The 53,768-nt window shown below is 60.8% G+C and carries 59 protein-coding genes, 2 tRNA genes and 2 pseudogenes (1 of these 63 running past the window's edge); 31 read left to right on the top strand and 32 right to left on the bottom strand.

The annotated features are described in order from the left end of the window. The 4 genes from HBO05_RS27610 to HBO05_RS27595 form a co-directional block, all read left to right on the top strand. A protein-coding gene (locus tag HBO05_RS27610) for a LemA family protein (protein WP_029297013.1) crosses the window boundary here: on the top strand, window positions 1-558 show its 3' portion. It extends 51 nt beyond the left edge of the window; 558 of the gene's 609 nt are visible here — the last part of the coding sequence; the start codon falls outside the window, past its left edge; its stop codon occupies window positions 556-558. Then, window positions 558-1,283 carry a YgcG family protein gene (locus HBO05_RS27605; RefSeq protein WP_169956791.1) on the top strand — a complete coding sequence of 242 codons (726 nt, stop codon included), beginning with the start codon at window positions 558-560 and terminating at the stop codon, window positions 1,281-1,283. Before HBO05_RS27610 ends, HBO05_RS27605 begins: the two co-directional genes overlap by 1 nt. A gap of 28 nt (window positions 1,284-1,311) precedes the next feature. Next, window positions 1,312-1,929, top strand: a complete 618-nt coding sequence (locus HBO05_RS27600) for a TPM domain-containing protein (RefSeq protein WP_169956789.1) — start codon at window positions 1,312-1,314, stop codon at window positions 1,927-1,929. A gap of 144 nt (window positions 1,930-2,073) precedes the next feature. Next, a complete protein-coding gene (locus tag HBO05_RS27595) occupies window positions 2,074-3,291 on the top strand; it encodes an SAM-dependent methyltransferase (RefSeq protein ID WP_172314800.1) in 1,218 nt (405 codons plus the stop codon). Window positions 3,292-3,396: 105 nt separating this feature from the next. Here HBO05_RS27595 and HBO05_RS27590 read toward each other — a convergent pair whose 3' ends face one another. The 6 genes from HBO05_RS27590 to HBO05_RS27565 all read right to left on the bottom strand — a co-directional run bounded on the left by HBO05_RS27590 (window position 3,397) and on the right by HBO05_RS27565 (window position 10,468). Beyond that, window positions 3,397-4,296 carry a DMT family transporter gene (locus tag HBO05_RS27590; protein ID WP_172314798.1) on the bottom strand — a complete coding sequence of 300 codons (900 nt, stop codon included), beginning with the start codon at window positions 4,294-4,296 and terminating at the stop codon, window positions 3,397-3,399. 106 nt (window positions 4,297-4,402) lie between these two features. Then, the gene (locus HBO05_RS27585; protein ID WP_172314796.1) at window positions 4,403-6,970 is read right to left on the bottom strand and encodes a TonB-dependent receptor; all 2,568 of its coding nucleotides are present in this window, start codon (window positions 6,968-6,970) and stop codon (window positions 4,403-4,405) included. A 118-nt stretch (window positions 6,971-7,088) separates the two neighbouring features. Then, the gene (locus tag HBO05_RS27580) at window positions 7,089-8,057 is read right to left on the bottom strand and encodes a FecR domain-containing protein (RefSeq protein ID WP_172314794.1); all 969 of its coding nucleotides are present in this window, start codon (window positions 8,055-8,057) and stop codon (window positions 7,089-7,091) included. Then, window positions 8,054-8,593, bottom strand: coding sequence for an RNA polymerase sigma factor (locus tag HBO05_RS27575; protein ID WP_170058366.1), 540 nt, complete (start codon window positions 8,591-8,593; stop codon window positions 8,054-8,056). The genes HBO05_RS27580 and HBO05_RS27575 overlap by 4 nt, the downstream gene beginning before the upstream one ends. 179 nt (window positions 8,594-8,772) lie before the next feature. Then, on the bottom strand, window positions 8,773-9,660 hold the full coding sequence (locus HBO05_RS27570) for a dihydrodipicolinate synthase family protein (RefSeq protein ID WP_169956779.1): 888 nt from the start codon (window positions 9,658-9,660) through the stop codon (window positions 8,773-8,775). Window positions 9,661-9,685: 25 nt separating this feature from the next. Then, window positions 9,686-10,468, bottom strand: a complete 783-nt coding sequence (locus HBO05_RS27565; protein ID WP_169956777.1) for an aldolase — start codon at window positions 10,466-10,468, stop codon at window positions 9,686-9,688. A gap of 157 nt (window positions 10,469-10,625) precedes the next feature. Here HBO05_RS27565 and HBO05_RS27560 point away from each other — a divergent pair, with 157 nt between their 5' ends. Beyond that, a complete protein-coding gene (locus HBO05_RS27560) occupies window positions 10,626-11,153 on the top strand; it encodes an XRE family transcriptional regulator (protein WP_169956775.1) in 528 nt (175 codons plus the stop codon). Window positions 11,154-11,299: 146 nt separating this feature from the next. On the opposite strand, the gene HBO05_RS27555 is transcribed toward HBO05_RS27560, so the two are convergent. Then, window positions 11,300-12,316, bottom strand: coding sequence for a DUF4917 family protein (locus HBO05_RS27555; protein ID WP_172314792.1), 1,017 nt, complete (start codon window positions 12,314-12,316; stop codon window positions 11,300-11,302). Between the two features lie 126 nt (window positions 12,317-12,442). Here HBO05_RS27555 and yiaY point away from each other — a divergent pair, with 126 nt between their 5' ends. Both yiaY and HBO05_RS27545 read left to right on the top strand, forming a co-directional pair. Next, the gene (gene yiaY / locus HBO05_RS27550) at window positions 12,443-13,591 is read left to right on the top strand and encodes an L-threonine dehydrogenase (RefSeq protein WP_170058369.1); all 1,149 of its coding nucleotides are present in this window, start codon (window positions 12,443-12,445) and stop codon (window positions 13,589-13,591) included. A gap of 95 nt (window positions 13,592-13,686) precedes the next feature. Next, window positions 13,687-14,361 (top strand): NAD(P)H-binding protein, encoded by a 675-nt coding sequence (locus tag HBO05_RS27545; protein ID WP_169956770.1) that lies wholly within the window; start codon window positions 13,687-13,689, stop codon window positions 14,359-14,361. Window positions 14,362-14,371: 10 nt separating this feature from the next. Here HBO05_RS27545 and HBO05_RS27540 read toward each other — a convergent pair whose 3' ends face one another. Further along, complete coding sequence (locus tag HBO05_RS27540) at window positions 14,372-14,860, bottom strand: DMT family transporter (protein ID WP_169956768.1); 489 nt, start codon at window positions 14,858-14,860, stop codon at window positions 14,372-14,374. Between the two features lie 68 nt (window positions 14,861-14,928). On the opposite strand from HBO05_RS27540, the gene HBO05_RS27535 reads away from it, so the two are divergent. The 3 genes from HBO05_RS27535 (at window position 14,929) to HBO05_RS27525 (ending at window position 17,209) form a co-directional block, all read left to right on the top strand. Further along, window positions 14,929-15,855 (top strand): LysR family transcriptional regulator, encoded by a 927-nt coding sequence (locus HBO05_RS27535; RefSeq protein ID WP_170058371.1) that lies wholly within the window; start codon window positions 14,929-14,931, stop codon window positions 15,853-15,855. Window positions 15,856-15,921: 66 nt separating this feature from the next. Then, on the top strand, window positions 15,922-16,563 hold the full coding sequence (locus HBO05_RS27530) for a LysE family translocator (protein ID WP_170058372.1): 642 nt from the start codon (window positions 15,922-15,924) through the stop codon (window positions 16,561-16,563). Window positions 16,564-16,681: 118 nt separating this feature from the next. Next, a complete protein-coding gene (locus HBO05_RS27525; RefSeq protein ID WP_169956762.1) occupies window positions 16,682-17,209 on the top strand; it encodes a DUF4142 domain-containing protein in 528 nt (175 codons plus the stop codon). Between the two features lie 52 nt (window positions 17,210-17,261). On the opposite strand, the gene HBO05_RS27520 is transcribed toward HBO05_RS27525, so the two are convergent. Continuing rightward, window positions 17,262-17,684, bottom strand: coding sequence for a low affinity iron permease family protein (locus tag HBO05_RS27520; RefSeq protein WP_170058373.1), 423 nt, complete (start codon window positions 17,682-17,684; stop codon window positions 17,262-17,264). On the opposite strand from HBO05_RS27520, the gene HBO05_RS27515 reads away from it, so the two are divergent. Together HBO05_RS27515 and HBO05_RS27510 are read left to right on the top strand one after the other, a co-directional pair. Further along, complete coding sequence (locus tag HBO05_RS27515; RefSeq protein WP_172314790.1) at window positions 17,683-17,874, top strand: hypothetical protein; 192 nt, start codon at window positions 17,683-17,685, stop codon at window positions 17,872-17,874. The two genes, HBO05_RS27520 and HBO05_RS27515, sit on opposite strands and share 2 nt — an antisense overlap. Before the next feature lie 2 nt (window positions 17,875-17,876). Then, window positions 17,877-18,023 carry a hypothetical protein gene (locus tag HBO05_RS27510; protein WP_169956758.1) on the top strand — a complete coding sequence of 49 codons (147 nt, stop codon included), beginning with the start codon at window positions 17,877-17,879 and terminating at the stop codon, window positions 18,021-18,023. A 13-nt stretch (window positions 18,024-18,036) separates the two neighbouring features. Here HBO05_RS27510 and HBO05_RS27505 read toward each other — a convergent pair whose 3' ends face one another. Together HBO05_RS27505 and HBO05_RS27500 are read right to left on the bottom strand one after the other, a co-directional pair. Beyond that, entirely contained in the window at window positions 18,037-18,537 is a 501-nt protein-coding gene (locus tag HBO05_RS27505; RefSeq protein ID WP_172314788.1) for a methylated-DNA--[protein]-cysteine S-methyltransferase, read from the bottom strand. 114 nt (window positions 18,538-18,651) lie between these two features. Then, a pseudogene (locus HBO05_RS27500) lies at window positions 18,652-18,777 on the bottom strand (type II toxin-antitoxin system HicB family antitoxin); the annotation flags it as partial. A 147-nt stretch (window positions 18,778-18,924) separates the two neighbouring features. On the opposite strand from HBO05_RS27500, the gene HBO05_RS27495 reads away from it, so the two are divergent. The 3 genes from HBO05_RS27495 (at window position 18,925) to HBO05_RS27485 (ending at window position 22,482) form a co-directional block, all read left to right on the top strand. After that, entirely contained in the window at window positions 18,925-20,223 is a 1,299-nt protein-coding gene (locus HBO05_RS27495; RefSeq protein WP_172314786.1) for a hypothetical protein, read from the top strand. Window positions 20,224-20,344: 121 nt separating this feature from the next. Next, window positions 20,345-21,085, top strand: coding sequence for a hypothetical protein (locus HBO05_RS27490; protein ID WP_172314784.1), 741 nt, complete (start codon window positions 20,345-20,347; stop codon window positions 21,083-21,085). Next, the gene (locus HBO05_RS27485; RefSeq protein ID WP_172314782.1) at window positions 21,082-22,482 is read left to right on the top strand and encodes a tail fiber domain-containing protein; all 1,401 of its coding nucleotides are present in this window, start codon (window positions 21,082-21,084) and stop codon (window positions 22,480-22,482) included. Before HBO05_RS27490 ends, HBO05_RS27485 begins: the two co-directional genes overlap by 4 nt. Window positions 22,483-22,543: 61 nt before the next feature. Here HBO05_RS27485 and HBO05_RS27480 read toward each other — a convergent pair whose 3' ends face one another. From HBO05_RS27480 to HBO05_RS27445, 8 genes are all read right to left on the bottom strand, one after another. After that, window positions 22,544-22,759 carry a hypothetical protein gene (locus HBO05_RS27480; protein WP_172314780.1) on the bottom strand — a complete coding sequence of 72 codons (216 nt, stop codon included), beginning with the start codon at window positions 22,757-22,759 and terminating at the stop codon, window positions 22,544-22,546. Between the two features lie 163 nt (window positions 22,760-22,922). Next, window positions 22,923-23,222, bottom strand: coding sequence for a HigA family addiction module antitoxin (locus HBO05_RS27475; RefSeq protein WP_172314778.1), 300 nt, complete (start codon window positions 23,220-23,222; stop codon window positions 22,923-22,925). Between the two features lie 8 nt (window positions 23,223-23,230). Further along, window positions 23,231-23,509 (bottom strand): type II toxin-antitoxin system RelE/ParE family toxin, encoded by a 279-nt coding sequence (locus tag HBO05_RS27470; RefSeq protein ID WP_172314776.1) that lies wholly within the window; start codon window positions 23,507-23,509, stop codon window positions 23,231-23,233. 216 nt (window positions 23,510-23,725) lie between these two features. Then, the gene (locus HBO05_RS27465; protein ID WP_172314774.1) at window positions 23,726-24,979 is read right to left on the bottom strand and encodes an integrase arm-type DNA-binding domain-containing protein; all 1,254 of its coding nucleotides are present in this window, start codon (window positions 24,977-24,979) and stop codon (window positions 23,726-23,728) included. 181 nt (window positions 24,980-25,160) lie between these two features. After that, window positions 25,161-25,234: transfer RNA gene (locus HBO05_RS27460), tRNA-Gly, on the bottom strand. Between the two features lie 128 nt (window positions 25,235-25,362). Beyond that, complete coding sequence (locus HBO05_RS27455; protein ID WP_172314772.1) at window positions 25,363-26,247, bottom strand: alpha/beta hydrolase; 885 nt, start codon at window positions 26,245-26,247, stop codon at window positions 25,363-25,365. A gap of 296 nt (window positions 26,248-26,543) precedes the next feature. Continuing rightward, window positions 26,544-27,236 (bottom strand): pseudouridine synthase, encoded by a 693-nt coding sequence (locus HBO05_RS27450; protein WP_170042873.1) that lies wholly within the window; start codon window positions 27,234-27,236, stop codon window positions 26,544-26,546. Continuing rightward, window positions 27,236-27,448 (bottom strand): cysteine-rich CWC family protein, encoded by a 213-nt coding sequence (locus HBO05_RS27445; protein WP_169956749.1) that lies wholly within the window; start codon window positions 27,446-27,448, stop codon window positions 27,236-27,238. Before HBO05_RS27445 ends, HBO05_RS27450 begins: the two co-directional genes overlap by 1 nt. A 218-nt stretch (window positions 27,449-27,666) precedes the next feature. Here HBO05_RS27445 and HBO05_RS29415 point away from each other — a divergent pair, with 218 nt between their 5' ends. Beyond that, window positions 27,667-28,026 (top strand): hypothetical protein, encoded by a 360-nt coding sequence (locus HBO05_RS29415; protein WP_262381469.1) that lies wholly within the window; start codon window positions 27,667-27,669, stop codon window positions 28,024-28,026. Window positions 28,027-28,084: 58 nt separating this feature from the next. Here the strand turns inward: HBO05_RS29415 and HBO05_RS27440 are convergent, their stop codons facing one another. Next, a complete protein-coding gene (locus HBO05_RS27440; protein WP_169956745.1) occupies window positions 28,085-29,197 on the bottom strand; it encodes an enoyl-CoA hydratase/isomerase family protein in 1,113 nt (370 codons plus the stop codon). Between the two features lie 131 nt (window positions 29,198-29,328). Between HBO05_RS27440 and ung the strand changes: the two genes are divergently transcribed. Further along, complete coding sequence (ung, locus tag HBO05_RS27435; RefSeq protein ID WP_170042872.1) at window positions 29,329-30,024, top strand: uracil-DNA glycosylase; 696 nt, start codon at window positions 29,329-29,331, stop codon at window positions 30,022-30,024. Window positions 30,025-30,087: 63 nt separating this feature from the next. Here ung and HBO05_RS27430 read toward each other — a convergent pair whose 3' ends face one another. The 5 genes from HBO05_RS27430 to HBO05_RS27410 form a co-directional block, all read right to left on the bottom strand. Continuing rightward, window positions 30,088-31,125, bottom strand: a complete 1,038-nt coding sequence (locus HBO05_RS27430) for an AbrB family transcriptional regulator (RefSeq protein ID WP_169956741.1) — start codon at window positions 31,123-31,125, stop codon at window positions 30,088-30,090. Continuing rightward, window positions 31,118-32,632 (bottom strand): tripartite tricarboxylate transporter permease, encoded by a 1,515-nt coding sequence (locus HBO05_RS27425; protein WP_169956739.1) that lies wholly within the window; start codon window positions 32,630-32,632, stop codon window positions 31,118-31,120. The genes HBO05_RS27430 and HBO05_RS27425 overlap by 8 nt, the downstream gene beginning before the upstream one ends. 1 nt (window position 32,633) lies before the next feature. Next, window positions 32,634-33,092, bottom strand: a complete 459-nt coding sequence (locus HBO05_RS27420; protein WP_170042871.1) for a tripartite tricarboxylate transporter TctB family protein — start codon at window positions 33,090-33,092, stop codon at window positions 32,634-32,636. A 130-nt stretch (window positions 33,093-33,222) separates the two neighbouring features. Next, entirely contained in the window at window positions 33,223-34,206 is a 984-nt protein-coding gene (locus HBO05_RS27415) for a tripartite tricarboxylate transporter substrate binding protein (protein WP_169956735.1), read from the bottom strand. A gap of 43 nt (window positions 34,207-34,249) precedes the next feature. Next, window positions 34,250-35,542 (bottom strand): OprD family porin, encoded by a 1,293-nt coding sequence (locus HBO05_RS27410; RefSeq protein ID WP_169956733.1) that lies wholly within the window; start codon window positions 35,540-35,542, stop codon window positions 34,250-34,252. A gap of 246 nt (window positions 35,543-35,788) precedes the next feature. Between HBO05_RS27410 and HBO05_RS27405 the strand changes: the two genes are divergently transcribed. Further along, on the top strand, window positions 35,789-36,460 hold the full coding sequence (locus tag HBO05_RS27405) for a response regulator (RefSeq protein ID WP_169956731.1): 672 nt from the start codon (window positions 35,789-35,791) through the stop codon (window positions 36,458-36,460). Further along, window positions 36,453-37,838, top strand: coding sequence for a sensor histidine kinase (locus HBO05_RS27400; protein ID WP_169956729.1), 1,386 nt, complete (start codon window positions 36,453-36,455; stop codon window positions 37,836-37,838). The genes HBO05_RS27405 and HBO05_RS27400 overlap by 8 nt, the downstream gene beginning before the upstream one ends. Window positions 37,839-37,870: 32 nt before the next feature. Here HBO05_RS27400 and HBO05_RS27395 read toward each other — a convergent pair whose 3' ends face one another. Together HBO05_RS27395 and HBO05_RS27390 are read right to left on the bottom strand one after the other, a co-directional pair. Beyond that, a complete protein-coding gene (locus HBO05_RS27395) occupies window positions 37,871-38,692 on the bottom strand; it encodes an HDOD domain-containing protein (RefSeq protein ID WP_169956727.1) in 822 nt (273 codons plus the stop codon). 36 nt (window positions 38,693-38,728) lie between these two features. Further along, on the bottom strand, window positions 38,729-39,670 hold the full coding sequence (locus HBO05_RS27390; protein WP_172314770.1) for a folate-binding protein YgfZ: 942 nt from the start codon (window positions 39,668-39,670) through the stop codon (window positions 38,729-38,731). A gap of 137 nt (window positions 39,671-39,807) precedes the next feature. Between HBO05_RS27390 and HBO05_RS27385 the strand changes: the two genes are divergently transcribed. Beyond that, window positions 39,808-40,062 carry a succinate dehydrogenase assembly factor 2 gene (locus HBO05_RS27385; RefSeq protein WP_017736358.1) on the top strand — a complete coding sequence of 85 codons (255 nt, stop codon included), beginning with the start codon at window positions 39,808-39,810 and terminating at the stop codon, window positions 40,060-40,062. After that, window positions 40,046-40,498 carry a hypothetical protein gene (locus tag HBO05_RS27380; protein WP_169956723.1) on the top strand — a complete coding sequence of 151 codons (453 nt, stop codon included), beginning with the start codon at window positions 40,046-40,048 and terminating at the stop codon, window positions 40,496-40,498. The genes HBO05_RS27385 and HBO05_RS27380 overlap by 17 nt, the downstream gene beginning before the upstream one ends. On the opposite strand, the gene nadB is transcribed toward HBO05_RS27380, so the two are convergent. Beyond that, window positions 40,467-42,083, bottom strand: a complete 1,617-nt coding sequence (gene nadB, locus HBO05_RS27375; RefSeq protein ID WP_172314768.1) for an L-aspartate oxidase — start codon at window positions 42,081-42,083, stop codon at window positions 40,467-40,469. The genes HBO05_RS27380 and nadB overlap by 32 nt on opposite strands. A 468-nt stretch (window positions 42,084-42,551) precedes the next feature. Between nadB and rpoE the strand changes: the two genes are divergently transcribed. From rpoE to HBO05_RS27355, 4 genes are all read left to right on the top strand, one after another. Then, entirely contained in the window at window positions 42,552-43,133 is a 582-nt protein-coding gene (gene rpoE, locus HBO05_RS27370; RefSeq protein ID WP_003172477.1) for an RNA polymerase sigma factor RpoE, read from the top strand. Between the two features lie 32 nt (window positions 43,134-43,165). Continuing rightward, a complete protein-coding gene (locus HBO05_RS27365) occupies window positions 43,166-43,753 on the top strand; it encodes an RseA family anti-sigma factor (protein WP_169956719.1) in 588 nt (195 codons plus the stop codon). 16 nt (window positions 43,754-43,769) lie between these two features. Next, window positions 43,770-44,726: a MucB/RseB C-terminal domain-containing protein gene (locus HBO05_RS27360; protein WP_172314766.1), complete on the top strand. Its 957-nt coding sequence runs from the start codon at window positions 43,770-43,772 to the stop codon at window positions 44,724-44,726. Window positions 44,727-44,966: 240 nt separating this feature from the next. Next, window positions 44,967-46,403 (top strand): DegQ family serine endoprotease, encoded by a 1,437-nt coding sequence (locus HBO05_RS27355; protein ID WP_169956714.1) that lies wholly within the window; start codon window positions 44,967-44,969, stop codon window positions 46,401-46,403. Between the two features lie 73 nt (window positions 46,404-46,476). Here the strand turns inward: HBO05_RS27355 and HBO05_RS27350 are convergent, their stop codons facing one another. Next, the gene (locus HBO05_RS27350) at window positions 46,477-47,910 is read right to left on the bottom strand and encodes a M48 family metalloprotease (RefSeq protein ID WP_029299078.1); all 1,434 of its coding nucleotides are present in this window, start codon (window positions 47,908-47,910) and stop codon (window positions 46,477-46,479) included. A gap of 95 nt (window positions 47,911-48,005) precedes the next feature. Here HBO05_RS27350 and HBO05_RS27345 point away from each other — a divergent pair, with 95 nt between their 5' ends. Beyond that, complete coding sequence (locus HBO05_RS27345; RefSeq protein ID WP_169956710.1) at window positions 48,006-48,245, top strand: sulfurtransferase TusA family protein; 240 nt, start codon at window positions 48,006-48,008, stop codon at window positions 48,243-48,245. Between the two features lie 114 nt (window positions 48,246-48,359). Here HBO05_RS27345 and HBO05_RS27340 read toward each other — a convergent pair whose 3' ends face one another. Together HBO05_RS27340 and HBO05_RS27335 are read right to left on the bottom strand one after the other, a co-directional pair. After that, window positions 48,360-48,833, bottom strand: coding sequence for a peroxiredoxin (locus tag HBO05_RS27340; protein WP_172314764.1), 474 nt, complete (start codon window positions 48,831-48,833; stop codon window positions 48,360-48,362). An 11-nt stretch (window positions 48,834-48,844) separates the two neighbouring features. Next, a complete protein-coding gene (locus HBO05_RS27335; RefSeq protein WP_032857877.1) occupies window positions 48,845-49,405 on the bottom strand; it encodes a glycine cleavage system protein R in 561 nt (186 codons plus the stop codon). 260 nt (window positions 49,406-49,665) lie between these two features. Here HBO05_RS27335 and dapA point away from each other — a divergent pair, with 260 nt between their 5' ends. From dapA to HBO05_RS27310, 5 genes are all read left to right on the top strand, one after another. Beyond that, complete coding sequence (gene dapA, locus HBO05_RS27330) at window positions 49,666-50,544, top strand: 4-hydroxy-tetrahydrodipicolinate synthase (RefSeq protein WP_169956704.1); 879 nt, start codon at window positions 49,666-49,668, stop codon at window positions 50,542-50,544. Between the two features lie 17 nt (window positions 50,545-50,561). Then, on the top strand, window positions 50,562-51,677 hold the full coding sequence (bamC, locus tag HBO05_RS27325) for an outer membrane protein assembly factor BamC (protein WP_169956702.1): 1,116 nt from the start codon (window positions 50,562-50,564) through the stop codon (window positions 51,675-51,677). A gap of 4 nt (window positions 51,678-51,681) precedes the next feature. Continuing rightward, on the top strand, window positions 51,682-52,440 hold the full coding sequence (locus HBO05_RS27320) for an MBL fold metallo-hydrolase (RefSeq protein WP_172314762.1): 759 nt from the start codon (window positions 51,682-51,684) through the stop codon (window positions 52,438-52,440). 28 nt (window positions 52,441-52,468) lie between these two features. Further along, the gene (gene purC / locus HBO05_RS27315; protein WP_003211975.1) at window positions 52,469-53,182 is read left to right on the top strand and encodes a phosphoribosylaminoimidazolesuccinocarboxamide synthase; all 714 of its coding nucleotides are present in this window, start codon (window positions 52,469-52,471) and stop codon (window positions 53,180-53,182) included. Between the two features lie 83 nt (window positions 53,183-53,265). Then, a tRNA-Ser gene (locus HBO05_RS27310) sits at window positions 53,266-53,355 on the top strand. Window positions 53,356-53,497: 142 nt separating this feature from the next. Here the strand turns inward: HBO05_RS27310 and HBO05_RS29120 are convergent. Further along, window positions 53,498-53,768: pseudogene (locus tag HBO05_RS29120) on the bottom strand (hypothetical protein); the annotation flags it as partial.

The raw sequence follows: 53,768 nt of genomic DNA, 5'->3' as shown, positions 1-53,768 counted from the left end.
CTGATCAGCAGCGTGCTGAGCGGTTGCGGCATCAACAAGATCCCGACCCTGGACGAACAGGTCAAGGCGGCCTGGGCCCAGGTGCAGAACCAGTATCAACGGCGTGCCGACCTGATCCCCAACCTGGTGGAAGTGGTCAAGGGCTATGCAGCCCATGAACAGGACACCCTCACCGCGGTGATCGAAGCGCGGGCCAAGGCGACCTCGATCCAGGTTGATGCCAGCACCCTCGACAACCCGGAAAAACTCAAGCAGTTCCAGCAGGCCCAGGAAGGCCTGAGCGGTGCTCTCAGCCGCCTGATGGTGGTGTCCGAGCGCTATCCGGACCTCAAGGCCAACCAGAACTTCCTGGCCCTGCAATCGCAGCTTGAAGGCACCGAAAACCGCATCAGCGTGGCCCGTCGCGACTTTATCGCCGCCGTGCAGGCCTTCAACACCGAGATCCGTACCTTCCCAGGCCGCCTGTGGCACAGCGTGATGTACAGCGATCTGCCGGTGCGCGCCAACTTCGAGGCCACCAGTGCCGATGCCGATAAAGCGCCGCAAGTGAAATTCTGATGACCTGGCGTGCTGGGTGGCTGGCGGCGCTGCTGCTGGCCTTTAGCCTGACTGCCCAGGCGGCGCCGGACTTCCCGGCGCTGACTGGGCGGGTGGTCGACAACGCGCAGATGATCGACCCGCCGGTGCGTGCGCAACTGAGCCAGCAATTGCAGGCGCTGGAGCAAACCAGCGGCGACCAGATCGTGGTCGTCACGGTGCCCGACCTGCAAGGCCTGCCCATTGAAGACTACGGTTATCAACTGGGCCGGCACTGGGGCATCGGCCAGAAGGGCAAGGACAACGGCGCGCTGTTGATCGTGGCCCGGGACGAGCGTCAGTTGCGCATCGAAGTGGGCTACGGCCTGGAGGGCGTGCTCACCGATGCGCAGTCGTGGGTGATCATCAACCAGGTGATTGCGCCCAAGTTCAAGGCGGGCAATTTTACCCAGGGCATCAGCGACGGCGTGGCGGCCATGATCCAGGTGGTCGGCGGCGAGCCGTTGGCGGTGCCGGCCCATGTGGCGGATCCCAACTTTGCCAAGGACAACCCGGTGTTTTCCATCGGCCTGTTCATCTTGTTGCTGGTGGTGTTGTGGCTGTGCAACCGCATGGGCCTGCCAGTGGGCGCCATCCTGCTGGCGATTCTCAGCAGCAGCGGGCGTGGCGGCGGTGGCGGCGGGGGCGGTGGCTTCAGGGGCGGCGGTGGCGGTTTTGGCGGCGGCGGGGCTTCGGGTGGCTGGTAATGACAATAACTAAAGAGCATCTACAACCATGGCTTTACTGACAGAACACGAGCAGCGCCAGGTCGCCGAAGCGATCGCCAGGGTCGAGCAACAGACCGACGCCGAACTGGTGACCGTACTCGCCGCCCGCGCCGACGACTACGCCTACATCCCGCTGCTGTGGGCCAGTGTGGTGGCGTTGGTGGTGCCGGGGATCGTGCATTACCTGTCGGGCTGGTTGACCATGCACACCTTGCTGCTGGCGCAATGGGCGACGTTCATTGTGCTGTGCCTGGTGTTCCGCCTGCCGGCCATCACCACTCGCCTGATCCCGCGCTCGGTGCGGCATTGGCGCGCATCGAACCTGGCGCGCCGGCAGTTCCTGGAGCAGAACCTGCACCACACCCTGGGCAGCACCGGGGTGTTGATTTTTGTCAGTGAGGCCGAGCGCTATGTGGAGATCCTGGTGGACGACGGGATTTCCAAGCGGCTGGATGACAGCAGTTGGGACGCTATCGTCAAGACGTTTACCCAGCAGGTGAAACAGGGGCAGACATTGGCGGGGTTTATCACATGCATTGAGGCCTGCGGCGAACTGCTCAAGGTGCATGTGCCCCAGACCCACACGCGCAATGAACTGCCCAACCGCCTGGTCGTCCTGAAATAACCTGTAGGAGCTGGCTTGTGTGGGAGCTGGCTCCTACACAAGCGGCATTTTCAATCGCATTGACCGTTGGGCAAATAACTCCGTGCCCTGGCGCGCCATCCCCCCTAAAATGCCCGGCATTCCCTGCCCGAGGCGTTTTTGTTCATGTCTGTCACCGCTAAACCTGCCAGCCCCGCGCCGGATCATCATGCCCAGTTCATCGAGTTGCTGCGCGCAAGCCTCGAGCAGAATGCCTTTATCAAGCTGGTGCTGGCCAAGTACGTGGGCGATGAGGTTGAGCTGCAACGCCTGATCATCAAGGCAGTGACGGTCAAGGAGCAGGCGTGCCTGTCCTTTGTCTATCGCTACAAGACCCGCGATATCACCAAGAACTTCGCCCTGGCAGACGGCGTCGCGACGATTGCCGCGCTGTTGCCGGCCTCGTTCAAGAACGCCCACCTGTTGTCGTTGACCGACGAAGCGCAGCTGGAATACAGCAAGAAGAACAAAAGCTCGCTGTTCAAAAGCAAACCCCAGCAGTTGCGTGAAGCGCCATCGGCCGAGCACAACCGTGAGAAAAACCGCTTCCTCGACCTTGGCCGGCCATTTCTCGCCGACCTGGGCGTGACCAACGCCAAGCACGAGCTGATCCCGGCGATGTCGCGCAAGTGGAAGCAGATCAACAAGTTCATCGAAGTGTTCAGCCACGCGCTGACCTCATCCCCCTTGCAACTGGACCGGCCGGTACGCGTCGCGGATTTTGGCTCGGGCAAGGGTTACCTGACGTTCGCCATCCACGACTACCTGCGCAACACCCTCAAGGCCGAAGGCCAGGTGACGGGCGTGGAGCTGCGCGAAGACATGGTGACCCTGTGCAACAACGCCGCCGCCCGCCTGGAGCACCCGGGGCTGGTGTTCAAGTGCGGTGACGTGCGCAGCGTGGCGCCCAGCGAGCTGGACGTGATGATCGCCCTGCATGCCTGCGACATCGCCACCGACTACGCGATCCATACCGGCATCCGCTCCGGGGCGTCGATCATCATGTGCTCGCCGTGCTGCCACAAACAGATCCGCTTGCAGATCCAGAGCCCGGCACTGCTCAAGCCGATGCTGCAATACGGCCTGCACCTGGGCCAGCAGGCCGAGATGGTCACCGACAGCTTGCGTGCGTTGTTCCTGGAGGCCTGCGGGTACGAAACCAAGGTGTTTGAATTCATCTCCCTGGACCACACCAACAAGAACAAGATGATCCTGGCCGTGAAGCGTGCCGAGCAGGTGGACAACGCTCAACTCCTGGAGAAAATCCAGGAGCTCAAGGCGTTCTACAACATCACCGAACACTGCCTGGAAACCCTGCTGCGGGCGGATGGTTACCTGGCCTGAGAATGACGCAAATCAAAATGTGGGAGCTGGCTTGCCTGCGATAGCATCACCTCGCTTTACCTGATACACCGAGGTGCCTGCATCGCAGGCAAGCCAGCTCCCACATCAGATCGTGCTCGCCTTGGAGACCGGTGCAGGCTGCACAGCCGTCTTGCGCCCCAACATCACCGTGACGATCACCCCGCAGGCGAACAGCCAAGTAATCGGCTCGATGTGCTCGCCAAAAAACAGCGCGGAAAAGGCGATGGTGAAAAAGATCTGCAACAGCTGGATCTGGCTGACCCGCGCGATCCCCCCCATGGCCAGCCCGGCATACCAGGCAAAGAACCCCAGGAACTGCGAGAACAGCGAGACGTAGCCAAACGCCCACCAGGTGCGCGCCGAGATTGCGCCTTCATGTTGCAGCGCCAGGTACGTCACCGGCCCGATCAATAGCGGCGTCGACAGCACCAGCGCCCAGCAGATCACCTGCCAGCCGCCCATCTCCTTGGCCAGTCGGCCGCCTTCGGCATACCCCAGGCCGCCCACGGCAATCGCCCCGAGCATCAGCAGGTCGCCAGCCTGGATGCTGCCGGCACCCGTGATCAACGCATAGCCGAGCACCAACGCGCTGCCCAGTGCCGCGCAGGCCCAGAAAGCTTTTGACGGACGCTCATGGGACAGCCACGCCGCATACAGCGCCACGCACAGCGGTTGCAGGCCGTTGACCAGGGCGCCATGGGAGGCGGGCAGGGTTTGCATGGCCCAGGCCGACAACACCGGGAAGCCGAGGATCACCCCGGCAATCACCAGCGCCAGGCCGCGCACCTGGCGCCAGGTCGGCCAGGCTTCGCGGTGCCAGAGCAACAGCAGGGCCGCCGGCACCGCCGCGAACAAGGCGCGGCCCAGGCCATTGAGCAACGGATGGATTTCCTGCACCACGATGCGGGTGAAGGGCAGGGTCAGGCTGAAGATGATGACGCCGAGCAGGCCGAGGGCCATGCCGGTGTTTTCGCGCGAATTCATGGGAGCAACCGGATTGAATGGGCAGGCAGGTGCTGCCCATCTAGCCACAAAGCCCGCAGGACGCGGGCTTACAGCTGGGTGCAGATTGAACCGTACAGTTGGGCGGTTAGAAGAAGCGGGTCACGCTGATCTTGGCGTTGCGCCCGACGCTGGTGGCGCTGTCGCCGCTCAAGGCTGGCATGTAGCTGCGGTTGAACAGGTTGTCGACGGTGAAGTTGACTTCAGTGCCCTTGAGGTACGCCTGTTGCGGCGTCCATTTGGCGAACAGGCCCTGGGTGTCGTAGCTGTCGTTGGCGTACTGGTCGTAAAACAGGTCGCCAAAGCCACTGTTCAGGCCGCTCGAATATTTGTCGCTGGGCAGGCGATCGGTCTTGCGCACGAACTGGCCTTGCCAGCCCACTTGTGCGTCCCAGGCGGGAATCTTGGTGCCAAGCACAGCGACCCACTTGGCCGGTGGAATGTCCCGGGCCCAGACGTGGATGTCGCTGGCCCACGGGTTGGTGTAAGGGTTTTCGCGTTTGCCGGTGGCCCACGAGTAGCTCAGGGAGCCGAACAGATAGGTCGAGTCGTAGTAGCCTTCGAGCTCGAAGCCCTTGATGGTCATGCTGCCGATGTTGCGGTAGTTGGCCTTTGACGCCATGTCGGTGCAGACATCGGCGATGGAGCCGACTTGGGAGTTTTGTTCCTTGCAGCCAATCCCGGTGGCCTTGAAGATCTCGTCTTCGATCTTGTTGTGGAACAACGTCGTACGCAGTTGCAGGCTGTCGCCGCTGGCCATCACGTTGGCAAAGCTGGTGACGTTACCCACGGTGATGGCAGTGATGCGTTCCGGGTCCAGATTGCGGCTGGTGGAGGTGCGGCTGCCCAGGCCCTGGACTTCGTATTGCTCGTCGATCACCGGGGCGCGCCAGGTGCGGCTCCAATTGGCGAACATCACCACGTCCGGGGTGACTTTCCAGAACGCTGCCAGGCGCGGCGACCAGCCGGCATAGGTGCGGTCGCTGTAGTCGTGGCCGTAGGCCGGGTCGGGGTTGCTGTAGTACGGCGCATCGTTGGCCTTGCCACGGTTGACCACGTGGTCATAACGCAGGGACGGGGTGATGGTCACGTCGCCCAGGGTCACCGCGTCCTGGATGTAGAACGCGTTGGTGTCGACTTTGCCGTGGGGCATGAAGGCCGGCTGGAAATGCCCGTAGTTGTATTTGGGCGTGTTGTAGGTTGCGCCGGGCATCCAGCTTTCTGTATCGCGGATGTGCTTGCGGATCTGTACGCCGGTCGTCAAGGCATGGTCCAGCGGGCCGCTGTTGAAGCGGCTGATGTTGCGCAGCTCCAGGATCTTGTCGGTGTAGGCGGTGTCCATCTTGCGCCCGCCGGTGGACAGACCGACGACGGCCGTGGCGTCGCGTTCGTCGGTCTGGTCGGTATTGGACTCCGAGTAGCTGAGCTTCATGTCGATCAGCGGGTTATCCAGGGGCTGGTATTCGTACTTGCCTGACCACGTGGTATCGACGGTGTGGCGGTTGGCCAGGAACCGTCTTACGGCCGCGTCGTAGCCATAGCGGTCGATATCGGTCTTGCGCGGTGGCGATGGGTAGCTTCTGGCCGAGAAAGGTGTCCAGCGTTCGCTGTTGGCCCGGGAGAAGGAGAAACCGAGGCTGTGCTCATCGGTCAGGTACATGTTCAGTTTGAACAGTTGACCGTCCACATCCTGGGCGCTGTTGGGCAGGCGCTGCGGGTTGATCGGGTATTCCTTGCTGTCATAGTCGCGCGCTGCGGCCAGCTTCATGTCGCCGCCGTCACGCTTGGTCAGGTAGGCCAGGGCGTCGATGCGCCCGTCATCGGTGCGGCCATACACGGCGCCGCTGTAGACCTGTTCGTGGTCGTTGCTGGCATAGCCGTACTTGAGCATCGCACCGCTGTTGCGCCCGTCCTTGAGCAGGTCCGGCGCATCCTTGGTGACCATGTTGACCGTACCGCCGAACCCGCCGTTACCGGTGAAGGCCGAGTGCGGGCCTTTTTCCACCTCGACGCTCTTGATCATCTCGGGCTCGATAAACACGGTGCCCTGCTGATAGCGCTCGAAACCGCTTTTGGTCGCGCCATCGACCGTCATCGGTACGTCTTCGGCCTCGCCCATCCCGCGAATATTGATGATCTGCCCGCCCGGTTTCATCGAGCCGCCCATGGTCACCCCCGGCAGCGTCTGCACCAGGCTGGCGATGTTGTTGGGCTGCAGGCGGTCGATATCGGCCTGGGACAGGGTGGAGCGGCCGACGGTGCTGGCGTCGACCTGGTTACCGGTACCGATCACGCTCAAGGCGTCCAACTGCACGCTGGCGCTGTTGGTGGTGCGGCTTTCCTCGGGGCGCACGACATAGGTGCTGCCTACTTTGATCAGAGTGAACTCGCCGGTCTTGAGCAGGGTGCGGATCGCCACTTCGGGGGTGAAATCACCGTTGAGCGCGGGCGCCTGGATATTCTTGAGCAGGTCTTCATCGAACAGCAGCTGGATTTTTGCCTGTTGCGCAACCTGGCTCAGGGACGTGGCCAAGGGTTGGGCCGGCAGTTGCAGGGTGAACGACTCGGCCTGGGCCGTGAGGCTGACGGTCAGGCAGGCGGCGATCAGTGTCGGTCGAACAAACAGGTGCTGGGCAAGGCAAGGCGCGCGAAACATGAAATCCCCCAAGGCGGCTAAATAGCCAAAAAAGGCATGCGTATCAAACGCAGACCGGAGGAAGACGCGGCAGGAAAAAAAATCCTCACATGCGAATGCAAAATATTCTCAAGTGGTGCTATTTGCGTGCTTCGATGCGGATCCTGCCGTCGGCCAGGGGCACGGTTTTCACCGGCAACAAGGCCGGCAGGGCATTGAGTAGCGCGTCCGGGTCATTCACATCGAGGTTGCCGGAAACCTTCAGTTGCGCCACCGGGCCATCGGCCAACACCACGGCCTTGGGCCGGTACAGGCTCAGCTCATCTAGCAGGCTGGCCAGTTCACGGTTGCGAAAGGACAGGTGCCCGCTGCGCCAGTCGGCGACTTCGCCAACGGCCAGGCTTTGTTGCTGCACGGAGCCCTTGGCGTAGTTGTAGGTTGCCCGCTGCTGGGCGCCGAGCATGACGGCGCTGGCTTTTTGGTCGGGGGCGAAGGCAACCATCCCGTGGGCCACGCTGACCACCAGCTGCTGCTGGCTGCGGCGCACATCAAACGCGGTGCCCACCACCCGCACATCGGCCTCGCCAGCGCGCACGAACAATGGCCGCTCCTTGTCGGGCGCCACCTCCACGTACAACTGGCCCTGGTCCAGATGGATCACGCGGCGATGGGCATCGAAGTCCACCCGCAACTGCGTGCTGGCGTTGACGTACAAGGTGCTGCCGTCCGGCAGGTCCAGGGTGCGCATGCCTCTGTCCTGTGCCGCGACCTCGGTGTGGTAGAGCCCGCGCGGGGCGCCCAGGTTACTGGCGAGCAAGGCGCAGACCAGCGCGGCCGCCACTGCCAGGGCGGGGCGCCAGGGCGCGGGCTGGCGCGTGGGCAAGGGCACGGGTTTATTCAGTTGCTGCAGTTCGCCAAGGTCGGTCCACAGCTGTTCGAATTCGGCGTAGGCGCGCGCATGGGCCGGCACGGCATGCCAGGTGGCGAAGGCCTTGCGCTCCTGCGTGCTGCTTGCGTTGCGATTGCGCGCAAACCAACTGGCAGCCTGGGCATCGATGGTGTCGTGCTCATCAATTTCGTGGCCGTCGCGGTTGCTCAAGCGGGTCATTCTGGCTGCTCCTTGCCCGGGTCTTTGTGAAGTCGCTGCTTGCAGTGCAGCAGGGCAAAGGCAATGTGCTTTTCCACCATGCTGATCGAAACGCCCATGCGCTCGGCAATCTGCGCCTGGCTCAGGCCTTCGAAGCGGTGCAGCATAAGGGCTTCTCGCCTGCGGGGCGAGAGTTCGGCGAGGACTTCTTTCAACTGTTCCAGGCGTTGGAGGCGCAGGGCGGCGGCCATAGGATCGTTTTGCTCGTCGGTGACAGGCTCGGCATCCCATTCGCCCTGTTCATGATGGACGCTGTGCCGCACCTTCTGTTTGCGCCAGTGGTCGCGCAGCAGGTTGCGCGCCATCTGAAACAAAAAGGCCCGTGGCTGCTCGACCTTGCTCCGGTCGCGGTAGTCCAGCCATTGGGTAAAGACATCCTGGGTCATGTCCGCCGCGTCGCTGGCGTTGTCCGTGCGTTTGCGCAGGTAATGCAGGATATCTGCATAAAACCCGCGAAAGGCGTCGGCCGACAACGGGTCGGGCTTGAAACGAGACATGGATATCCTTCTTGACGCAGCACGCTGCAGAAAAGTCGCGAATGATATCGAGAATTATTGCTATTTGTCTCCGTAAATTTAGCGATGCATGCATTCCCCTGTGGGAGCGGGCTTGCCCGCGATGGCGGTATGTCTGATCCACCGCTATCGCGGGCAAGCCCGCTCCTACAGGGGGTGTTTTAGCGCAACGCGGCCAGCAGCTTCTGCAACTGCGCCTGACCCGCCATGTCCAGTGGGAACACCGGCAACCGCGGATCACCCACCTCCAGCCCGGTCATGCGCAAACCGGCCTTGATCGTCGCCGGCAAGCCACCCTTGAGGATGAAGTCCAGTACCGGCAACTGCCGATAGAACAGTTCGCGTGCCCGGTTCAGGTCGTTGGCCTGCACCGCCTGGTACAGATCCAGGTTGAGCTGCGGGATCAGGTTCGGCGCAGCGGTGCACCAACCCTTGGCCCCGGCGGCGAACGCTTCCAGGGCCAGTGGATTGCAGCCGTTGTAGAACGGCACCTGGCCTTCACCCTGGCGGTACAACTGGTGCATGCGCTGGATGTCGCCGGTGCTCTCCTTGACCATTGTCACGTTATCAACGCTGTTGACGATGCGCAGGATCAACTCCACCGACATATCCGTGCCGCTGGTGGCCGGGTTGTTGTAGAGCATGATCGGCACACCAACGCTGTCGCCGACGGCCGCGTAGTGCGCCAGGATCTGCGCTTCACTGAGCTTCCAGTACGACGTTGGCAGCACCATCACCACATCGGCACCTTCGGCTTCGGCAAAACGTGCGCGGCGCACGGCCTTGGCGGTGGTCAGGTCGGACACGCTGACGATGGTCGGCACGCGCCTGGCGACTTTTTGAATGCTGTAGGCGCTGACTTCATCCCACTCGGCATCGCTCAGGTAGGCGCCTTCACCGGTGCTGCCCAGCGGCGCGATGGCATGCACGCCGCTGTCGATCAAACGGTCGATGGAGTGGCCCAGGGCGTCGAGGTCAAGGGTGCTGCCGTCGGCGCTGAACGGGGTGATGGTGTAGCCGATGATGCCGTGAATTGTAGGGCTGGACATGGAATGTCTCCGGTCGAAAAAGGCTTCAGTTCAGGCAATCGGCGTGTTGGCGCAGGTTCTGCCGAGCGTAGTAGTTGAACGCGGCGCCGTGGCGCTTGGGCTTGGAGATCCAGTCATGGGCCTCGCGTCCCAACTGCGGCAGGATCGGCTTGACGGTCCCGGCGGCCATGGCCAGCAATTGCAGTTTGGCCGCCCGTTCGATCAGTTGCGCGATCACGCAGGCTTCTTCGATGGTGCTTCCGGTGGACAACTGGCCGTGGTGCGACAGCAGGATGGCGCGCTTGTCGCCCAGGGCCTCGGTGATGATTTCGCCTTCTTCGTTACCCACCGGCACACCCGGCCAGGCTTCGAGGAACGCACAGTCTTCGTACAGCGGGCACAGGTCCATGTGTGACACCTGCAGCGGTACTTCGAGCATCGACAGCGCGGCGATGTGGGTCGGGTGGGTGTGGATGATGCAGTTCACATCCGGCCGGCCACGGTACACCCAGCTGTGAAAACGGTTGGCCGGGTTGGGCATGCCGTGGCCTTCCAACACTTCCAGGTCTTCGTTGACCAGCAGCAGGTTGCTGGCGGTGATTTCATCGAAACCCAGGCCCAGTTGCTGGGTGTAGTAGGTGCCAGGCTGCGGGCCGCGGGCGGTGATCTGCCCGGCCAGGCCCGAGTCGTGGCCGTTCTCGAACAGAATACGGCAGGTCAGGGCCAGCTTTTGCCGGTCGGTCCACGTATTATCCGCCAGGGTACTTTGCATCTGGGTCAGCGCTTGCTTGACCAGTTGTTCTTTGGGGAGTGCTAATGTCTTGGCCATATCGGTGTCCTTTGGGTGGTTCATTGGACGTCGATTTGCTGGTTCCCGCTGCTCGCAAGGTCGTTGGGTTCTGCAAATGACACTAAAGAGGCTATATGACACAATGTGTCATTGGCAAGCAATAATCATCGCCTCCTGCTTGGATTAATCGCTGCGCATGTCTATCCGTTTGAAATTATTGAGAAAAAAACTCGGTGTCACCTTGGAGGCATTGGCCGAAAAATCCGGGATGACCAAGAGCTACCTGTCCAAAGTCGAACGTGGCTTGAACACCCCGTCGATTGCCGCTGCGCTGAAACTGGCCAAGGCGTTGAACGTCAAGGTCGAGGAGCTGTTCAGCGAAGACAGCGTCAGCCTCGACAGCTACAGCCTGGTGCGCAGCCACGAGCGGCCCGACACTGCACCGGGTTACGCGGTGCTGGCCCACCAGGTCAGTGAGCGCAGCCTGCTGCCGTTTATCATCTACCCGCCGGCAGAATTCAGCGACAAGACCTTCAAGGAGCATTTGGGGGAGGAGTTTCTGTTTGTGCATGAAGGCCGGGTGGAAGTGGACTTCATGAACGAACGGGTGCTGCTAGAGCGCGGTGATGCGTTGCACTTCAATGCACAAAAGCCCCACCGGATCCGCTCGGTGGGCGAGGTGCAGGCGCAGTTGCTGGTGGTGGTGCACAGCGCCGAAGAATAGGCCTGGAGCGCGGTCAATGTAGGAGCTGGCTTGTGTGGGAGCGGGCTTGCTCGCGAAAGCGGTGTGTCATTCAACACATCCAGCGTCTGACCCACCTCTATCGCGAGCAAGCCCGCTCCCACATGGGGTCTCCAGTTAGGCTGGGATCAGTGCTCGACCGGCACCGACAATGCCGGCTTGCCCAGCGCATGGCTGCGCGCCGCAAAGAACCTGAGCTCCACTTCCATCCCCTCAAACAGCCCGGCAAACCTGCGTTTCTGCTGTTGGATAAACCCGTCGCTGCGGCCAAATACCGAGATCGCCAGGGTCTTGATCTTCGACCGGCGAATCGCCTCCACCAAGTGCCCGTCCTGTTCGCTCAGGTGATGGCCGAAGATGCACAGCGCACCTGCCTGTTCCAGCAATTGCTCATAGCAGAACGCCAGGTAATCCGAACTGCGAATGCTTTTGAGTTTCTCGCTGCTGGGGCCTTCGTTGATGAACAGCGGTACATCGTCGAGGGTCTTGATGGTGTTGTTGATGGCAAAACTGCTGAGCAGCGTGCTGTCGGTGGACGGCAATTTGCGCGCCGAGCCATCCAGGTTGCGCACCAGGTGCAGGCCGCCGTGCAGGTACAGGATGCGCGTTGCGGCGGTTGCGGTATCGCGCAAATCAAAGCGAGATTCGGCGCCGCGAAACAGGTCGTCGATACCCGGCGTATGCAGAATCGACCAGTAGTTGAGCAGGTCGTAATTGCTGGTGAACACCGTCTTGTAGCTCGCCAGTTCCTGGTTGATCGTGGCCAGGGTCGACGGCTGCACCAGGCGCCAGGGGATATGCACGGCGTGGATGGTATTGATCAGCGCTTCCTTGATCGCGTAGTAGCGATTGCGCGGCGCGGCAGAGCTGACGGCCAGGGCTTTGTTCACGCGGCTGGTGGTTTTCAGGGCGCCCAGCACCTGCTCGAAGCTGCGGGTCTGCATCGCGTCAAACACGCTCAGTTCGGAAGCGCTCAGGGGCTTTTCTTCGACGGTGCGCGCGTTTTCAAACAGCGAGTCGTAGGCAAAATCTTCCCACACTGCGCGACTGGCACCGTTGCCGATCAGGATGGCGTCGAAGGCGATGCTGTTGCGCAGTGCGTTCCAGTCTTCAAGGGCGGCGTCGATATCCTGGAAATCCTTCATTGCGGCGGGTCTACTCAAAAACGGCTGGGTGGTGACTTTATCACGGGCGGGCGTTGATCTTGGTCAAGATGCCGCAGGCGGGTGGGGTTGATGCTGTAGGCATCAACGTATCCCCGAGGGTTCATCATGAGCAGCACGTTCTTCATTCCCGCCGTCAACATCATGGGCATCGACTGCCTCGACGAAGCCATGAGCGCGATCCGCAATTACGGCTTTCGCAAGGCGCTGATTGTCACCGACGCCGGCCTGGCCAAGGCGGGCGTGGCCAGCATGATTGCCGAGAAGCTGGCAATGCAGGACATCGATTCGGTGATTTACGACGGCGCCAAACCCAACCCCAACGTGGAGAACGTCGAGAACGGCCTGGCGTTACTGCAGCAAAGTGCCTGCGATTTCGTGGTGTCGTTGGGTGGTGGTTCGCCCCATGACTGCGCCAAGGGCATTGCCCTGTGTGCCACCAATGGCGGGCATATCGGCGACTATGAAGGGGTCGACCAGTCGAGCAAGCCGCAGCTGCCTTTGGTCGCGATCAACACCACCGCCGGCACCGCCAGCGAAATGACGCGTTTTTGCATCATCACCGACGAAACCCGCCACGTGAAAATGGCCATCGTCGACCGTAACGTCACGCCGCTGCTGTCGGTCAACGACCCGGCGCTGATGGTCGCCATGCCCAAGGGCCTGACCGCCGCCACCGGCATGGACGCGCTGACCCACGCCATCGAAGCCTATGTGTCCACGGCGGCCAACCCGATCACCGACGCCTGCGCGATCAAGGCCATCGAGCTGATCAGCGCCAACCTGCGCCTGGCCGTGCGCGACGGCAGCGATATGGCCGCCCGGGAAAACATGGCCTACGCGCAATTTCTCGCCGGCATGGCCTTCAACAACGCCTCCCTGGGTTTTGTCCACGCCATGGCTCACCAGTTGGGCGGCCTCTACGACCTGCCCCACGGCGTATGCAACGCGGTGCTGTTGCCCCATGTGCAAAGCTTCAACGCCAGCGTCAGCGCGGCACGCCTGAGTGACGTTGGCCGCGCCCTGGGCGTGACCGACAAACACGCCACCTTCGAAGAGGGCGCGCAAGCGGCCATCGCGGCGATCCGCTGCCTGTCCCAGGACGTCGACATCCCCGCCGGCCTGCGCGAACTGGGCGCCAAGCTGCAAGACATCCCGCTGCTGGCCACCAACGCCCTCAAGGACGCGTGCGGCCTGACCAACCCACGGCGGGCGGATCAGCGCCAGATCGAGGAGATTTTCCGTAGCGCGTTTTGAGTGGGGCAGCGGCAAGTAGCAAGCTTCAAGCGACAAGCTGTTAACCTGAGCACCTCGTACAGCGCTTAACTTGAAGCTCGCCACTGAGGCCCCCTATGAGAGTTCTGCTATTCGGCGCCACCGGCATGGTCGGCCAGGGCGTGTTGCGTGAGTGTCTGCTGGCCGCTGATGTGCAGGAAGTGGTGGCCGTAGGGCGCACGGCGTTGACCCAGGAGCATGGCAAGCTGCACCAGGTGTTGCATGCCGATATGTTCGACTTCCAACCCCTGGAGCATCTGCTGCAAGGTTTTGATGCCTGCCTGTTTTGCCTGGGGACGTCGTCGGTGGGCATGGATGAAGCCACCTACACCCGCCAGACCTATGACCTGACCCTGGTCGCTGCCAGCACCCTGGCGCGGCTCAATCCGCAGATGACCTTTGTGTACGTGTCCGGTGCCGGCACCGACAGTTCCGAGCAGGGCAAGGTGATGTGGGCGCGGGTCAAGGGCAAGACCGAGAATGCCTTGCTGCGCCTGCCGTTCAAAGCGGTGTATGTGTTCCGGCCGGGGATCATCCAGCCGCTGCATGGCGTGCGTTCGAAAACCGCGCTGTACCAGACGATCTACAACCTGATCGGGCCGCTGCTGTCACTGGTGCGTCGCGTGCGGCCGGCCTGGGTGGTGAGTACCGAGACCGTGGGCCGGGCGATGCTCAGTGTGGTCCGCCATGGCGCACCGCAACCGGTGATCGAGCCTGCCGACATCCATCGCCTGGCCGCCGAGGGGCGGTGATGGCTGTGGCTCAGCCCGCAGCGGCCAGGGCCTTGGCGGGCGCGGTGCTGAACTGAATCAACGCCACCCCACCGATCAGCATCAGCACGCCGAGCAGGCGCGGCGCGGTCAGTTGTCGTTCCACCAAGCCAAACAAGCCAAAGTGATCGAGTAACAACGAGGCGAGGATTTGCCCGGTCATGGCCAGGGCGATAAATCCCGATGCCCCGAGTTTGGGCAAAAGGACCAGGGCCAGGGAGATAAAACACACACCGAATGCGCCTCCGGTCCACATCCACAGCGGCGCCTTGCTGATAAAACCGAGGCTTGGCAGCGGCAGGCGTAGCGCCAGGATCACTGGCAACAGCACCAGGATACTCACCAGCAGTGAGGCCAGGGTCGCCCACAACGGATGCCCGAGGCCGCGCCCGAGGTTGGCATTGATCGCGCTTTGAAACGGCACCACCGCCCCGGCAATCACCGCCAACAGCAACAAGCCCAGCCAATGCAACGTGGTCATGATCAATCTCCCAAAGGTTTTACTGGACTGTACGGTATTCGTCGCGCAGATTTAAATTCCAAGTTCTTATGCTGAACATGCATGCCATGAATGATTTGCGCCGCATCGACCTCAACCTGCTGGTGATCCTGGACGCCTTGCTCAGCGAGCAGCACGTCACCCGCGCCGCCGAGCGCCTGCATCTGAGCCAGCCGGCGGTCAGCCACGCGCTGGCGCGGTTGCGGGATCTGCTGGGCGACCCATTGCTGGTGCGCCAGGGTGGCGGCCTGGTCGCCACCGCCCGCGCATTGGAGCTGGCGGCGCCGCTGGCCGATGCGTTGGCCCAGGTCCAGTCGTTGCTGGCGCCGAACCGCTTCGACCCGGCGTCGGCCAGGCGTACGTTTCGCCTGGCCATGTCCGATTACGGCGCGGCGCTGCTGTTGCCCGGGCTGGCACGGGCGCTGCGCGAGCAGGCGCCGGGGATTGACCTGGCCATCACCCACGCCAGTCGCGAAGGCATGCAGGAAGGGGTGCTCAGTGGTGAGATCGACCTCGCAGCCGGGGTATTTCCCGACCTGCCCGCCGAGCTGCGCAGCACGCCGTTGTTCGAGGAACACTACGCCTGCCTGGTCGACCGCGACAGCTTGCCCGCAGGTGGTGTGCTCGACTTGCCCACTTACCTCGCGCGGCCCCATGTGCTGCTGGAAATGCGCGGTAGCGGCACTCCGGAAATCGAACGGGCACTGACCGCGATCCGTGAACGGCGCCACGTGGCAATCAGCCTGCCCCACTGGGGCATTGCACCGCAGTTGATCCAGGGCACTGACCTGATCCTCACCGTGTCTTCCCAGGGGCTGCTGAACATCGACTCCCGGCACTTGCTGGTGGTGCCGCCGCCGTTCCATATCCCGTCCTTCGGTTTTGTCTTGGCCTGGCATAAACGCCGTGGCGGGGATGGCGCCTTGCAGTGGTTGATCGCCCAAGTGCAAGACGTGTTGGCCAAACGCGCGGCCTAGCATTGCAGTGCCGGATGGATTGTGCACAATCGACGCGCCCCTCTTATTTATCTGAGCGTGTTACCCATGACTTCATCATTGCTGTTTGCCGTCATCGCCTCGGGCTTTATTTATGGCATCACGCCGGGGCCCGGGGTGCTGGCGGTATTTGGCATTGGGGCGGCACGCGGGCGTCGGGCCGGCGCGGGATTTTTGTGCGGGCACCTGTTGGGTGATGTGGTGTGGTGTAGCACCGCGTTGGTGGCGATTGTCGGCGCCCGGGAAATCGGCAGCAGTGCGTTTGATGTGTTGGGTGTGCTCAGCGCCCTGTATCTGTTTTGGCTGGGCATTCGGGCGATTCGAACCCGCAGCCGCAGCGGCGAGGCTGCCCAGGGCGCGGCGCGCCATCCGTTCTGGCACGGCATTTTGTTTGGCCTGACCAACCCCAAGGCGTACCCGGTGGCCGTGGCCACGTTCACCGCGTTGCTGTCGAGCCGGGCCGAGTTGCTGACCTGGGGCATGTTGCCGTGGTTGATTGTCCTGAGCTTTTTCGGTGGCCTGCTGGCTTACGGGATCCTGATCGGCGTCGTGGGCGCGCGGCAGGTGCGCACGGTGTATCAGCGCCATGAAGTGCTGATCACCAAGCTGTGCGGCGTGATGTTCATCGGTTTTGCGATCAATGCCCTGGCCCACGCATTGCCGGGCTTGCTGGGCAGTAAAACCTCCTGATCAGCGACGACCGTTCGTCGCACCAGCAAGTTTTTTCTAAACCTTTGCATCCCTGAAAATTCAGATTCAGGGCGGGGCTCGTTCCCCGGCATGTCTTTATTACCTGGAGGAACCCACCATGAGCCGCATGGCTATCCGGTTACGCACCGCCACTTTCGCGATGCTGCTGGGCCTCGGCGCCAGCAATGCTTTCGCCCAAGGCCCCGCCGAATTCATCGAACAGGCCTCGGCCAAGGGCATGGCCGATATCGAAACCAGCCGCATGGCCCACGCCAAGACCTCGTCCCAGGAGATCAAGGACTACACCATCGAGGTCATCAACGAACGCACCCTGGCCAATCAACATTTGGCGGCCATTGCGAAAAAACTCGACCTGCCAGTGGCACCTCGCGACCAGATCGTCGACAAGGCCGAAACCCTGATGCCTGAACTGACCGATGGCGATTCCTTCGACGCCGCCTACACAGCCCAGCAGGTCAAGGCCAACGAAGATGCAATCGCGCTGTTCAAGCAGGAGGGCGCGGCGTCGGACATCCCCGAAATAAAGGCATTGGTTGACGAAACCCTGCCCAAGCTGGAAACCCGCCTGGAAAAAGCCCGGGCGCTGGCTTCATCCTATGGCAAGAGCCGTAACGGCGACGGTTGATCGCGGGCCTGGTCATGCAAGCGGCGGTTGGAGCTGATCCAACCGCCGTTTTTTATGCCTGGTTCAGGTCGGTCTTGACTGAGTCGCCTGGGGCCGCTGCTGTGCTGTCGCCGCCGAGGCTGACGGTTTGGCGCTCGCCCAGGGAACGGTATTCGCTGCGCAGTTTTTCCAGGGCTTTGAAGTCCAGGCCATCGAGGCTCAGTACCGCGTTCTGTGCATCCTTGGTCACCCGCAGCAACTCATCAATCTTGATATGCAACATGTCGCTGTCACGGTTCTGGGTGTTCTGGATCAGGAACACCATCAGGAAGGTGATGATGGTGGTGGACGTGTTGACCACCAATTGCCATGTGTCGTTGTAGTGAAACCAAGGGCCGCTGACGCCCCACAGCACAATCAACACCACTGCCGCAAAGAAGGTACGGGCGCTGCCTGCCCAGCGGGCCAGGGATTGGGAAAGGGTCGAGAACTTCATGGTGATGCTCCAGGTCAGTGCTGATGAAAGTACTGACCGTGGCGGCACGCTGAAATTTCTTTTTACAATTGTCGACCTGCATGAATTTGACGGGGCTGTGCAACCGTTGGGCAGGTTCGAGGCGCAGGCATCGAACCCTGCTGGTGTAGACCGGTCACTATTTCATCACCCCGTCAAAATGGAAGCGTGATCATGAGCCTCTCTCGTACACTCTGCCTGGCCTGCTGCCTGGTGCTGTTGCAAGGCTGTTTCGACAGTTCTAACAATGAAACCCAAGACAACACCGACGGCAGCAAATCCTCGGTGCAGTTGAAGGATTCCAAGGCTGATCAGCCCTAGCGCTTGGTGGCTGTCAGAACAACGACCTTGTAGCCTCGCCATCCTCGAGGGTCAGCAAATACTGCTTGGCTTCAAGCCCGCCGGCAAACCCGGTCAGCCCGCCCGAAGCACCGATCACCCGATGGCAGGGCGCGACGATCGAAATCGGATTGCGCCCGTTCGCCGCACCGACCGCGCGCACGGCCTTGGGGTTGCCGATCTGCGTAGCGATCTGGCTGTAGCTGCGGGTCTCACCGAAAGGAATGGTCAACAGTGCGCTCCAGACTTTTTTCTGGAACTCGGTACCGTCGAAGTCCAGTTCCAGCTCGAAGCGGTCGCGGGTGCCGGCAAAATACTCGTTCAACTGTCGCTCGGCCTCCAGCAGCACCGGGCTGTGGTTGACCTCTACCAGTTCGCCCAGGCGCACACGGTTGGCGCGCTCGGTTTCCCACAGGATGGCGGCGAGCCTGCCGTTGCGGGCAACCAGGGTCAGTTGGCCGACGGGGGAGGGCATCAGTTTGTATTCACACGGCATGAGTGGGCTCCTTGTTGCGCGGATCATTTAGCGGACAGGCCTGCACTTTAGCGCTCATCGCGGGTGGGTGAACTACGTTTCTTGCGGTCAAATTCGGCGGTGTCACCGCTGTTGTTACAGTAACTTCAACGCTGGCGACGCGAGGAACCCCGAGCGGCTTTTTTCTTCCGGGGGATGCAGTACGTACCCGTCAATTCGGTTGAGCAAATAGCCAGGCAGCGTGATGTTGAGCTTCTGCGCCGGCAGGTGCTGCAAGCAAGCAGTGTATGAGCGCGGGACAAGGCTGCAGGAGGGGGGGGGATTGCGGGTTTTACTGGCAAATTCCAGGCATAAAAAAACCGGCCACATGGGCCGGTTTTTTCTTCATCCCCAACCCCGGCGAAGCAGGTGGGCGGCGAGCTGTTCAACGAGGGTTTCGAGGGGGCGCTACCGTCCAACGGGTTCACCAATCAGCGTAACGACAACGCCAGCGGGCCGTTGCTGCTGGATTTGAGCGTCATTCCCCAGCGCCTGGCCCAGCACGTTCACGACCTGACGCACCGGGAAGCGCTGCAGGATGCCCACCGGCTGACCAAAGATCCTCAAATCAGGGCGGTGCTACTCGACAAGCTCGGCCCGCGCGGCGCGGATTCGTTCCTGCCGTGGTTGAAGGCCATAGCCAACGACCGGAACCCACCGGAAACCGGCAACTTCAATCGGTTCCTCGACGCGGCCAGGACAAATACGTCCATCGTGGGCCTGGGCCTTTCCAGCACCACCGTGCTGGCGCAGGTCGGCGGCCTGATCCCGGGCCTGCTGTACGTCAAGCCGAAGCTGTTGGCTCAAAGTCTGCTCGATGGCATCCGGTCGCCCGTCGAGACGTACCGCATGATTACCGATGCATCGCCGGCAATGCGCCTGCGTTGGGATATGGAGGACGGCCGACTGGCTTCAAGCATGGCCGACCTGATCGGCAAGAACGCATTTTTCCGCAAGCGTGACGACCTGGTGCGGTTCTCGTTCAACCTGCTGGGCTATCTGGATCGCGGCATTTCCGGCGCAATCTGGATGGCCAGTTACCGCGAAGGCCTGGCCGCCGGCAAGGAAGCGTCCGCCGCTGCGCTTGATGGCGACAATGCGGTGCGCCTATCTCAGGGCGGCACCGGGGCAATGGATATTGCTGCCATCCAGCGCAAGGACCAGGGCGCGGCCATGCGCCTGCTGACCATGTTCTATACCCCGTTCTCGGCCTACTACAACCATAATCGCGACCTGGCCTTCGAAGCAAAGCAGGGATCGCGCACGGTGGCCAGCGCTGCCGCTGCAATGCTGGCCGTGGCGTTCTTCCAGGGCGTGGTGGGCGATCTGCTTACCGGCAAAGGGCCGGACGAAGACGAGAACACCGCTGCATGGATGGCAAAAAGCACGCTCGGGTTTGAGGTTTCCGGGTTCCCGGTCATCCGCGACACCATCGGTGCAGCACTCAGTGGTCACGCCGGCTCGCTATCGCCGGCATGGCAGGCCATCAACGCAGGTCGCCAGGCCGCTGGCGCGGTTACTGGATTGGCTACTGGCGATAAGGATGCAGGTGCAGCAGCCAAGTCTGTGGTCATCGCTGGCGGCTATCTGTTGGGCGTACCGACAAAACCGCTAACCCGCCAGGGCTCGTACCTCTGGAATGTTGCCGTGGGCGAGGAAACCCCCTGAAGACGCCGCCGAGTTCATTAAAGCCCTGTTGCACGGGGCCCCGAAAAAGTAAGTCCGCAGCAGCCAACGAAGCCCGCCACTGAGCGGGCTTTTTTTCGTCCCGAGAAAAGGAGTCACGACAGTGACCATCAATACAATCAGCAGCATTGCGGAGTTCGATACCAACGGGGTTACCACCAACTTCCCGTTCTACTTCAAGTTCTTGGCCAATGAGGACTTGGTCGTTAACTACGTTGATCCGCTGGGCGTTAGCTCAACGCTGACCCTCGGCACGCACTACACCGTGAACGGCGCTGGTAATGGCCAGGGCGGGAGCATCGTCACGACCTCGGCGCTGGCCGGCCCTGGCCAACTGGTTGTGTCCAGGGAAATGGAGGCTTTCCAGCAAACCAGCCTGCGCAACCAGGGCAAGTTTCTGGCGGAAGTCCACGAGGATGTGTTCGACAAGCTGACCATGCTCATTCAGCAGGGGCTGGCCACGTTCACGCGGGCACTCAAGCGGCCACTGGGGCGCGACTATTTTTTTGCTGAAAACCGCCGCATTACCAGCGTCAAAGACCCGATTAGTACGCAGGACGCTGCTACAAAATCTTCAGTTGAACGTGCGGTATCTATAGAGGCCGCCGCTCGAGCCGCAGCAGATGCAAACCTGCAAGCTCAAATGAGCGGCTCAATACCCCCTGTCGCATCTCCGTTCTCAGAGATTTCTTGGCACGGACAAATTGTTCAGAGCAGCGTAACGATCCCTCCCAACAAAAACGCTTGGTCATTCGGCCCTGTTATGTCAGTTGCGGCCGGTCAAGTAATAACAATTTCTGATGGTTCATTCTGGACCATCGCTGATGGAGAGCTGAACTCATGAGTACGTTAAGAGCCGATAACCTTCAGAGCTTGGACCAAGCCCACAACAAGGCAGTGGCTTCACTAGTTGACGACAAGAGCCTGGTTGATCGTGTCAACTACGACAGTGATGCCGACTTTGTTGAGGCTAAAGCAGGTCTACTCAGTATTGACGAGAAGAAGCGTGTTCGTGCGCCTTACATAATTGCCGGGGATGAAGAGCTTTCCGGCGGTGCGCAGCGTGATGCAATCGTGGTGGGCAGGACCGTAGAAGGCTTGACTGACTGCCATGCATTTGCTGATAGGACCGTGATTGACGGCGTAACTGACTACGGCGGATATGGAACATTCGACGGAACAACTATTCTGCGCGGTAGTAACGCACAAGATCACATGTTCACTTTTCAGGACAGGAACAGTTACGAGGGGTCTGGTAGCATCCAAGCTTTTTACGGGATGATCTTACGGCCCACGCAGTACGGAACTGGGCATATTGCCTCCCGAGTTCACATAGATGTGACTGGACTTAGGCAGCCTGATAGCGCGGGTGGAACCTGTACATCTGAAGCTGCAATCAATGTACGGCAAATGTCTGTCGCGGACTCTTCCGTGGTGCTCCGTACGGATCAAGCTAAAGTGCCTGGGAAAGAATCCCTTAACATTTTCTTTGCGGGAGATGCGCCCAGCGTTATGGTTGGGGCCCTTAAATTAGGGAAAATGGGGCTGCCCGGTAGCATTTTTGAGGCTACAAGCCCGGGTGTTGGTAGTGCAACAGCGTTTATCGAATCCTCGCCAACATCCGTATTTTTTGGCTCTCAAGCTGATGCGGCTATATCGTTCTACGCCAATGCCCTACCTCGACTCGAAATTCTAAGTGGGGCAAGCGGGGGGACTGTACGCCCCGGAACAGCTAACACTCAGTTGCTCGGTGACTCTGGCCGGTATTGGTCTGGTGGCTACTTCGGAACTGCTCCGCAAGTTGTTTCTGATGCTCGTAAAAAAACAGAAGTAAGGAAGTTGTCGGTCGCCGAAATTAAAGCCGCGAAAGAGCTAGTAAAGGAAATAGGTATTTGGCAGTTTCTGGAATCTATCAGTGATAAAGGGGCTGATGGCGCTCGCCTCCATGTAAGCATGACAGTGCAGCGAGCTATTGAGATATTCGCAAGCAACGGCCTGGATGCAATGCGTTATGGGTTCATCTGCCATGACGTGTGGGGCGACGAGTTTACTGATCATCCAGCCGAGACAGTTGAACACCCTGCGACAGATGACAAGGGAACATGGACAGAAACGGTCAAAGAGGCATGGACAGAGCAAACTAGAAAGGCAGGTGACCTCTACAGCTTTCGCGAGCAGGGCTTGCTGTTCTTTATGGCGGCCGGCCTTGAGGCTAGGATTTCAGCGCTAGAGGACGCATAAACACAGGAGATAATATCCCGGTCCACACTGATTACTGGGCCGGGATTTAAATCTTCCGTTTTCAAATGCAAGAATCTTCTTGGCTTCTGGCGTCGCGGAAATTTTTCCATTCCGCTTCAAGCTCTTTGTTTTCGTATTCGTCGCCTGGGAATCTTGAAAAACTTCTAGGCCCCTGTAATTTTTCAAAGTCTTCCCGGTAGTGATTTTCAATACCGCCGAATGTCTTTTCATATATTCCAACTACCTTTGAGGCGAACAGCATGATTTTAGTTATCATTTAATTACCTTTCAGAGGGAGGGGCGGGAGCGGTATTGGCCCGTCAAACAGGCGTCATTTTACAGGCGACCAGGAGAGGTGTCAGGGGCTGATGCGGAGCATGGCTTGGCATCAGCCTTGAGGCATGAAAAAGCCCGCACGATGGCGGGCTTGCAAGGTTGCCTCATGCAACTAGACGATGTACTGCTACGGCAATCTCTTCTCCATGCTCTTGCTCGGCCTTGCGCAGCTCGTATGCTGTTTGCAGGTTTAGCCAGAACTCTGGAGTGGTATCCAGGCAGACAGCCAAGCGCAGAGCCATGTCAGCAGATACGCCGCCACGCTCCAGCAGGATATTATTTACGGTTGGGGTAGAAACACCCAAAGCGCGGGCCAAGGCAGCGGCGCTAAAGCCCATTTCGCTCTGGAAGTCCTCGCGAAGAACCTCGCCAGGATGTACGGGTCGCATGCCATTCTTGAACATGATTCACCTCAGTGATAGTCGACAATTTCAACGTTTTCAGGGCCGTTATCGGTCCATATAAAGCAGACTCGCCATTGCATGTTGATACTGATGCTGTGCTGGCCCTCTCTGTCACCCTCCAGGGAGTGAAGTCGATTTCCAGGTGGTGAGCGCAAGTCCCTAAGCTCTTTCGCTGCATCCAGTGCGGCCAGTTTGCGCTCTGAGACTGACTTGATGTCGGCCCAGCGCCTTGTCCTGCCAGTGGTGAAAAGCGCTTCCGTGTCGGCGCATGCAAAGCTTCGAATCATGGTTTTGAATGCTTAACGTTATTCGTTAATGCTGAGTATACGCCCTTCGATGCGGTATTCAACTGATTGTTGGATAGGCGGTTCGACGGAGCATAGGCGGGCGCCATCCAAGATGCGGAAGGGGCGGTTTGCATGACCTCCCTTTCTCCGGCGTAACCGGGGGCAAATTGATTTCGGGGCGAATTCTACAAGCGAACGCCGGTTTGTGTCGTGTTGCTATCCCGCGTTGACCTTTGCTTGGAATGCTGCGCGCTGGTCGTCGGTAATGCCGTCCCTAAGTGCGTCGAGGTAGTCGGCGTACCACTGAACCATTGCCTGGCGCTGTGGCAGGTAGATCGCCTTGTCATACACTCCCTTAAGCCCTGGCTTCTTGTGGGCCAGGTGCATGTCTCTCCAATGCTCTGGCCATCCGTGCTCCGACAAAAGCGTTTCGCAGGTGTGCCGGCTACCGTGGCCGGTCATCCGGCCTTTATAGCCAATCAGCGCAAAGCACTTGTTGATTGAAGCGTCGGATATGACCGGCACCTTTTCGCCGCTGGAAGGGAATAGGTAACGCGACCGGCCAGTAAGCCTCTGTAGATCCTTGATTATCTCGATGGCCTGGGTAGGAAGCGGCACGATGTGGTCGCGCCTCATCTTCACGCCCGGTACGGTCCACAGCCCCGCATCTAAGTCCACCTCTGTCCATTCCGCCCAGCGCGTCATGCCTGGCCTCGATGCAGTCAGCAGCGTCAACCATGCCGCCGTGCGCACGATGGTCCCGCTCCGCGATTCGCCCATCGCTCGCAAGAACTCTGGCAGTTCAGGTTCTAGCAGGTGCGGGTATTGCGATTCCTCGGGGGCCTTTTCAGCAATGTCGATCAGGTTGCTGGCCGGGTTGTTCTCGGTCATGCCCTTGGCGATGGCCAGGCCAAATATCTGGTTTACCCATACACGGACCTTCTCGGCGGTGTTGTGAGCGCCGCGGCTCTCAATGCTTGCCTGAAGGTTGGCGCAGTCCGCCCGGGTGATCCGGCTCAGGGGCTTGCTACCAAGCGCCGGCAGTATGTCGTTGGTCAACGCTCCGTTGATCCCTGCCAAAGTTTTCTCGGCCCGCCCGTCTTTGATCTTCTTTTCAAGCCACTGATCAGCAGCGGCCTTGAACGTGTTGGCCTCGGCGGCATCCCTGGACGCCTTGAGGGTGGCTTTGTGGGTGATTGGATCAACGCCTTCTGAGTTCAGTCGCTGCGCTTCCTGCGCTTTCTCCCTGGCCTTTTTGGCGGTCACGTCAGGATAAGAGCCGAGGCCGTGCCATCCCCATTTGCCATCGGGCTTCTTGAAGCGGAGTTCCCAGCGCTTACGGCCCGTGCTGCCGACCACGAAATAAAGCCGGTCAATTCCGTAGTTCTCGCGGTACTCCTTTGCCTCTGGCTCAAGGGAGGCCAGCACCGTGTCGGCCAATGGCCGGCGCTTTATCTCGGTTCGTTTCATGCGGGTTTCTTGTATGGTTTGGTTCGATGTTTTGCGCGCCATACATGCCGCCATACACGGAATCAAGGATAAGCGGACACAAAAGGGAATAGCGGGGAATAGCAGGGATAGGGTTTTGATCAGTGTTCTAGGGGGTTTAGTGTGTTGCGGGAGGGGGCGGGACAGGGAGGGAATAAGAATGTGGAGCGGGTAGAGGGAATCGAACCCTCAACTAAAGCTTGGGAAGCTTTCGTTTTGCCACTAAACTATACCCGCTCAGAGCGGCTGACTTTGTACCAGAACTGCGCGGCGATTTGAAGTTTTTCTTTGAAAAATGTGCAAGTTGCGAGCGTCAGCCGAAATGTTCAGGCAACCCTGGGCAGTCGTGCCCACCCAGGTCGCATTCAAATCGCCAGTGCATGCAGGGCCTGGCCCAGGTGATACCGCAGTCGATTCACCGACTGTTCCGGTTTCAAAAAGCCCATCAATGCCTGCCGGCTGTCGTTGCACGCGGCCTTGTGCTCCATGTCCAGGAAGTGCCCGGTGGCCTGGATGGTGCCGAAGCTGCTTTTGGCCACATGTTGCCCGAACAGTTTGGCGTCTTCGGCGCTGGTGTATTCATCCCACTCGCCGTTCAAGAACAGCACTGGAATGTCGATCTGCCGTGCAGCCTTGAGGTAGCACTGGCGGTCGCTATTGAGCACCTGGCTGATGTGATAGTGCATCTGCCCGTACTCGTGCTCGGCCAGGGTGCTGACGTGCCGATAGTTGAAGCGCTTGAACAGCGGCGGCAGGTGTTTGCCGATGGTGCTGTTGACCAGGTTGCCGACGCTGTGGCGGTCGAGGTTGCCGAGGTAGTCGACGCCACGTTCCAGGTAGTCGCGCATCGGCGCGTTGATCAGCGGCGAGAACGAGCTGATCACGGCTTTTTCCACGCGGCGAGGGCGCTGGGACAAGGCGACGAGGGTGGCGACGCCGCCCCAGGAAAACGACAGCACATGCTCGGCGGCGAAGTGGTCGATGAGTTCCAGGAGGATCTGGCCTTCAATGTCCTTCGTCAGCATTTGCTCATGGCGGTTGTGGGCTTTGGAGCGACCGGCGTAGGGCTGATCGTACAAAACCACATTAAATTGCGGGTACAGGCTTTTCACGGTCTGGGCGAAAGACGCAGTGGTGGCCATGGAGCCGTTGACCAGGATGATGGTCTTTTGAGCAGCGTCCGCGCGATAGAACTCCGTGTAAACCCGATACTGACCCTGTATATCCAGCACAGCGATTTCTGGCCTCATGTCGTAAGACTCCTGGCAAGCGGGTGGTGCGCGCAGATCACTCTGCACGAGCTTTGTGACAGGTAGGCATACGCCTTGAAAGGAGGCCCATGTCGGTCCGATGAAACTGGCCGACGGGTGTTGTTATGGCGGGCAACTTGCCATGGCCCGCACGTCAAGCGGTGTGGGCAGGCACAGTGTTTCTTGGAAGGTTGGGTGACTCGCCAGTCAGAATGCGGCTGGCGTTTTGATTCAAGCAGGAGGCGGGCCAGGTCGCAAGCTTCACCCCGCAGTTTGGGCTATCACCGGCTGAACGGTCATATCTGGCAGATTTCCGCGTCGCTCAGCGGCCGATACTGGCCGGGAGCGAGCCGTTCATCCAGCACCAGCGGCCCCATGCATTCGCGATGCAGGCGTATCACCTTGTTGTCGAAGTGCCCGAACATGCGCTTTACCTGGTGATAACGCCCTTCAATGATGCTCAGGCGCGCGCTTTTGGGGCCCAGCACTTGCAGGTCGGCCGGTTGGGTGGTCAGGTCCTCGAAGGCGAAGTACAGGCCGGCGCGGAACGTCGCGGCATACTCCGGGCCAATCTCCTGTTCGGTCTCGACGTAGTAGACCTTGGGCAGCTTGGTGTGGGGCTGTGTCAGGCGTCGGGACCACTGGCCATCATTGGTGATCAGCATCAGCCCGGTGGTGTTGAAGTCCAGGCGGCCAGCGATATGCAGGTCGCTCTTGTCCGGCTCATCCAGCAGATCAAGGACAGTGGGATGCTGGGGATCGACAGTGGCACTCACGCAGCCTTGTGGCTTGTGCAGCATGAAATAACGTGCGGGTTTGCCCGCTTGCAGGATCTGGCCATCACACTCCACACGGCTGAACTCGCGAACGTCCTGGCGCGGGTCGGTAACCGGCTGCCCATCGACGCTGATCCGGCGCTCTGCCAGTAGCAGGCGCACTTGCTGGCGATTGAAGCGGGGCAGGTTACTGAGGAAGCGGTCGATACGCATTACCGGGGCTCGACCCCGCGCAATTGGGCGTCGACCTGGGCACAGCGCGGGCACAGGCAGGCCGTGTTGCGCAGTTCCGGCGCCAGGGCTTCGAGCAGCTTGGGGTCGATGGTGACGCTGTAGCACCAGCAGGCACGGTCAGCGGTGCGCGGGTCGGCCAAGGTGCAGTCGTTGCGGGCGCCGCAGGCGGGGCAAAGTGTGGGAGTGGTCATCGGTCGGTTCAGGCGTAATTCAGTCATGGTCCCGGTGAAACCCGGTGTCCCTGGCACGATACAGGCCTGGGCGGTTTATTGCGCCACAGATGTATCAATCTATGTCTAAGTCGCACCAGATTCGGTTTTTGATGTCTGATCTTCTGTCATTCAGCCAAAGCTGTGTGGCGCCCCCCAGCGTCGCTGGTGTGTGCTCTTCCGCGGTCCAGGAGGCCGCCATGTATCGTCGATTGCTCCTCAGCGCTGTGCTCGGCTTGACCCTTTCTGCCTGCGTGCCTTTTTACGATGGAGGCTCCAGCTACTATCGATCCGAAGTCTATACCGCGCCCGCGCCGGTCTATTACTACGGCGGTGGCCCGTCCTACCAGTACCGGCGGGGCTATTACGCACCGCCACCCCGCTATTACCCGGCGCCGCGCTATTACCAGCCGGCCCCCCGTTACTATCAAGCCGGGCCAAGGCCGGGTTACCGGCCTTACCCCAGCCAGAGTTGGGGTGACCACCGGGGCAATGGTGGCCAGGGGCATAGAGGTGGCCGGGGCGGTGATCATGGAGGAGGCCGTGGCGGGCACAGGTAATCCGCTTCTCTTTGAAACGGCGCGTCATGCGCCGTTTTTTGTGGCTGGCCGCCACATGTCATCGATCCGACAGATCTGCCAGCGGATGCCGTCCTTCCCAGGCCTTGTGAAAGTGCGCCTCGACCACGGCCTCGGGAATGCGCTTGATATCCGGCCAATGCCAGTGGGGCTGCTGATCCTTGTCGATCAGGCGGGCCCGTACTCCCTCGCTGAATTCCGGATGCCGACAGCAATTGAGGCTCAAGGTGTATTCCATCTGGAAAACTTCTGACAGGGACAGGTGCCGCGCCCGTCGGATCTGTTCCCACACCAGGTGCGCGGTCAGCGGGCAGCCCTCGCTCAAGGTCTTGCCGGCCCGGCTGAAGAGCGGGTCGGCATGCTCGCGCAGTTGGCTCAAGGCGCGCCAGGCGCACTGCACGTCGCCTACATCCAGCCATTCGTCGATCTGTGGGCGTCGCGGCAGCCACTGTGGTTCTGGCTGCTGGCTGGCAGCTTCCTGGGCCAGGGCCTTGAACAAGCTGTTGAGCTGCATCGCGGTCTGCTCCTGCCAGTTCAATTGCAACAGGCCTTCGAGCATTTCGCCCTGTTGTTCGTCCAGCAGGAAACGGTCTGCCAGGCCCAGGTCGAGGGCGTCGCGCCCATTCATATGGGCGCCGGTGAGGCCCAGGAACAGCCCCAGTTTGCCGGGCAGGCGCGAGAGGAACCAACTGGCGCCCACATCCGGGTACAGGCCGATGCTGATTTCCGGCATGGCCAGGCGGCTGCTCGGGGTGACGATGCGGATAGCGGCGCTTTGCAGCAACCCCATGCCCCCGCCCAGCACATAGCCATGGCCCCAGCAAATCAGCGGCTTGGGGTAGGTGTGCAGGTGGTAGTCCAGGCGGTACTCGGCCGCAAAAAACTGCGCGGCCAGCGCCGGCACTTCACCCGGGTGCTCTCGGCAGGCCTGGGCCAGGCTGCGCACTTCACCGCCGGCGCAAAATGCCTTGGCACCGTTGCCGCGCAGCAGCACGCAGACGATCTGCGGATTGCGCGCCCAACTGTCCAGGCGTTCGCCCAGGGCCTGGATCATCGGGAGCGAGAGGGCATTGAGGGACTTTTCCGCGTCCAGGCTGGCGATGCCGATACGGGCACCGTCTGTGCCAGTGAGCTCTTCGAAGTGCAGATTCATCATGACCTCAATCGGTAAATTGAACGTTGAGTATGATCCCTTCGGGGGAAAGTGCCGGTTCTGCGTCAGATCAATTGACAAGTGGAGTGGGCTTTCCTAGGGTTCGCCCATTCTTTTTACATGATGTGTTTCTGATGACTGCCGACGACCGTATCAAACTCGAACCGAGCTGGAAACACGCCCTGCGCGAAGAGTTCGAGCAACCGTACATGACCGAGCTGCGTGAGTTCCTGCGCCAGGAACATGCGGCGGGCAAGGAAATCTACCCGCCGGGCCCGCTGATCTTCAATGCGCTCAACTCCACGCCGCTGGACAAGGTCAAGGTGGTGATCCTCGGCCAGGACCCGTACCACGGCCCCGGCCAGGCCCATGGCCTGTGCTTCTCGGTACAACCGGGCGTGCCGACACCGCCGTCCCTGGTCAATATCTATAAAGAGCTCAAGCGCGACCTCAATATCGACATCCCCAGCCACGGCTGCCTGCAAAGCTGGGCCGACCAGGGTGTATTGATGCTCAACACCACCATGACTGTGGAGCGCGCGAATGCCAACGCCCATGCGGGCAAGGGCTGGCAGTTCTTCACCGACCGGGTGATCGAGTTGGTCAGCGAGCATCAGCCGCACCTGGTGTTCCTGCTGTGGGGCGCCCATGCCCAGGGCAAGCAAAAGCTGATCGACGCGACCAAACACCTGGTGCTGACCTCGGTGCATCCGTCACCGTTATCGGCTTATCGCGGGTTTTTGGGGTGTGGGCATTTCAGCCGGACGAACAAGTTTCTTGAGCAGAACGGCGAGACGCCGATCGAGTGGCGAGTGCCGCCGCTCTGATGTTCAACACCTGAGGAAGTGGGAGCGAGCAAGCCCGCTCCCACATTAGGCTGGTACCCGGTTCTAGAGGGTGCCCGGCTGGCGGTTCCAATGGCGGAATAACGGCTCCGCGAGGAACAACACAAACAACAGCCGCATCACCTGCATCGCCGTCACCAACGGCACCGACAGTTGCAAGGTTTCCGCCGTCAGACTCATCTCTGCAATTCCTCCTGGCATCATCCCCAGGGTCAGCGAACGCAAATCCAACTGCGTCAACGCACTCAGGCCCACCGCCGCCAGGGTGGCGATCAACATGGTCAGCAGCGTGCCGATCACCGTACGGCCCATGAACGACGGTGCCCGGCGGAAGAACTGCCGGTTGAAGTGGCAGCCCAGGCCGCTGCCGATCAACCATTGGCCGATCTGGCTGCCACCATCGGGCAGGCCGATGTGCAAATCCCAGGTGATGCTGGCGATGGCACTGACCAGCAACGGCCCGAACAACCAGGGGTTGGGTTGGCGCAGGCGCTGCCAGCCCCAGGCCACCAGGGCGCCGATCGGAAACAGCAAGGCCAGCCAGGCCCAATCCACGGGCGCCGGGTGAAACTGTGGCGCACCGCCGCCCAGCAAATACTTGAAGATCGCCGGCACGCACAGCACCACCAGCAACACCCGCAGACTCTGGCCAGCCGCCACGCGACTGAGCACCGCGCCATTGCGCGCGCCGAGGTTGACCATCTCCCCGGACCCGCCCGGCATGCTTGAGAAAAACGCCGTGGCGCGATCCTCACCGCTGCGGCGCATCAACCACACGCCGACAATGCTCGACAGGCTGGTGACCAGCGCGCCGAAGAAGATCAGGCCAAAGTGGCTCATCACCTGCTCGATCACCACCGGGGTGAAGTGCAGGCCGATGCCGATACCCACCACCCATTGGCCGCATTTGCGCCCGCCGGGAATTTCGGCCAACTGCCAGGGTGTGAGGCAACGCACCAGGATGATCGCCAGCAGCGAGCCGACCATATACGGCAAAGGCCAGCCGATCAGGCTGGCCAGGTAACCGCCGGCCAGGCCGACCAGCGGTGTTCCCCACCATTGTTTAAAGGTGACTTCAGACATCGGCCACGGCGCGACGCTGCAGGGCCCGTTTGCGGTAGATGCGGATCAGCGGGAAGGCCAGCATCAATGCCGTCAGCACCCAGACACCAAAGGTGATCGGGCTCGACCAGAGGATCTGCAGGTCACCGTTGGAGATCGACAGCGCCCGGCGCAGGTTCTGCTCCATCAGGCCGCCGAGGATAAAGCCCAGCAACACCGGCGACAGCGGGAAGTCCAGCTTGCGCAGGATGTAGCCGAAGATACCGATGCCCACCATCAGGAACAGGTCGAAAGTGGTGGCGTGCACCGCGTACACACCAATCGCGGTGATGATGGCGATCACCGGCACCAGCGCCCAGTTCGGCACGGCAAGGATGCGGGTGAAGATGCGGATCATCGGGATGTTGAGGATCACCAGCATGATGTTGGCGATAAACAACGAGGCGATCAGGCCCCAGACGATATCCGGTTGCTGTTGGAACAACAGTGGGCCCGGCGTGATGTTGTACAGCGACAGCGCGCCGATCATCACGGCGGTGGTGCCTGAACCAGGTACGCCGAGGGTCAGCATGGGGACCAGGGCGCCGCAGGCGGAAGCGCCGATGGCGGTTTCCGGCGCTGCCAGGCCGCGCATGTCGCCCTGGCCGAATTTGCCGCTGGCACCGGCCAGGCGTTTCTCGGTCATGTAGGCCACAGCTGACGCCAAGGTGGCGCCCGCACCGGGCAGTACGCCCATGATGAAACCCAGCAGGCCGCAACGGATATTGACGACGAATACCGAAGACGCTTCCTTCAGGTTAAACATCATCCGCCCGGTGGCCTTGACCGCTTCCTGGCCGCGGTGGGTTTTTTCCAGCAGCAACAGGATCTCGCTGATGGAGAACAGGCCCAGGACCAGCACTACAAACTGGATGCCGTCGGTCAGGTGAATGTTGTCCCCGGTAAAACGGTACACGCCGCTGTTGGCGTCGATACCGACTGCCGAGAGAAACAAGCCGATCAGCGCGGCCACAAACGTCTTCAGCGGTTTGTCACCGGCCATGCCGCCCAGGCAGACAATGGCAAATACCATCAGGACGAAATATTCCGCCGGGCCGAAGGCAATCGCCCATTTGGCCAGCAGCGGGGCAAACAGCACCATGCCGCAGGTGGCGATAAACGCGCCGATAAACGAACTCCATGCCGACAACGACAGCGCCACGCCGGCCAGGCCTTTGCGGGCCATTGGGTAGCCGTCGAGGGTGGTCATTACGGTGGAGGCTTCGCCGGGGATGTTCAGCAGGATCGAGCTGATACGCCCGCCATATTCACAGCCCAGGTACACGGCTGCCAGCAGGATCAGCGCCGATTCCGGCGGCAGGCCCAGGGCGAAGGCGATGGGGATCAACAACGCCACGCCGTTGATCGGGCCTAGGCCCGGCAACAGGCCGACCACGGTGCCGATCAGGGTGCCGCACAGTGCGGTCACCAGGTTGTAGGGGCTCAGCGCGACGCCGAAACCCTGGCCCAAATAGCCAAAAGTATCCATATCAGTTCTCCAGAACGTCGAGCAGGCCGAGGGGCAGCGGAACATCCATGGCTTTATCGAAGAGCAGATAAAGGCCGATGGCCATCAGGCTGACGATCACCACGCTGGGCATCCAGCGGCCGCCATACAGGCGCGCCATGGGGATGCCGATCAGCATGCTGCTGAGAATGAAACCCAAGGGTTCGAAGGTGCCGGCGAACACGATCAGCAGTGCCACGCAGATGCCGATCTTGACCAGGGTCTGGCGGTCCAGCGCGGGTTCTTCTTCGGTATGCTTGGTCGGCTGCGGGCGAATCAGCATGTAGATCAATGCCAGGCTCATCAGCCCGAGCATCAACAGCGGGTAGGCCCGAGGTCCCACCGGCTCGTAGGAAAATGACGCCTGGTACGGCCAGGCCATCAGTGCCAGGCAGGCGCAGGCCAGCAGCAACACCGCGGCGAAAATGCGTTGTAAGAGCATAGGAAACTCCTTTGCGACTCTTGTAGGCGCAAGCTGGCTCACGAAGAACGCAAGGACCGCGCGTGTATCCAGGCAGCACGCGTCATCGTTGCAGTTTTTCGCGAGCAAGCCCGCTCCCACAGAGGGGCGATTACTGGATCAGGCCGAACTCTTTGGCCAGCACTTTGTAGTCAGCCACTTGTTTCTTCACGTAGGTGTCCAGCTCCGGGCCGGTCAGGGCGAACGGGAACAACTCGCGCTGGTCACGCAGCTTGGCGAACTCTTCGGAGGCCAGCAGTTTGTCGAACGCCTCTTTCCACCAGGCGTAGTCGGCATCGCTGACTTTTGGCCCGAGGTAGAAGCCACGCACCACCGGCCAGACGATGTCGTAGCCTTGCTCTTTGGCGGTCGGAATATTCTTCATTTCCGGCTCGTCCAGGCGCTCTTCAGAGAACACCGCCAGCAGGCGCATGTCGCCGCTAAGGATATGTGGCATGGAGTCGGAGATGTCGGTACTGCCCACCTGGATATGTCCACCGAGCAGGGCCGTGGCGATTTCACCGCCGCCTTCGAGGGCCACATAACGCAGGTCACGGGGGTTGATTCCGGCAGCCTTGGCGATCAGCGCGGTTTGCATCCAGTCCTGGCTGCCCACGGTGCCGCCGGAACCAATCACCACTTTGCTCGGATCTTTCTTCAGGGCCTGTACTAGGTCATCCAGGCTCTTGTAGGGAGAATCGGCTTTCACCGCAATCGCGCCATAGCTGGTGCCAACCGCCGCCAGCCATTTCACCGCGCTTTCATCAAACCGCCCGAACTTGCCCTGTGCCAGGTTCAGCAGCGAACCGCTGGACCACGCCACCAGCGTGCCGGCATCGGCAGGGCGCTGGGCCACCACGGCGTTATAGGCCACCGCGCCCACGCCGCCGGGCATGTAGGTCACGCGCATCGGCTTGCTCAGCAGTTTTTCGTTGACCAGTGCGCTTTGCACCAGTTTGCAGGTCAGGTCAAAACCACCGCCGGGGGAGGCCGGTGCGATGCATTCCGGGCGCTTGGGTTCTTCGGCCGCCAGCAGCTGGCCGGCAAACAGCATGCAGCCGGCGGCCAGGGCAAATTTGCGCAGGGATGAGGACATGGGGAACTCCGTCATTGTTGTTATTGGGGTATGACTTTCAGGGTTACCACAGGGCGACGCTGTAACTGACCAGCACGCGCACTTCGTCTGCGTCCCGGGCCGAGTAGTTGGAGCGGTAGGTGGCATTACGCAGGCGCACGGCCACATCCTTGAGCGTGCCGCTTTGCACTACGTATTTGATCTCGGTGTTGCGTTCCCACTCTTTGCCGGTGTCGCCGTTCTTGAGTTGGATGTTGTCGCCGGACAGGTAGCGGCTCATGAAGCTCAGGCCGGGGATCCCCAGCTTGGCGAAGTCATAGTCATAGCGCGCCTGCCAGGAGCGTTCCTCGGCGCCGGCAAAGTCGTTGATCTGGACAAAGTTGACCAGGTACGGGTCGCTGCCATCCACATACGGGAATGCACTGTCGCCGGACATGTGCTGGTAGCCGGCGCTCAGTTTATGGCCGTTGAGGGCGTAGCTGAAAATGCCGTTGAGGGATTTGTTGTCAATGCTGCCGCCGCGCGCGCTGCCGGTGTCGTCACTGATGGCCAGGCGCAGATCGGTGCCGAAGGTGCCGGGCCCCATCGGGGTGGAGGCGACCAGGCCTAGGAAGTGCTGGCGGTACACGTCGTCCAGTTGGGCGAAGTGGTAGCTGGCGGTGGCCTTCTCGGCAAACTTGTAGTCCACGCCGCCGAAGTTGAAGTGCTTGCCGGTGGCTCCGCCGACGAAGCGGCTGTTCTTGTTGTTGAGGGCGATGTCCTCGTAGTTGGTGTCATCGCGGTCCTTGGCTTTGTCCAGGCGCCCGCCGGTGAAGGTCAGGTTCTTGAACTCCTTGGAGGTCAGCAGGCCGCCGTTGAAGGTCTGCGGCAGGATACGCCCGTCGTTGGGCTTGAGGATTGGCAGCTCAGGGATCAGCGAGCCGATTTTCAGCTCGGTGGCGGAGATTTTCACTTTACCGGTCAACCCCAGCTTCGAGTACTCGTCAGCGGCGCGGCCATCATCGTGGGTGGGCAGCAGGCCAGTGCCGGTGCGGTCTGGGCTGGAGTCGAGCTTGACCCCGAGCATGCCCAGCGCATCCACGCCAAAACCGACGGTGCCGTCGGTGTAGCCCGATTGCAGGTTGAGCATAAAGCCCTGGGCCCATTCGTCGCGCTTGGATTGCTGCGCGCTGGTACCGTCGCGAAAGTCGCGGTTGAAGTACATGTTGCGGGTTTCCAGGGTCGCGCTACTGTCTTCGAAGAAGGCAGCCTGGCTAAGCGGCGAAAAGCCGGCAAGGGCAGCGGCACTGGCGAGGGCGGTCTGGGTCAGGCGGGAAAAACGAACAGGCGGGCAAGCCTGGGGCTGTGTCGACAGCATCGTGATGCACTCCGTTATTGTTCTTATGGGGCGAAAACGCTTCGAGGCGTTTTTCGGGCGCTATGGGTGAAATAGCTCGGAAGGTGTAACCGTCCGTTTCTGGATGCTAATGGGCGAACCTTTCACTAACCTTTCAGCGTCCTTTCAATGTTTTCGGGCTTCACAGCAGAGGCCGCGGCTGTAAACTGCGCCGCGAGTTGGTAAACAGAGGGCGGCATCGGCCACCCCTTAACGAGGTATGAATCCATGCGTGTCCTGCTCGTCGAAGACCATCTGCAACTGGCCGAAAGTGTGGCCCAGGCGCTCAAGAGCACGGGGTTGACGGTGGACGTGTTGCACGATGGCGTGGCGGCGGACCTGGCCTTGAGCAGCGAGGAATACGCCGTGGCGATTCTCGATGTGGGCCTGCCGCGCATGGATGGTTTCGAGGTACTGGCGCGCCTGCGGGCTCGTGGGAAAAATCTGCCGGTGTTGATGCTCACCGCCCGCAGCGATGTAAAGGATCGGGTGCATGGCCTTAACCTGGGCGCCGACGACTACCTGGCCAAGCCCTTCGAATTGACCGAACTGGAAGCCAGGGTCAAGGCGCTGTTGCGCCGCAGCGTGCTGGGCGGCGAGCGGCAGCAGACCTGTGGTGTGCTGGTGTATGACGTGGAAACCCGGCGTTTCACCCTCGCCGGTGAGCTGCTGACGTTGACCTCCCGCGAGCAGGCCGTGCTCGAAGCGTTGATCGCCCGCCCTGGCCGGGTCATGAGCAAGGAACAACTGGCATCCCAGGTGTTCGGCCTGGACGAGGAAGCGAGCCCCGACGCGATCGAAATCTATGTGCACCGCTTGCGCAAGAAGCTCGATGGCCAGCCGGTCGCCATCGTCACCTTCCGCGGCCTTGGCTACCTGCTGGAAGCGCGCGATGCGTAAGCACAGCAGCCTGCGTTGGCGCCTGCTGTGGAACCTGGCACTGCTGTTGGTGGTGCTGATGCTGGCCAGCGGCCTGAGCGCCTACTGGAACGGTCGCGAGGCTGCAGACACCGCCTACGACCGCACCCTGCTGGCCTCGGCACGCACCATCGCCGCCGGCCTGTCCCAGCGCGACGGCACCTTGAGTGCCGATGTGCCCTACGTGGCGCTGGACACATTCGCCTATGACAGTGCCGGGCGGATTTACTACCAGGTCAATGATATTCACCAGAAGCTGATTTCTGGCTACGAACACCTGCCCGGCCCGCCGCCCGGTACGCCGCGCACCGACGATTACCCGGCCTTGGCGCGGTTCTATAACGCCAAGTACCAGGGGCAGAATGTACGGGTGGTGAGCCTGCTCAAGGCAGTGTCGGAGCCGAACATGAACGGCATGGCAGAAATCCGCGTGGCCGAAACCGACGAAGCCCGCGTCAGCATGGCCCGCAGCCTGATGGCCGACACCCTGTTGCGCCTGGGCATGCTGGCCATCGGCGCCTTGCTGCTGGTGTGGTTTGCGGTGAGTGCGGCGCTACGCCCGCTGGAGCGTTTGCGCACGGCGGTGGAGGAGCGTCAGCCGGATGACCTGCGGCCGCTGCCGCTGGTTGAAGTGCAACACGAACTCGGGCCGCTGGTGCGGGCGTTGAACCACTTTACCGAGCGCCTGCGCGGGCAGTTCGAGCGCCAGGCACAGTTTATTGCCGACGCCTCCCACGAGTTGCGCACTCCGCTGGCCGCCCTCAAGGCCCGGCTGGAATTGGGCCTGCGCGCCGAGGACCCGGCGGTTTGGCGCAGTACCCTGGAAACGGCGGCACAAGGCACGGATCGCTTGACCCACTTGGCCAATCAACTGCTGTCTCTGGCACGCATCGAAAACGGGGCGCGGGCAATTGCCGAAGGTGGCGCGCAGTTGCTCGACCTCAGTCAACTGGCCCGTGAGTTGGGCATGGCCATGGCGCCCCTGGCCCATGCGCGGGGTGTGGCGCTGGCGTTGGAGGCGGATGAGCCGGTGTGGCTGCGCGGCGAGCCGACCTTGCTGAACGAGCTGTTGAGCAACCTGGTGGATAACGCCCTGGCGCACACGCCGTCAGGCGGCAATGTGATCCTGCGGGTGACGGCGCCAGCGGTACTGGAAGTGGAAGACGACGGCCCGGGTATTCCGCTGGATGAGCGCGACCGGGTGTTCGAGCGCTTCTATCGGCGTAACCAGCAGGGCGCGGGGTCGGGGCTGGGCTTGGCGATTGTCGGTGAAATCTGCCGCGCGCACCTGGCCCAGATCAGCCTGCATGATGGCGAGCTGAAAGGGCTCAAGGTGCGGGTGAGTTTTATCGCCGGCTGAGAGCGATCCACCGCTATTGCCGGCAAGCCGGCTCAGTAGAACATCGAGCGCGCTTCGTCCAGCTCGGTACGCACCGCTGCGTTGAGCGGGTCGATGCGCAGTTTCTTGAATGACGGCAAGTTCGACAGCGCAGTGTTGGCCAACGGGTGATGGGTATTCTTGTGGCAATACAGCACGGCCACTTGCACCAGGTCGACATAATCCAGGCTGGCCGAGTCGCGCTCAAGGTCCTGGTAGTGTGCGGGCACATTCACCAGCATTTCCGGGAAATCCCAGCCCCGTAACAGCTTGTCCCCCAGTAGCGGGTGGATGCTATCGATCACATGGTTGAGGCTGACCGGGTCGGAGAGCAGTTCATAGTGATCTTCGGCGTAGGTCAGGATCGGCAGCACGCCGATCTGGTGCACCAGCCCGCCGAGTGCGGCCTGGTCCGGCTTGAGCTGGCTGTGGTTACGGCACAAGGCATAGCAGACGCCGGCCACTTCCAGGCTGCGGCGCCATACTTCACGCATTTTTTGTTCCACGGCTTCTGAGCGGGCGTGGAATATCTGTTCCATCACCAGGCCAATCGCCAGGTTGCTGCTGTAGTTGGTGCCCAGGCGCGTGATGGCGGTATGCAGGTCGGTGACCTCCTGGGAGGCCCGCAACAATGGGCTGTTGACGACCTTGATCAGTCGCGCCGTCAGGGCGGTGTCGCGGCCGATGACTTTGCTCAAATGGCTGATGCTGACTTCGGGGTCTTCGGCGGCCTGACGAATTTTCAGGGCCACTTCCGGTAACGTGGGCAGAACCAGGTCATCGTTATCGATGGCCATCACCAACGCTTGTTGGACTTTTTCCGCCAGTTTGTTCATTCATGCTCTCTAGGGTGTTGCAAAAGGGTACGGCGATTACCGCTGGATCTCGCGATCACGGTCCAGTTGGTAAGGCAGGTCAAGCAACTTGAGGCCCGGGCCTTCCAGCGTACCCAAATGCACGTCGCCACTGTCGGCTGCTTCGGCTTGCAGCACCGCCAGAAGTTCAATCCCTTCGTCGGCCCGCGCAGCGATCACCACTTCGCCGATGGCGCTGTTGTGGCTGGGCGCGAACAGTGGCGTACCAGGCTCGGGCAATGCACTGCCGTTCAGGCTCAGGCGGTAGAGGCGGCGCTTGAGCTTGCCCAGGTATTGCATGCGGGCGACGATCTCCTGGCCGGTGTAGCAGCCCTTTTTGAAGCTCACGCCACCGACTGCTTGCAGGTTGAGCATCTGCGGGATGAACAGCTCGCGAGTCTGGGCCATGACTTGGCCGATGCCGGCGCGGATCTGCCCCAGCAGCCAGCTATTGAGGTCGCCTTGGGCGAGTGTTGCGCCCAGTTGGCTGCGCAGGGTGTCGGCTTGCGCGGCGGGCGCCCAGAGTTCGGCGCGGCCGGGGGAGACGCGAATGGCGATCAGTTCTGCATGGCGCGCCACACTGTCGGTCTCGGCTGGCAAGTCCAGGCCCAGGCTGGCGATTGCCTGATCGGCGTCGGCCAGGCCGAAGCGGACCCAGGCGGCGCTTTCGTCTGTCAGCTTGGACTTGGAAAACACCGCGTACTTCTTCAAGTCCGCCAGCTGTGGTTCAAGCAGTTCGCTGGCCATGGCCAGCAGCACACCGTCACCTTGCAGCACGATGCGAAAGCTCGACTGCATGCGCCCCTTTTGGGTGCAGCGCGCGCCGAGGCTGGCGTGGGTGTCGTCGAGGTAGTTGAGGTTGCAGGTCAGTTGCCCCTGGAGGAACTTGGCCGCGTCAGCGCCGCGAACGGCCAGGACGCCTTCGTGGGACAGGGGGCAGAAGAAAGCAGAGTCAGCCATGGGTCATCGCAGTTGGAAAGTCATGGGTGCATCATAGAGGGGCGCCCGGCAAATGGGTAGTTTCATAAGCCCGACCAAAGCCGACTGTTCCGAGGGGCGTGGGCCTGTATACTTGCGCCCTATTTGAGGAGCGCTCCATGGTCGAAGATGTAGAAATCAATCGCCTGTACTGGCACAGCCGTCGCGGCATGCTGGAGTTGGATGTGTTGCTGGTGCCGTTCACCAAAGAGGTGTACGCCACCCTCGATAAGGTGGACCGCGACCTCTACGTCAGGCTGCTGACCTGTGAAGACCAGGATATGTTCGGCTGGTTCATGGAGCGTGCCGAATCAGAAGATCCGGAGCTGCAGCGCATGGTCCGGATGATCCTGGATCGTGTCCAGCCCAAGTAATACCTTCGAATGCCGCTGGCAGGCCTGCGGGCTTCTGCTGGCGGCGTATCTCCTCGCCCAGGTGCTTGCACTCGGTGCGCTGTGCCTGCTGGCTGTGCCTTTATCGATGGCTGCACTCGGTGTGCTGGTGTGCCTGGCCCATGCCGCGTGGGCGCTGCCGCGCCAGGTTCGCTTGACTCACCATTCGTCGGTTCGTGGCCTGCGGCGCAACGCCGACGGCTGGCAACTGTGGAGTGCGGCGCGGGGTTGGCACGCTGTGCAGTTGCGCCCCGACAGCCTGGCGTTGCCGCTGATCGTGGTGCTGCGCTACCGGTTGCCGGGGGAGTGGCGGGTACGCTCGGTGTGTGTGCCGCGCGGTTCGCAGGCCGCCGATGTGCATCGACGCCTGCGCGTGCGCTTGAAGTTCAGCCGCCGTAGGTGGTTGGCACCAGGATAGTGTCGAGGGCTTCGGGCAGCATCTGCGGGTAGTCGAGGGTGTAATGCAGGCCGCGGCTTTCCTTGCGCGCCATGGCCGAGCGGATCATCAGCTCGGCGACCTGTGCCAGGTTGCGCAACTCGATCAGGTCACGGCTGACCTTGTAGTTGCTGTAGAACTCATCGATCTCATCGAGCAGCAATCGAACCCGGTGCTGCGCCCGCGCCAAGCGCTTGTTGGTGCGCACAATCCCCACGTAGTCCCACATGAAGCGCCGCAGTTCGTCCCAGTTGTGGGCGATGATCACGTCTTCGTCCGAGTCGGTGACCTGGCTGGCATCCCAGCGGGGCAGGGCGGCCGGCACCGGGATGCGCGGCAGTTGCTCGAGGATGTCGGCAGCGGCGGAACGGGCGTAGACGAAGCATTCGAGCAGCGAGTTGCTGGCCATGCGGTTGGCGCCGTGCAGGCCGGTGAAGCTGGTCTCGCCGATGGCGTACAGGCCAGGCACGTCGGTGCGCCCGTGCTGGTCGACCATCACCCCGCCGCAGGTGTAATGCGCCGCGGGGACCACTGGGATCGGCCCTTTGGTGATATCGATATTGAAGGCCAGGCAGCGCTCGTAGACCGTCGGGAAGTGGGTCTTGATGAAGTCGGCGGGCTTGTGGCTGATGTCCAGGTAGACGCAGTCGATGCCCAGGCGCTTCATTTCGTGGTCGATGGCGCGGGCCACGATATCCCGGGGGGCCAGCTCGGCGCGCGGGTCGAAGCGTTGCATGAAACGTTCACCGTTCGGCAGTTTCAAGTGTGCTCCTTCACCGCGCAGGGCCTCGGTGATCAGGAAGCTCTTGGCCTGGGGGTGATACAGGCAGGTGGGGTGGAACTGGTTGAACTCCAGGTTCGCCACCCGGCAGCCCGAACGCCAGGCCATGGCGATGCCATCCCCGCAGGCGCCATCGGGGTTGCTGGTGTAGAGGTAGACTTTGGCGGCGCCCCCTGAAGCGAGGATGGTAAAGCGTGCGCCGTAGGTATCGACTTCGCCGCTGGCGCGGTTGAGCACGTAGGCCCCGAGGCAGCGCTCGCCTGCCAGGCCCAGGCGTTTTTCGGTGATCAGGTCGACGGCGACCCGTTGTTCGAGCAGTTCGATGTTCGGTCGTTGCCGGGCCTGGGCGAGCAAGGTCGTGAAGATCGCAGCGCCGGTGGCATCGGCGGCATGGATGATGCGCCGGTGGCTGTGGCCGCCTTCGCGGGTCAAGTGGAACTCGAAACCACCGTCATCACTGCCGGCATGTTCATCGCGGGTAAATGGCACCCCCTGGTCGATCAGCCATTGGATGGCTTGGCGGCTGTGCTCGACGGTGAAACGTACCGCTTCTTCATTGCACAGGCCGCCGCCGGCGTTAAGGGTGTCTTCAACGTGGGATTGCACCGTGTCGGTGTCATCCAGCACGGCGGCAACCCCGCCCTGGGCCCAGAACGTCGAGCCGTTGGCCAGGTCGCCCTTGCTCAGTACGGCTATGCGCAGATGGCTCGGCAGGGTCAGCGCAAGGCTCAAGCCGGCGGCACCGCTACCAATCACCAGGACATCGTGTTGAAACTGTTGGCTCATTTATGGGATTCCGCAAAAAGCGATCCGAGGGGTGGCGCAAACAGGACGCCTGGATCGGCGAATCAAAGGGTCACACGGCCCACTAGTATATAGAGGGGGCTATCGGCACAATAGTCGGGCATTCGTGGCATTGTGAAACTATGGTGAACGAACTGCACGGCTTTGATGAGGCGGTCCGGTGTCGAGATGGGAACTTTTGCATCACGCCCGACTCCATAACAGGATGCCCGAAAGCTGGGAAAACGTTGGTTTTACTGATTGGCCTGGAACATGGGAGTGTCAGAAAACCGGCGACAAGATTATTCACGCAGCCGGCTATGCCCGCGCTGCGTTTTTCGTGTGTGCCAAAACAGAGCCCACCGGAAACTTGCTTGAAGGGGGAGAACTTTTGCGAAAAGTCCTAGTCTATGTTTGCAAGCCTGATCGTTTAGTTATGCAAGCCTCCTTCAAGTACAACGAGGAGTGTTCATGCTAACCCAGGAAGAGGATCAGCAGCTGGTCGAGCGCGTTCAACGCGGCGACAAGCGCGCATTTGATCTGCTAGTGCTGAAATACCAGCACAAAATTCTCGGGTTGATCGTGCGGTTCGTGCACGACACCCATGAAGCGCAGGACGTTGCACAGGAAGCCTTTATCAAGGCCTACCGTGCACTCGGTAATTTTCGCGGTGACAGTGCGTTTTACACGTGGCTGTATCGCATCGCCATCAACACGGCGAAGAACTATCTGGTGTCTCGCGGACGCCGCCCACCTGATAGTGATGTGAGTTCGGAAGATGCAGAATTCTACGATGGTGATCACGGCCTCAAGGATCTCGAGTCGCCGGAGCGTGCATTGCTGCGCGACGAGATCGAAGGCACTGTCCATCGCACTATTCAGCAACTGCCAGAAGATTTACGTACGGCATTAACTTTACGTGAATTCGATGGTCTGAGTTACGAGGACATTGCGAGCGTCATGCAATGTCCGGTGGGGACCGTACGCTCCCGGATTTTCCGGGCTCGGGAAGCCATCGATAAAGCCCTGCAACCGTTGTTGCAGGAAAACTAAAGACAGCGGCGACAGCCAAGAGAGGAACCGCCATGAGTCGTGATGCCCTGCAGGAATCGCTGTCCGCAGTGATGGATAACGAAGCGGATGAACTGGAACTTCGTCGAGTGCTCAATGCATTTGATGATGCCCAAACCCGTGATACCTGGTCTCGTTACCAAGTCGCTCGGGCGGTGATGCATAAGGATCTACTAATCCCTCGTCTGGATATTGCTGCGGCCGTTTCTGCTGCGCTGGCCGATGAAGCCGTTCCGGCAAAAGCCACCCGTGGTCCTTGGCGTAGCCTCGGTCGCCTGGCGGTCGCTGCCTCGGTGACAGTGGCCGTACTGGCCGGTGTACGCCTGTATAACCAGGACGAAATCGCCGGTGCCGAACTGGCCCAGCAAACCCAGCAGCCGGTCATGGCTGGTCCGCAAGTCAAGGGCCCGGCTGTCCTGGCCGGCTACAAGGAAAGCTCTGACGCGACAGGCCCCATGGCCAACGGCGTGCTTCAAGGGCAATCCGGCTGGCAGGACCAGCGTCTGCCAGGTTACCTGCGCCAGCACGCTCAAGAGTCGGCTGTAAAGGGTACCGAAAGCGCACTGCCATACGCTCGCGCTGCAAGCCTGGAAAACCGCTAGACCGCTAAGGAGCCTTATGCGCGCCATACCGCTCCTTGCGCTTTTGCTCAGTGGCTGGTTTGCAGTACCTGCCCATGCCGATGAAGCCCAGGATTGGCTGAAGCGTCTTGGGCGGGCAGAGCAGCAGCAAAGCTACCAAGGCACGTTTATCTACGAGCGTAACGGTAGTTTCTCTACCCATGACATCTGGCATCGTGTCCAGAATGGCCAGGTTAGCGAACGACTGCTGCAGCTCGATGGCTCGGCCCAGGAAGTTGTCCGGATCGATGGGCGCACCCAGTGCGTCAGCGGCAGCCTGGTGGCGGGTCTGGGCAGTCTGCCCGGCGCTCCAGCCCAAGTCCTTGATCCACAAAAACTCAGTTCTTTTTACGAACTTGCCGTTATTGGTAAATCGCGTGTGGCTGGTCGCAAGGCGGTAATCGTCTCGTTGGCGCCACGTGATCAATATCGTTACGGGTTCGAGCTGCATCTGGACCGTGAAACCGCGCTGCCGCTCAAGTCATTGCTGATCAATGACAAAGGCCAGTTGCTGGAACGTTTCCAGTTCACTCAACTGAGCACCAAAACCCCGGATGAAAGCGATTTTCAGCCCGGCCAGGACTGCAAGCCACTGTCGGTCGCCAGCAGCAAGGCCGATGAAGTAATAGAGCCCCAGGCCTGGCATCCGAGCTGGCTGCCGCCCGGCTTCCAGTTGGCCCGCAGCACCGCGCGCAAGGATTCCCAGACTCAGGTGGTGGTCACCAGCCTGATGTATGAGGACGGGCTGGCGCGCTTTTCGCTGTTCCTCGAGCCCGTCAGTGGCGAAGCCGCGACCGAAAGCCGGGTGCAGTTGGGGCCTACGGTTGCTGTCTCTCGCCGCATGACCACCACTGAGGGCGAGGTCGTGGCCACGGTGGTCGGTGAGATTCCCCTGGGCACCGCCGAACGTATCGCCCTGTCGGTTCGCAGTGGCCCGGCACCCGAAAAGCCGTGAGCCGTTAATCCTATGCTCATCCAGATCGTTCACAGTGATGCAGGAAATGCCTGCTTTGCTGCGCAGAACATGAAATGTCTGGAGAGTATTTTCACTTGCAAAATCTCCTTATGTTTTTTATAGGTCAGAGCTTCTCGGCTCTGGCCTTGCGTTGTTCACGCAATATTGACGTCGCTAGTAGTAGTCTTCGGCGTTTATTGAACCCTGTCGCCCAACCCTGCTCGTCGTAACGGGAGCTGTATGTCGATACCACGTTTGAAATCTTACCTATCCATAGTCGCCACGGTGCTGGTGCTGGGTCAGGCCGTTGCCGCGCAAGCGGCGGAGTTGCCTGACTTCACCCAACTGGTAGAGCAGGCCTCGCCTGCCGTGGTGAATATCAGTACCACCCAGAAGCTGCCGGATCGTAAAGTCTCGAACCAGCAGATGCCTGATCTCGAAGGCCTGCCGCCGATGCTGCGGGAGTTCTTCGAGCGTGGCATGCCCCAGCCCCGTTCGCCCCGTGGCGGTGGTGGTGGCCAGCGCGAAGCCCAATCCCTGGGCTCGGGTTTTATCATTTCGCCTGACGGCTACATCCTGACCAACAATCATGTGATCGCCGACGCGGACGAGATCCTCGTGCGCCTGGCTGATCGTAGTGAACTGAAGGCCAAGTTGGTCGGCACCGATCCACGCTCCGACGTGGCCTTGCTGAAAATCGAAGGCAAGGACCTGCCCGTGCTGAAACTGGGCAAGTCCCAGGACCTGAAGGCCGGGCAGTGGGTGGTAGCCATTGGTTCGCCGTTTGGCTTCGACCACACCGTGACCCAAGGCATCGTCAGTGCCATCGGCCGCAGCCTGCCGAACGAGAACTACGTACCGTTCATCCAGACCGACGTACCGATCAACCCGGGTAACTCCGGTGGTCCGCTGTTCAACCTGGCGGGCGAAGTGGTGGGGATCAACTCGCAGATCTACACCCGTTCCGGCGGTTTCATGGGCGTCTCCTTCGCCATCCCGATTGATGTGGCCATGGACGTTTCCAACCAACTCAAAGCGGGTGGCAAGGTCAGCCGTGGCTGGTTGGGCGTGGTGATCCAGGAAGTGAACAAAGACCTGGCCGAATCCTTTGGCCTGGACAAGCCTGCCGGCGCCCTGGTTGCGCAGATCCAGGACGACGGCCCCGCTGCCAAAGGTGGCTTGCAGGTTGGCGATGTGATCCTGAGCATGAACGGCCAGCCAATTGTCATGTCGGCTGACCTGCCGCATCTGGTCGGCGCACTCAAGGCGGGCAGTAAGGCCAAGCTGGAAGTGATCCGCGAAGGCAAGCGCCAGAACGTCGAGCTGACCGTGGGCGCGATCCCTGAAGAAGGCCAGGAGCTTGGCGCGCTGGGTGGTAAATCGGGTGCAGAGCGCAGCAGCAACCGCCTGGGCATTGCCGTCGTCGAGTTGACCGACGAGCAGAAGAAGAGCTTCGACCTCAAGAGCGGTGTGGTGATCAAGGAAGTCCAGGACGGCCCGGCCGCCCTGATCGGCCTGCAACCAGGCGACGTGATCACCCACTTGAACAACCAGGCCATCAACTCCACCAAGGAATTCACCGACATCGCCAAGGCGCTGCCGAAGAATCGCTCGGTGTCGATGCGGGTCCTGCGTCAAGGGCGTGCCAGCTTCATCACCTTCAAGCTGGCCGAGTAATCCGCTAGCCGTCGGTCAATAAAAAGCCCCGCTCTTGATAGTCGAGAGCGGGGCTTTTTTGTGGGCGCTGGATTTAGCTCATCATGCCTTTGACGATGCGCTCCTGTTCGATCAGCTCACGTTGGCGCGCATCAATGCGTGACGATAGCGGGAAGTTGCTGCCGGCCCGGCGCTTGGCAAAGTCCAGTTGCTGGATCGCCTGCTGGAAGTCGCCGACCAACGCAAAGTACTCGGCGCGGGCTTGATGCAGGCCGATGATATTGCCGGATAGCCCGCGGGTTTCGGCGACCTGGTACCACACGTCGGGATCGTCGGAGCGCGACTTGAGCAGGCCTTCCAGGGCTTTTTCCGCGTCGGCGGTGCGGTTCTGCTTGAGCAGCAGGTCCACGCGCACCTGGTTCAGCGGGTAGTTGCTGGGGTATTGGGCCAGCATGCGGTCGGTGCGTTGCTGCGCGTCGGGCATGCGATTGTTGGTGATATCCAACTCGATCTGCGCCAGGTTGTAGGTGATGTCGTTGGGCGCCTTGGCCAGCAGCGGCTTGAGGGTTTCCCGTGCCTCGTTGAGCTGGGTGCCCTTGATCTGGGCGATGGCCAGGCCATAACGCGCCACATCGCTCTTCGGGTTCTCATCCAGCTGGGCGCGGAAGCGCTTGGCGGCCAAGCCGGGCGTATCTTCGTAATACAGCTGGACCCTGGCGCGAATCAGTTGATAGCGCAGGCTGTCTTCGGTGCCGCCGGTCTTGGCCTGTTCGGCGCGGTTGCGCGTATCGGCGATCCGCGATTCGGTGACCGGGTGTGTCAGCAGGAATTCTGGAGGCTTGGCATCGAAGCGGTACTGGCGCATCAAGCGCTCGAACATGGTCGGCATCGAGCGCGGGTCGTAGCCGGCCTTGACCATATTGAGGATGCCGATGCGGTCGGCCTCTTGCTCATTCTGCCGGGAGAAGCGCCGCTGCTCCTGGATCGCGGCGGCCTGGCTGCCGGCAATCGCGGCAATCCCGGCATCCCCGGCGCCGGCGGCAGCAGCGATAATCCCGCCGAGCAGCGCGGCCATCATCGGGATCTGCATCCGTTGCTGGGCTTCCACGCCCCGGGCGAAGTGGCGCTGTGACAAGTGCGCCAATTCGTGGGCCATCACCGAGGCGTACTCGCCTTCGGTCTGGGCATTGAGAAACAGGCCGCCGTTGACCCCGACAATCCCGCCCGGCGCAGCAAATGCGTTGAGCTGCGGGCTGTTGATCAGGATGAACTCCAGGCGCCGGTCATTGACCTGGCTGGTCTCCACCAGTTTGTAGACGCTGGTCTCGACGTAATCCTTGAGTTGCGGGTCATTGAGGACCGAGACCTGGCCGCGCAGGAATGCCAGCCACGCCCGGCCCAGTTGGTGTTCCTGTTGTGGCGAGACAATGGCAGAACTGGCGTCGCCAAGTGACGGCAGGTCGTCGGCGAAGCCTGGAGAGGCAAGCAGGCAAGCCAGCGTCAGCAGGGTAGGGCGCAAAAAAGTCATGCACAAAGCCTTTCGACAAAGACATTACTGTAGCCGGACACTGAGCTCGGGACCAGATATTCTAAGCGCCCCTTGACGCCGCCTGGAGCAAAACCATGACCGCTGCTGTAAACCACGACGCCGAGCTCGATGCCAGCGGCCTCAATTGCCCGTTGCCACTGCTCAAGGCCAAGATGGAACTCAATCGGCTGGCCAGCGGTGCGGTGCTCAAGGTGATCGCCACGGATGCGGGTTCGCAGCGGGACTTCCGCACGTTTGCCAAGCTGGCGGGGCATGCGCTGTTGCACGAGGAGGCCGATAACGGCGTCTATCGTTACTGGTTGCGCAAGGCCTGATGGCCCCATCGCGGGCAAGCCCGGCTCCCACACTTACCGAGTTGTCTGGTCGAGCACCGAACCCATGTGGGAGCTGGCTTGCCTGCGATAGCTATCTAACTGCCACCAGCCCCATCAAGTCTTGTCCAGTGCCTGTGCCGCGGCCAACACCGCCTCCACATGTCCCGGCACTTTCACGCCGCGCCATTCCTGGCGCAGCACGCCTTCCTTGTCGATCAGGAAGGTGCTGCGATCAACGCCCAGGTATTCCTTGCCGTACAGCTTCTTCAGCTTGATTACATCAAACAGCTGGCAAACTGCCTCGTCCTTGTCGCTGATCAGCTCAAAGGGGAAAGCTTGCTTGGCCTTGAAGTTCTCGTGGGACTTCACGCTGTCCCGGGACACGCCAAACACTTCGGTGTTGGCGGCCTGGAACGCGGCGTAGTGATCGCGAAACCCCTGGCCTTCGGTGGTGCAGCCCGGGGTGCTGTCTTTAGGGTAAAAGTAGATCACCACTTGCTTGCCCTTGAGGCCGGCAAGGCTGAACGTCTGCCCGCTGGTCGCCGGGGCTTGGAAATCGGCGACCGGTGTGTCGATGACTACCGCCATGAAAAACTTCCTTACATTGGATTCTGTGGGCGCCAGGGCTCGATCAGTGCATCCAGGTTCAGCGCATCGGCGAAATCCAGGAACTGGTCGCGCAACCAACTGATCTGCACGCCGGCCGGCAAGGTCACGGTAAAGGTGGCGTTGAGCATGGTGCCGCCGGTCTGGGGGGCCTGGTAAGTGTCGCAGGTCAGGTTTTCCAACTCGACGTTATGGTCGATAAAGAACTGGCACAGTTCATTAACGATGTCCGAACGGTACGCCGAACTGACATAAGCCACGTACGGTAGCGCCTGGGGACGGTTCTCCAGGGCGGCACTGCGTACCACATTGACGGTGAAATCGTGCTTCTTGGCCAGGGTCGGCAAGCCAGCTTCCAGGCGCGCCAGGGCGTCCCAGCTGCCGGAAATCTGCAGGACCAGCGCGCTGCACTCGCCATGGCGAGTCAGGCGTGAGGTCACGACGGCGCAGCGGTTTTCATGGCTGGCGCGGCACAGGACGTTAGTCAGCTCCATGGGGTTGGCGCCAAGGGCACTGATAACAAGGAATTGTTCGCGGACTGTGGGGGTGGACATGCAGCATTCCTAAAGCGATGAGCGGTCGATACGAACGTGCGGTACCGATCAAAGGATCAAGGGTAGCGAAAAGCGCCGCCAAGGGCTAGGACGTGGCGTTTTCATTGCATATTCAGTGGCAGTTGGCCGTGCTTTGGCCCAATGATGGCATTGCCGGCAACTAAGTTGATCCAGAACGCGTCCTCGGAGGGTACTTCGCTTGTGCAAGCATCTTGGCGCCAGTACCATTACGGCTCTCTTTTTCCGGCAGGAGCGGTTGCATGATTGCGGGCAGTATGGTGGCACTGGTCACACCCATGGATGCACAAGGTAATCTCGACTGGGACAGCCTGGGCAAACTGGTGGACTTTCACCTGCAAGAAGGCACCAACGCCATTGTGGCCGTCGGCACCACGGGTGAATCGGCCACGCTTGATGTGGAGGAACACATCGAGGTGATCGAGTTTGTGGTCAAGCGCGTTGCAGGGCGTATCGCGGTGATTGCCGGTACGGGCGCCAACTCGACGCGCGAAGCGATCGAACTGACCAAGAACGCCAAGAAAGCCGGTGCCGATGCTTGCCTGCTGGTGACGCCGTACTACAACAAGCCGACCCAGGAAGGCTTGTACCAGCACTTCAAGGCCATCGCCGAAGCTGTCGACATCCCGCAGATCCTCTACAACGTGCCAGGTCGCACGGCGTGCGACATGCAGGCCGCGACCGTGATCCGCCTGTCGACCGTGCCGAACATCATCGGTATCAAGGAAGCCACGGGTGACCTGCAGCGCGCCAAGGACATCCTGGCCGGCGTGAGCAGCGACTTCCTGCTGTACTCCGGCGACGACGCCACGGCTGTGGAGCTGATCCTGCTGGGTGGCAAGGGCAATATCTCGGTGACCGCCAACGTGGCTCCGCGTGCCATGAGCGAACTGTGTGCAGCTGCAATCGCCGGTGATGCCGTCAAGGCCCGCGCGATTCACGAAAAGCTGATGCCGCTCAACAAAACCCTGTTTATCGAATCCAACCCTATTCCCGTGAAATGGGCGCTGCACGAGATGGGCCTGATGCCGGACGGTATCCGTCTGCCGCTCACCCAACTCAGCCCAGCCTGTCACGAACCGCTGCGACAGGCCCTGCGCCAGTCCGGCGTCCTGGTTTAATTGAGGAAGCACTACGCATGAAGCGATTGGCCGGACTTTCCGCACTTGCCTTGATTATCTCCAGCACTAGTGGCTGCGGTTGGATCTGGGGCCCGGAAGGCTACTTCCGTGACCGCGGTAGCGATTACCTGGAAGCACAACAAACCGCACCGATGCAATTGCCGCCGGACGTCAACGTCGCCAAGCGCCTTGACCCGTTGCTGCCGATTCCGCGCAATGTGGCCGACGACACCGTCAAGGGCGAGTACGAAGTACCGCGTCCACAGCCGATTTCGGCCCTGGCCGATGCCAGTGACTACAGCCTGCAGAAAAGCGGCGACTCGCGTTGGATCATGGCCCAGCGCCCACCTGCCGAAGTCTGGCCGGTTGCTGTGCAGTTCTTCCAGGACAACGGTTTTCGTATCGACGAGCAACGCCCGCAGACCGGTGAGTTCACCACTGCATGGCAGCAGTCGAACGAACTGTCGGCCAACATGGCCAAGCGCCTGCAGGCCGGTGGCGTCGCCGCTGATGGCGAAAGCCGCATCCGCGTACGCATCGAGCCAGGCGTACAGCGCAACACCAGTGAAGTCTATGTGGTCAGTGCCGAGCGTCCTGCCGGCAGTACCGCCAACGTCGAATTCACCAATCGCTCGGTCAACAGCGGTGTCGATGCTGCGCTGGTCGACGAGATGCTTGCCAGCATGAGCCGTATTTCCGAGAAGGGCGGTTCCGTATCCCTGCTCGCTGCCCGTGATTACGACACCCCTAACCGTGTCAGCCTCACCGAAGACGGTAGCGGCAACGTCGTGCTCAACCTGGGTGAAGACCTGGATCGAGCCTGGGCCAGCGTCGGTCGTGCCCTGGAGCAAGGTCCATGGCGCGTTGAAGACATCAACCGCAGCCTGGGCCTGTACTACATCAACGTGGCTGAAAAGGCCGAGAAGAAAGACGAAGAGCGTGGTTTCTTCAGCAAGTTGTTCGGCAGCGAGCCGACCAAGGAAGAGATCGAGACTCGCGCCGAGCGTTATCAGGTTCGCCTGAGCAAGGTTGGCGACAACGTGCAAGTCACCGTCGAGAAGAACATCAACACCGTAGCGCCTGCAGAAACGGCGCGCAAAGTGTTGGGCGTGATTCAGGACAACCTGGGCTGATCCGATGCGTTTTGCTGTTCTCGGCAGCGGTAGCCAAGGGAACGGCACGCTTGTAGCTCACGACGACACGTACGTCCTGGTGGATTGTGGTTTCTCCTTGCGGGAAACCGAGCGACGCCTGCTGCGCCTGGGGGTTCACCCGGCGCAGTTGAGCGCGATTCTAGTGACCCACGAACATGCCGACCACGTGCATGGCGTGGGTTTGCTGTCTCGGCGCTACAATCTTCCGGTGTACCTGAGTCGCGGCACCTTGCGCGGGATGCGCAAACCCATTGAACCCGCAGGTTTCCTGGCCGGTGGCGAGCAACTGCAGATCGGTGCCTTGAGCATTGCTGTGATTGCCGTGGCGCATGATGCCCACGAGCCCACGCAATATGTATTCAGTGATGGCGAGCGTCGCTTCGGCCTGCTTACCGACCTGGGTTCCTATTGTGCCAAGGTGCTTGAAGGCTATCGGGATCTCGATGCATTGATGATCGAGTCCAACCATTGCCGAGACCTGCTGGCGCGCGGTCACTATCCGTACTTTCTCAAGCAACGGGTTGGCGGCGAACTGGGACATTTGAACAACCACCAGGCGGCGTACCTGGTGTATGAGTTGGGCTGGCAAGACCTGCAATATCTGGTCCTGGCCCACCTGAGCAGCAAGAACAACCTGCCGCAGCTTGCCCGGCAATGTTTTGTCGACACCCTCGGGTGCGACCCGGACTGGCTGCAACTGGCCGATCAAGATTCAGGGCTCGACTGGCGACATATCGCCTAGCCCATCTACTTACCAAGCGGAGCCCATCATGGAAAAACGTGAAGAACTCTACCGCGGCAAAGCCAAGTCGGTTTACAAGACCGACGACGCCAACCGCTTGATCCTGCTGTTTCGCAACGACACCTCGGCGTTCGACGGCAAGCGCATCGAACAGCTCGACCGCAAGGGTATGGTGAACAACAAGTTCAACGCCTTCATCATGCAGAAACTCGAAGCGGCCGGCATCCCGACCCAATTCGATAAACTGCTGGGCGACAACGAATGCCTGGTGAAGAAACTCGACATGATCCCGGTCGAGTGCGTCGTGCGTAACTACGCCGCCGGCAGCCTGGTCAAGCGCCTGGGCGTGGAAGAGGGCCTCAAGCTCAACCCTTACACGTTCGAGCTGTTCCTCAAGGATGATGCCAAGGGCGATCCATTCATCAACGAATCCCACGTGGTGGCATTTGGCTGGGGCACCGCTGAACAACTGGCGCGCATGAAGGAGTTGTCCCTCAAGGTCAACGACGTGCTGAGCAAGCTGTTCGACGACGCCGGGCTGCTGTTGGTGGACTTCAAGCTGGAATTCGGCGTATTCCACGACGGCTCCATCGTCCTGGGCGACGAATTCAGCCCGGACGGCTGCCGTCTGTGGGACAAGGACACCCGTAAGAAGATGGACAAAGACCGCTTCCGCCAGGGCCTCGGTGACGTTATCGAAGCCTACGAAGAAGTCGCCAACCGCCTCGGCGTACCGCTGTAATCGACGCAAGCATCTGATAGCACGGAAAAAAATTGCTTCGGCGCTTTGCTTCCACGAAACAGGCTGTTATGATGCGCGCCGTTGGAGAGATGCCAGAGTGGCCGAATGGGACGGATTCGAAATCCGTTGTACCTTCACCGGTACCTAGGGTTCGAATCCCTATCTCTCCGCCATTATTTGTACTTGAAGGCCCCATTTATGGGGCCTTTTTGCATTCTGCAGGTTCTGTTTCTCCGTTCCGCCTTTATGTGCTGGTTAGGCATCTTATATAAGGCGTTCTATGAAGTCTGAGGGGTGTTAGGTCCTTGGAGGTTTTCATAGTGGCGGCCTGGGTTCTTTGCTCTGGAAAAGAATTTCCAGTTGGGGGTTGACCGGGTATTTTAATGCTGTAGTATTTGCCTCCCGCTGACGAGAGATCGAAAGCGCAAGTGGTTGAAGTTGTTGAGGAAAATCTCGAAACTTCTGAAAATAATCACTTGACAGCAAATGAGGCTGCTGTAGAATGCGCGCCTCGGTTGAGACGAAAGATCTTAACCAACCGCTCTTTAACAACTGAATCAAGCAATTCGTGTGGGTGCTTGTGGAG

The organism is Pseudomonas sp. WS 5079 (assembly GCF_012985465.1).
Lineage (GTDB): Bacteria > Pseudomonadota > Gammaproteobacteria > Pseudomonadales > Pseudomonadaceae > Aquipseudomonas.
The sequence above is the reverse complement of the archived record's forward strand: the minus strand, read 5'-3'. Positions and strand labels throughout refer to the sequence as shown.

Excerpts from the sequence above, each read along its gene's own strand:
- HBO05_RS27510 (WP_169956758.1), top strand. The coding sequence starts at position 17,877 with ATGAGCCTCTCTCGTACACTCTGCCTGGCCTGCTGCCTGGTGCTGTTG.
- HBO05_RS27420 (WP_170042871.1), bottom strand. The coding sequence starts at position 33,092 with ATGCTCTTACAACGCATTTTCGCCGCGGTGTTGCTGCTGGCCTGCGCC.
- HBO05_RS27445 (WP_169956749.1), bottom strand. The coding sequence starts at position 27,448 with ATGACCACTCCCACACTTTGCCCCGCCTGCGGCGCCCGCAACGACTGC.
- HBO05_RS27320 (WP_172314762.1), top strand. The coding sequence starts at position 51,682 with ATGCGTTTTGCTGTTCTCGGCAGCGGTAGCCAAGGGAACGGCACGCTT.
- HBO05_RS27390 (WP_172314770.1), bottom strand. The coding sequence starts at position 39,670 with ATGGCTGACTCTGCTTTCTTCTGCCCCCTGTCCCACGAAGGCGTCCTG.
- bamC (WP_169956702.1), top strand. The coding sequence starts at position 50,562 with ATGAAGCGATTGGCCGGACTTTCCGCACTTGCCTTGATTATCTCCAGC.
- HBO05_RS27585 (WP_172314796.1), bottom strand. The coding sequence starts at position 6,970 with ATGTTTCGCGCGCCTTGCCTTGCCCAGCACCTGTTTGTTCGACCGACA.
- HBO05_RS27360 (WP_172314766.1), top strand. The coding sequence starts at position 43,770 with ATGCGCGCCATACCGCTCCTTGCGCTTTTGCTCAGTGGCTGGTTTGCA.
- HBO05_RS27560 (WP_169956775.1), top strand. The coding sequence starts at position 10,626 with ATGTCTATCCGTTTGAAATTATTGAGAAAAAAACTCGGTGTCACCTTG.
- HBO05_RS27480 (WP_172314780.1), bottom strand. The coding sequence starts at position 22,759 with ATGATAACTAAAATCATGCTGTTCGCCTCAAAGGTAGTTGGAATATAT.
- HBO05_RS27515 (WP_172314790.1), top strand. The coding sequence starts at position 17,683 with ATGGTGATGCTCCAGGTCAGTGCTGATGAAAGTACTGACCGTGGCGGC.
- HBO05_RS27520 (WP_170058373.1), bottom strand. The coding sequence starts at position 17,684 with ATGAAGTTCTCGACCCTTTCCCAATCCCTGGCCCGCTGGGCAGGCAGC.
- HBO05_RS27425 (WP_169956739.1), bottom strand. The coding sequence starts at position 32,632 with ATGGATACTTTTGGCTATTTGGGCCAGGGTTTCGGCGTCGCGCTGAGC.
- HBO05_RS27440 (WP_169956745.1), bottom strand. The coding sequence starts at position 29,197 with ATGAATCTGCACTTCGAAGAGCTCACTGGCACAGACGGTGCCCGTATC.
- HBO05_RS27545 (WP_169956770.1), top strand. The coding sequence starts at position 13,687 with ATGAGAGTTCTGCTATTCGGCGCCACCGGCATGGTCGGCCAGGGCGTG.
- purC (WP_003211975.1), top strand. The coding sequence starts at position 52,469 with ATGGAAAAACGTGAAGAACTCTACCGCGGCAAAGCCAAGTCGGTTTAC.
- HBO05_RS27505 (WP_172314788.1), bottom strand. The coding sequence starts at position 18,537 with ATGCCGTGTGAATACAAACTGATGCCCTCCCCCGTCGGCCAACTGACC.
- HBO05_RS27355 (WP_169956714.1), top strand. The coding sequence starts at position 44,967 with ATGTCGATACCACGTTTGAAATCTTACCTATCCATAGTCGCCACGGTG.
- HBO05_RS27470 (WP_172314776.1), bottom strand. The coding sequence starts at position 23,509 with ATGATTCGAAGCTTTGCATGCGCCGACACGGAAGCGCTTTTCACCACT.
- HBO05_RS29415 (WP_262381469.1), top strand. The coding sequence starts at position 27,667 with ATGTATCGTCGATTGCTCCTCAGCGCTGTGCTCGGCTTGACCCTTTCT.
- HBO05_RS27405 (WP_169956731.1), top strand. The coding sequence starts at position 35,789 with ATGCGTGTCCTGCTCGTCGAAGACCATCTGCAACTGGCCGAAAGTGTG.
- HBO05_RS27590 (WP_172314798.1), bottom strand. The coding sequence starts at position 4,296 with ATGAATTCGCGCGAAAACACCGGCATGGCCCTCGGCCTGCTCGGCGTC.
- HBO05_RS27335 (WP_032857877.1), bottom strand. The coding sequence starts at position 49,405 with ATGTCCACCCCCACAGTCCGCGAACAATTCCTTGTTATCAGTGCCCTT.
- HBO05_RS27455 (WP_172314772.1), bottom strand. The coding sequence starts at position 26,247 with ATGAGGCCAGAAATCGCTGTGCTGGATATACAGGGTCAGTATCGGGTT.
- HBO05_RS27415 (WP_169956735.1), bottom strand. The coding sequence starts at position 34,206 with ATGTCCTCATCCCTGCGCAAATTTGCCCTGGCCGCCGGCTGCATGCTG.
- rpoE (WP_003172477.1), top strand. The coding sequence starts at position 42,552 with ATGCTAACCCAGGAAGAGGATCAGCAGCTGGTCGAGCGCGTTCAACGC.
- nadB (WP_172314768.1), bottom strand. The coding sequence starts at position 42,083 with ATGAGCCAACAGTTTCAACACGATGTCCTGGTGATTGGTAGCGGTGCC.
- yiaY (WP_170058369.1), top strand. The coding sequence starts at position 12,443 with ATGAGCAGCACGTTCTTCATTCCCGCCGTCAACATCATGGGCATCGAC.
- HBO05_RS27525 (WP_169956762.1), top strand. The coding sequence starts at position 16,682 with ATGAGCCGCATGGCTATCCGGTTACGCACCGCCACTTTCGCGATGCTG.
- HBO05_RS27540 (WP_169956768.1), bottom strand. The coding sequence starts at position 14,860 with ATGACCACGTTGCATTGGCTGGGCTTGTTGCTGTTGGCGGTGATTGCC.
- HBO05_RS27365 (WP_169956719.1), top strand. The coding sequence starts at position 43,166 with ATGAGTCGTGATGCCCTGCAGGAATCGCTGTCCGCAGTGATGGATAAC.
- HBO05_RS27395 (WP_169956727.1), bottom strand. The coding sequence starts at position 38,692 with ATGAACAAACTGGCGGAAAAAGTCCAACAAGCGTTGGTGATGGCCATC.
- HBO05_RS27595 (WP_172314800.1), top strand. The coding sequence starts at position 2,074 with ATGTCTGTCACCGCTAAACCTGCCAGCCCCGCGCCGGATCATCATGCC.
- dapA (WP_169956704.1), top strand. The coding sequence starts at position 49,666 with ATGATTGCGGGCAGTATGGTGGCACTGGTCACACCCATGGATGCACAA.
- HBO05_RS27575 (WP_170058366.1), bottom strand. The coding sequence starts at position 8,593 with ATGTCTCGTTTCAAGCCCGACCCGTTGTCGGCCGACGCCTTTCGCGGG.
- HBO05_RS27410 (WP_169956733.1), bottom strand. The coding sequence starts at position 35,542 with ATGCTGTCGACACAGCCCCAGGCTTGCCCGCCTGTTCGTTTTTCCCGC.
- HBO05_RS27345 (WP_169956710.1), top strand. The coding sequence starts at position 48,006 with ATGACCGCTGCTGTAAACCACGACGCCGAGCTCGATGCCAGCGGCCTC.
- HBO05_RS27605 (WP_169956791.1), top strand. The coding sequence starts at position 558 with ATGACCTGGCGTGCTGGGTGGCTGGCGGCGCTGCTGCTGGCCTTTAGC.
- HBO05_RS27350 (WP_029299078.1), bottom strand. The coding sequence starts at position 47,910 with ATGACTTTTTTGCGCCCTACCCTGCTGACGCTGGCTTGCCTGCTTGCC.
- HBO05_RS27465 (WP_172314774.1), bottom strand. The coding sequence starts at position 24,979 with ATGAAACGAACCGAGATAAAGCGCCGGCCATTGGCCGACACGGTGCTG.
- HBO05_RS27430 (WP_169956741.1), bottom strand. The coding sequence starts at position 31,125 with ATGTCTGAAGTCACCTTTAAACAATGGTGGGGAACACCGCTGGTCGGC.
- HBO05_RS27450 (WP_170042873.1), bottom strand. The coding sequence starts at position 27,236 with ATGCGTATCGACCGCTTCCTCAGTAACCTGCCCCGCTTCAATCGCCAG.
- HBO05_RS27530 (WP_170058372.1), top strand. The coding sequence starts at position 15,922 with ATGACTTCATCATTGCTGTTTGCCGTCATCGCCTCGGGCTTTATTTAT.
- HBO05_RS27385 (WP_017736358.1), top strand. The coding sequence starts at position 39,808 with ATGGTCGAAGATGTAGAAATCAATCGCCTGTACTGGCACAGCCGTCGC.
- HBO05_RS27570 (WP_169956779.1), bottom strand. The coding sequence starts at position 9,660 with ATGTCCAGCCCTACAATTCACGGCATCATCGGCTACACCATCACCCCG.
- HBO05_RS27400 (WP_169956729.1), top strand. The coding sequence starts at position 36,453 with ATGCGTAAGCACAGCAGCCTGCGTTGGCGCCTGCTGTGGAACCTGGCA.
- HBO05_RS27555 (WP_172314792.1), bottom strand. The coding sequence starts at position 12,316 with ATGAAGGATTTCCAGGATATCGACGCCGCCCTTGAAGACTGGAACGCA.
- HBO05_RS27535 (WP_170058371.1), top strand. The coding sequence starts at position 14,929 with ATGCTGAACATGCATGCCATGAATGATTTGCGCCGCATCGACCTCAAC.
- HBO05_RS27580 (WP_172314794.1), bottom strand. The coding sequence starts at position 8,057 with ATGACCCGCTTGAGCAACCGCGACGGCCACGAAATTGATGAGCACGAC.
- HBO05_RS27600 (WP_169956789.1), top strand. The coding sequence starts at position 1,312 with ATGGCTTTACTGACAGAACACGAGCAGCGCCAGGTCGCCGAAGCGATC.
- HBO05_RS27565 (WP_169956777.1), bottom strand. The coding sequence starts at position 10,468 with ATGGCCAAGACATTAGCACTCCCCAAAGAACAACTGGTCAAGCAAGCG.
- HBO05_RS27340 (WP_172314764.1), bottom strand. The coding sequence starts at position 48,833 with ATGGCGGTAGTCATCGACACACCGGTCGCCGATTTCCAAGCCCCGGCG.
- HBO05_RS27485 (WP_172314782.1), top strand. The coding sequence starts at position 21,082 with ATGAGTACGTTAAGAGCCGATAACCTTCAGAGCTTGGACCAAGCCCAC.
- HBO05_RS27475 (WP_172314778.1), bottom strand. The coding sequence starts at position 23,222 with ATGTTCAAGAATGGCATGCGACCCGTACATCCTGGCGAGGTTCTTCGC.